This window comes from Streptomyces composti (genome assembly GCF_012034205.1).
In the GTDB taxonomy this organism is placed as follows: domain Bacteria; phylum Actinomycetota; class Actinomycetes; order Streptomycetales; family Streptomycetaceae; genus Streptomyces; species Streptomyces composti.
Genome location: NZ_JAATEM010000024.1, coordinates 1 through 57,671 on the forward strand (window position 1 = coordinate 1; position 57,671 = coordinate 57,671).

The 57,671-nt window shown below is 73.2% G+C and carries 46 protein-coding genes and 1 pseudogene (1 of these 47 running past the window's edge); 11 read left to right on the plus strand and 36 right to left on the minus strand.

What is annotated here, in order from left to right:
• Window positions 1-340 (minus strand): annotated as a pseudogene (locus HCJ93_RS29200) (hypothetical protein); the annotation flags it as partial.
• A gap of 1,019 nt (window positions 341-1,359) precedes the next feature.
• Here HCJ93_RS29200 and HCJ93_RS19900 point away from each other — a divergent pair.
• The gene (locus HCJ93_RS19900; protein WP_167997101.1) at window positions 1,360-2,544 is read left to right on the plus strand and encodes a hypothetical protein; all 1,185 of its coding nucleotides are present in this window, start codon (window positions 1,360-1,362) and stop codon (window positions 2,542-2,544) included.
• On the opposite strand, the gene HCJ93_RS19905 is transcribed toward HCJ93_RS19900, so the two are convergent.
• Window positions 2,541-3,155 carry an ANTAR domain-containing protein gene (locus HCJ93_RS19905; RefSeq protein ID WP_240967718.1) on the minus strand — a complete coding sequence of 205 codons (615 nt, stop codon included), beginning with the start codon at window positions 3,153-3,155 and terminating at the stop codon, window positions 2,541-2,543. The genes HCJ93_RS19900 and HCJ93_RS19905 overlap by 4 nt on opposite strands.
• Window positions 3,156-3,381: 226 nt before the next feature.
• On the opposite strand from HCJ93_RS19905, the gene HCJ93_RS19910 reads away from it, so the two are divergent.
• The gene (locus HCJ93_RS19910) at window positions 3,382-4,401 is read left to right on the plus strand and encodes an anti-sigma factor RsbA family regulatory protein (RefSeq protein ID WP_240967719.1); all 1,020 of its coding nucleotides are present in this window, start codon (window positions 3,382-3,384) and stop codon (window positions 4,399-4,401) included.
• A 7-nt stretch (window positions 4,402-4,408) separates the two neighbouring features.
• Here HCJ93_RS19910 and HCJ93_RS19915 read toward each other — a convergent pair whose 3' ends face one another.
• The 4 genes from HCJ93_RS19915 to HCJ93_RS19930 form a co-directional block, all read right to left on the minus strand.
• Window positions 4,409-5,446, minus strand: coding sequence for a rod shape-determining protein (locus HCJ93_RS19915; protein ID WP_167997103.1), 1,038 nt, complete (start codon window positions 5,444-5,446; stop codon window positions 4,409-4,411).
• 337 nt (window positions 5,447-5,783) lie between these two features.
• Window positions 5,784-7,133 carry a carboxyl transferase domain-containing protein gene (locus HCJ93_RS19920; RefSeq protein WP_167997104.1) on the minus strand — a complete coding sequence of 450 codons (1,350 nt, stop codon included), beginning with the start codon at window positions 7,131-7,133 and terminating at the stop codon, window positions 5,784-5,786.
• Entirely contained in the window at window positions 7,126-8,574 is a 1,449-nt protein-coding gene (locus HCJ93_RS19925) for an acyl-CoA synthetase (RefSeq protein WP_167997105.1), read from the minus strand. Before HCJ93_RS19925 ends, HCJ93_RS19920 begins: the two co-directional genes overlap by 8 nt.
• A gap of 3 nt (window positions 8,575-8,577) precedes the next feature.
• Window positions 8,578-9,003 carry a hypothetical protein gene (locus tag HCJ93_RS19930; protein ID WP_167997106.1) on the minus strand — a complete coding sequence of 142 codons (426 nt, stop codon included), beginning with the start codon at window positions 9,001-9,003 and terminating at the stop codon, window positions 8,578-8,580.
• A gap of 259 nt (window positions 9,004-9,262) precedes the next feature.
• On the opposite strand from HCJ93_RS19930, the gene HCJ93_RS19935 reads away from it, so the two are divergent.
• On the plus strand, window positions 9,263-10,168 hold the full coding sequence (locus HCJ93_RS19935) for an ATP-grasp domain-containing protein (protein ID WP_167997107.1): 906 nt from the start codon (window positions 9,263-9,265) through the stop codon (window positions 10,166-10,168).
• Here the strand turns inward: HCJ93_RS19935 and HCJ93_RS19940 are convergent.
• The 10 genes from HCJ93_RS19940 to pgfA form a co-directional block, all read right to left on the minus strand.
• Entirely contained in the window at window positions 10,116-10,727 is a 612-nt protein-coding gene (locus tag HCJ93_RS19940) for a hypothetical protein (protein WP_167997108.1), read from the minus strand. The genes HCJ93_RS19935 and HCJ93_RS19940 overlap by 53 nt on opposite strands.
• Complete coding sequence (locus HCJ93_RS19945) at window positions 10,693-11,529, minus strand: FkbM family methyltransferase (RefSeq protein WP_167997109.1); 837 nt, start codon at window positions 11,527-11,529, stop codon at window positions 10,693-10,695. The genes HCJ93_RS19940 and HCJ93_RS19945 overlap by 35 nt, the downstream gene beginning before the upstream one ends.
• Complete coding sequence (locus tag HCJ93_RS19950) at window positions 11,526-11,813, minus strand: Trm112 family protein (protein ID WP_167997110.1); 288 nt, start codon at window positions 11,811-11,813, stop codon at window positions 11,526-11,528. The genes HCJ93_RS19945 and HCJ93_RS19950 overlap by 4 nt, the downstream gene beginning before the upstream one ends.
• Entirely contained in the window at window positions 11,810-12,730 is a 921-nt protein-coding gene (locus HCJ93_RS19955; protein WP_167997208.1) for a hypothetical protein, read from the minus strand. The genes HCJ93_RS19950 and HCJ93_RS19955 overlap by 4 nt, the downstream gene beginning before the upstream one ends.
• Window positions 12,731-12,758: 28 nt before the next feature.
• Complete coding sequence (locus HCJ93_RS19960) at window positions 12,759-13,496, minus strand: class I SAM-dependent methyltransferase (RefSeq protein WP_167997111.1); 738 nt, start codon at window positions 13,494-13,496, stop codon at window positions 12,759-12,761.
• A complete protein-coding gene (locus HCJ93_RS19965) occupies window positions 13,497-14,918 on the minus strand; it encodes a condensation protein (RefSeq protein WP_167997112.1) in 1,422 nt (473 codons plus the stop codon). It abuts the gene before it with no gap.
• Window positions 14,915-19,318 carry an alpha-(1->3)-arabinofuranosyltransferase gene (locus tag HCJ93_RS19970; RefSeq protein ID WP_167997113.1) on the minus strand — a complete coding sequence of 1,468 codons (4,404 nt, stop codon included), beginning with the start codon at window positions 19,316-19,318 and terminating at the stop codon, window positions 14,915-14,917. Before HCJ93_RS19970 ends, HCJ93_RS19965 begins: the two co-directional genes overlap by 4 nt.
• On the minus strand, window positions 19,315-20,127 hold the full coding sequence (locus HCJ93_RS19975) for a class I SAM-dependent methyltransferase (RefSeq protein ID WP_167997209.1): 813 nt from the start codon (window positions 20,125-20,127) through the stop codon (window positions 19,315-19,317). Before HCJ93_RS19975 ends, HCJ93_RS19970 begins: the two co-directional genes overlap by 4 nt.
• Window positions 20,128-20,141: 14 nt before the next feature.
• Window positions 20,142-21,293 (minus strand): glycosyltransferase family 4 protein, encoded by a 1,152-nt coding sequence (locus tag HCJ93_RS19980; RefSeq protein WP_167997114.1) that lies wholly within the window; start codon window positions 21,291-21,293, stop codon window positions 20,142-20,144.
• Window positions 21,294-21,490: 197 nt separating this feature from the next.
• Complete coding sequence (pgfA, locus tag HCJ93_RS19985) at window positions 21,491-22,486, minus strand: cell envelope lipid trafficking protein PgfA (RefSeq protein ID WP_167997115.1); 996 nt, start codon at window positions 22,484-22,486, stop codon at window positions 21,491-21,493.
• A gap of 203 nt (window positions 22,487-22,689) precedes the next feature.
• On the opposite strand from pgfA, the gene HCJ93_RS19990 reads away from it, so the two are divergent.
• From HCJ93_RS19990 to HCJ93_RS20005, 4 genes are all read left to right on the plus strand, one after another.
• Window positions 22,690-22,842, plus strand: coding sequence for a hypothetical protein (locus HCJ93_RS19990; protein WP_167997116.1), 153 nt, complete (start codon window positions 22,690-22,692; stop codon window positions 22,840-22,842).
• Window positions 22,843-22,845: 3 nt separating this feature from the next.
• The gene (locus HCJ93_RS19995; protein WP_167997117.1) at window positions 22,846-24,078 is read left to right on the plus strand and encodes a PucR family transcriptional regulator; all 1,233 of its coding nucleotides are present in this window, start codon (window positions 22,846-22,848) and stop codon (window positions 24,076-24,078) included.
• Between the two features lie 214 nt (window positions 24,079-24,292).
• Window positions 24,293-25,066, plus strand: coding sequence for an IclR family transcriptional regulator (locus HCJ93_RS20000; RefSeq protein WP_167997118.1), 774 nt, complete (start codon window positions 24,293-24,295; stop codon window positions 25,064-25,066).
• Window positions 25,063-25,932 carry an SMP-30/gluconolactonase/LRE family protein gene (locus HCJ93_RS20005; protein ID WP_167997119.1) on the plus strand — a complete coding sequence of 290 codons (870 nt, stop codon included), beginning with the start codon at window positions 25,063-25,065 and terminating at the stop codon, window positions 25,930-25,932. Before HCJ93_RS20000 ends, HCJ93_RS20005 begins: the two co-directional genes overlap by 4 nt.
• Window positions 25,933-25,958: 26 nt before the next feature.
• On the opposite strand, the gene HCJ93_RS20010 is transcribed toward HCJ93_RS20005, so the two are convergent.
• The 10 genes from HCJ93_RS20010 to HCJ93_RS20055 form a co-directional block, all read right to left on the minus strand.
• Window positions 25,959-28,097 (minus strand): amylo-alpha-1,6-glucosidase, encoded by a 2,139-nt coding sequence (locus tag HCJ93_RS20010; protein ID WP_167997120.1) that lies wholly within the window; start codon window positions 28,095-28,097, stop codon window positions 25,959-25,961.
• Between the two features lie 62 nt (window positions 28,098-28,159).
• Complete coding sequence (locus HCJ93_RS20015) at window positions 28,160-29,086, minus strand: carbohydrate ABC transporter permease (protein WP_167997121.1); 927 nt, start codon at window positions 29,084-29,086, stop codon at window positions 28,160-28,162.
• The gene (locus HCJ93_RS20020) at window positions 29,083-30,183 is read right to left on the minus strand and encodes a carbohydrate ABC transporter permease (protein ID WP_167997122.1); all 1,101 of its coding nucleotides are present in this window, start codon (window positions 30,181-30,183) and stop codon (window positions 29,083-29,085) included. The genes HCJ93_RS20015 and HCJ93_RS20020 overlap by 4 nt, the downstream gene beginning before the upstream one ends.
• Entirely contained in the window at window positions 30,180-31,457 is a 1,278-nt protein-coding gene (locus HCJ93_RS20025; protein ID WP_167997123.1) for an extracellular solute-binding protein, read from the minus strand. The genes HCJ93_RS20020 and HCJ93_RS20025 overlap by 4 nt, the downstream gene beginning before the upstream one ends.
• 106 nt (window positions 31,458-31,563) lie before the next feature.
• The gene (locus HCJ93_RS20030; protein WP_309141458.1) at window positions 31,564-32,688 is read right to left on the minus strand and encodes a LacI family DNA-binding transcriptional regulator; all 1,125 of its coding nucleotides are present in this window, start codon (window positions 32,686-32,688) and stop codon (window positions 31,564-31,566) included.
• Window positions 32,689-32,900: 212 nt separating this feature from the next.
• On the minus strand, window positions 32,901-34,304 hold the full coding sequence (locus HCJ93_RS20035; RefSeq protein WP_167997125.1) for an FAD-dependent oxidoreductase: 1,404 nt from the start codon (window positions 34,302-34,304) through the stop codon (window positions 32,901-32,903).
• Window positions 34,294-35,502 (minus strand): MAB_1171c family putative transporter, encoded by a 1,209-nt coding sequence (locus tag HCJ93_RS20040; protein ID WP_167997126.1) that lies wholly within the window; start codon window positions 35,500-35,502, stop codon window positions 34,294-34,296. The genes HCJ93_RS20035 and HCJ93_RS20040 overlap by 11 nt, the downstream gene beginning before the upstream one ends.
• Window positions 35,503-35,551: 49 nt before the next feature.
• Window positions 35,552-36,811: an MAB_1171c family putative transporter gene (locus HCJ93_RS20045; protein WP_240967720.1), complete on the minus strand. Its 1,260-nt coding sequence runs from the start codon at window positions 36,809-36,811 to the stop codon at window positions 35,552-35,554.
• Entirely contained in the window at window positions 36,808-37,311 is a 504-nt protein-coding gene (locus tag HCJ93_RS20050; protein ID WP_206317684.1) for a toxin, read from the minus strand. Before HCJ93_RS20050 ends, HCJ93_RS20045 begins: the two co-directional genes overlap by 4 nt.
• 110 nt (window positions 37,312-37,421) lie before the next feature.
• Window positions 37,422-38,666: an MAB_1171c family putative transporter gene (locus HCJ93_RS20055; protein WP_167997128.1), complete on the minus strand. Its 1,245-nt coding sequence runs from the start codon at window positions 38,664-38,666 to the stop codon at window positions 37,422-37,424.
• A 228-nt stretch (window positions 38,667-38,894) separates the two neighbouring features.
• Here HCJ93_RS20055 and arfA point away from each other — a divergent pair, with 228 nt between their 5' ends.
• Window positions 38,895-40,409, plus strand: a complete 1,515-nt coding sequence (gene arfA, locus HCJ93_RS20060; RefSeq protein WP_167997129.1) for an arabinosylfuranosidase ArfA — start codon at window positions 38,895-38,897, stop codon at window positions 40,407-40,409.
• A 16-nt stretch (window positions 40,410-40,425) separates the two neighbouring features.
• Here arfA and HCJ93_RS20065 read toward each other — a convergent pair whose 3' ends face one another.
• The gene (locus HCJ93_RS20065; protein ID WP_167997130.1) at window positions 40,426-43,233 is read right to left on the minus strand and encodes a glycoside hydrolase family 35 protein; all 2,808 of its coding nucleotides are present in this window, start codon (window positions 43,231-43,233) and stop codon (window positions 40,426-40,428) included.
• Between the two features lie 270 nt (window positions 43,234-43,503).
• On the opposite strand from HCJ93_RS20065, the gene HCJ93_RS20070 reads away from it, so the two are divergent.
• Window positions 43,504-44,160, plus strand: coding sequence for a DUF4360 domain-containing protein (locus tag HCJ93_RS20070; RefSeq protein ID WP_167997131.1), 657 nt, complete (start codon window positions 43,504-43,506; stop codon window positions 44,158-44,160).
• Window positions 44,161-44,361: 201 nt separating this feature from the next.
• Window positions 44,362-45,414 carry a hypothetical protein gene (locus tag HCJ93_RS20075; RefSeq protein WP_167997132.1) on the plus strand — a complete coding sequence of 351 codons (1,053 nt, stop codon included), beginning with the start codon at window positions 44,362-44,364 and terminating at the stop codon, window positions 45,412-45,414.
• 387 nt (window positions 45,415-45,801) lie between these two features.
• On the opposite strand, the gene HCJ93_RS20080 is transcribed toward HCJ93_RS20075, so the two are convergent.
• The 8 genes from HCJ93_RS20080 to HCJ93_RS20115 form a co-directional block, all read right to left on the minus strand.
• A complete protein-coding gene (locus HCJ93_RS20080; RefSeq protein ID WP_167997133.1) occupies window positions 45,802-47,565 on the minus strand; it encodes a pyridoxal phosphate-dependent aminotransferase in 1,764 nt (587 codons plus the stop codon).
• 180 nt (window positions 47,566-47,745) lie between these two features.
• Window positions 47,746-48,894 carry an aldose epimerase family protein gene (locus HCJ93_RS20085; RefSeq protein WP_167997134.1) on the minus strand — a complete coding sequence of 383 codons (1,149 nt, stop codon included), beginning with the start codon at window positions 48,892-48,894 and terminating at the stop codon, window positions 47,746-47,748.
• 108 nt (window positions 48,895-49,002) lie between these two features.
• Window positions 49,003-50,247, minus strand: a complete 1,245-nt coding sequence (mmsB, locus tag HCJ93_RS20090; protein ID WP_167997135.1) for a multiple monosaccharide ABC transporter permease — start codon at window positions 50,245-50,247, stop codon at window positions 49,003-49,005.
• Complete coding sequence (gene mmsA / locus HCJ93_RS20095; RefSeq protein WP_167997136.1) at window positions 50,244-51,794, minus strand: multiple monosaccharide ABC transporter ATP-binding protein; 1,551 nt, start codon at window positions 51,792-51,794, stop codon at window positions 50,244-50,246. Before mmsA ends, mmsB begins: the two co-directional genes overlap by 4 nt.
• A gap of 43 nt (window positions 51,795-51,837) precedes the next feature.
• Complete coding sequence (gene chvE / locus HCJ93_RS20100) at window positions 51,838-52,950, minus strand: multiple monosaccharide ABC transporter substrate-binding protein (RefSeq protein ID WP_373563592.1); 1,113 nt, start codon at window positions 52,948-52,950, stop codon at window positions 51,838-51,840.
• Window positions 52,951-53,038: 88 nt separating this feature from the next.
• A complete protein-coding gene (locus HCJ93_RS20105) occupies window positions 53,039-54,007 on the minus strand; it encodes a hypothetical protein (protein WP_167997138.1) in 969 nt (322 codons plus the stop codon).
• 160 nt (window positions 54,008-54,167) lie between these two features.
• Complete coding sequence (locus HCJ93_RS20110; protein WP_167997139.1) at window positions 54,168-55,175, minus strand: zinc-dependent alcohol dehydrogenase; 1,008 nt, start codon at window positions 55,173-55,175, stop codon at window positions 54,168-54,170.
• Window positions 55,172-56,335: a mandelate racemase/muconate lactonizing enzyme family protein gene (locus HCJ93_RS20115; RefSeq protein ID WP_167997140.1), complete on the minus strand. Its 1,164-nt coding sequence runs from the start codon at window positions 56,333-56,335 to the stop codon at window positions 55,172-55,174. Before HCJ93_RS20115 ends, HCJ93_RS20110 begins: the two co-directional genes overlap by 4 nt.
• A 173-nt stretch (window positions 56,336-56,508) precedes the next feature.
• Between HCJ93_RS20115 and HCJ93_RS20120 the strand changes: the two genes are divergently transcribed.
• A complete protein-coding gene (locus HCJ93_RS20120; protein WP_206317685.1) occupies window positions 56,509-57,324 on the plus strand; it encodes an SCO2400 family protein in 816 nt (271 codons plus the stop codon).
• 29 nt (window positions 57,325-57,353) lie between these two features.
• Here the strand turns inward: HCJ93_RS20120 and HCJ93_RS20125 are convergent, their stop codons facing one another.
• Window positions 57,354-57,671, minus strand: partial view of a MarR family winged helix-turn-helix transcriptional regulator gene (locus HCJ93_RS20125; RefSeq protein ID WP_167997141.1) — the 3' portion only. The gene runs 114 nt beyond the window's last position; only the last 318 of its 432 coding nucleotides appear in the window; its start codon lies beyond the right edge, outside the window; the stop codon is at window positions 57,354-57,356.

The following is a 57,671-nucleotide window of genomic DNA, read 5'->3' on the forward strand; positions in this document are numbered from 1 at the left end:
TAGGGATCGTCGCCGGCTTGCTCCCTTGACCTGCCGCCGTTGTCGTGGAGCCGCGGACACCTCCCGTCGCCACGGTCACCGGCGCCTTCGACTCACCAGCAGCCGTGCGCCCACGTACCGGATGCTCCGGATGATGACCGTGCTGCAGGTAGAACCGCCCTGCCTCGGTAACTTCCGCCCGCCAGCCGCCACCCCGGCGGCTCACCGTCACGAGACCTCGATCACGCAGCGCATAGGTTGACCGCCGCATGCCCTGGTCCTGGGCGCCGGGATCGTCACCCGCAGCCAGTTTCCTGAGAAGCGTGAGTTGTCGATCGTTCAACGCTGTCCAGCGATACATGCGACAAGTCCACAAGGAAACAAGGCGGGTCACAAGTGGCCGTCGATGCCCACGACCAGGGTGTCAGCACCCAGCCAGGCGAACATGCTCGCCCCGGTCGGGGCCGACGTCGGTACCTTCGTCCGCAGGTCGCTGACCAGAGCCGGCCGTCGAGGGTGATGTCGAAGGCTTGGAGCGCGGCCTTCCGCCGCACAGATCCGCACTCCGGCCTGTCAGTAGTCGCGCAGCGCGGACGGTGATGACCCAATCGATCAACGGGGTAGGCTGAAGCACGACGGCTGACCTGCCAAAAGCCGCGATGCTCCACCTCCGGGCACAGGAGGAGAGAACTCGGTGCGCCGCTAAAGAACTCCGCTGCGCTCAAGATCAGGTAGACCGTCTCTCGCTGCGGCGACCAGCGCCTTCGCGAACGGGACGGTGCCGCAGCCATCTCACTGCGTGCTCATGGGTCCGGCATAGGGACCTTCCAGGGACCCGAACGGTGCCGAGGGGCCCGCAAGGGGCCGGAAGGGGCCGGAAGGGGCCGGAAGAATCAGGAAGGGCTCGGGGCTCAGACGTATGGCAGCACGGCTCTGACCTGCGGAAATAGGAAGTGCGGGGCAGGGTCAGGAAGATCACGGACGATCCTCAAAGGACTCATAATCCGTCGGCCGTGGGTTCGAGTCCCACCCGCCCCACCACTCACTACGCGGGAAGCCTGCACACTACGCGGGAAGCCCGCGGAACCCAAGAACGGGGGACACCACTCCAAGGTGGTCCCCCTCGTTCATCCGTTCACCAGGGTCCAGTGGACCCACAGTGGACGCGGGGACGATGCAGTGGACAGAAGCGCCCTCACGCCGCCTTCCACACCCTTTCGGAGCCCGGAGACCGTAGCGGGACGCCCCATGGACTCCGACCTCACGGAGGCAGCTGCCGGAGAGGCCCGGCAGAGCTACGTCGCCGGTCGCCGGATAGCGTACGAGGCTCTTCGGTCTCGCAGGTGAGCTCAGCAGCCTCACAGGAACCGGTGAGCACCGATGCCCATACACACGCGGCAGAGGAGGCCGGCGATCATCGCGGCCGGTGCCCTTGTCGTGATCGCCGCTCGCGTCTCCCTGCACTGCTGGTGGAACACGAATGTTCTGGGCGCGGAGGCCTTCTGCGACGGCAGGCTGGACTCCGGCGATGTGCAGGAAGCTCTCGACTCGCCGGGGCGAGTGTCCGAGGTGCGCGTGCGCGTCCCATCCGACCGGCCCGAGTTCGAATGTTCCGTCAGCCGCACCAGCCGGTTCGTCGGGGGCGAGGACCAGCAGCTGACTCTCACGACCGCCAACGAGCAGGGGGCGTTCCCCTGCACCACTGCCGTCTGGAAGAACCCTGCGGCCAGGTCCTACTTCACCAACGGTGTCACGGGGGCCGTGTCGGAGGCCGGCGGCTACCTGGTGCTGCCCAAGGCCTGCTGGGACACAGTGGGCGATATCCAGGGGAGTCGTGTCGTCGGGCCGGACCCGGAAACGGTGGCCACTGTCGAGGTCACCGTGACGCAGGAATCGGCCGACCGGGCGGGTCCGGCCCGCCTGCTGACGCGGACGGCTCGGAAGGTGGCCGGGGAAGCGGGCTGCAGCACGCCGGAGCTGGCACGGAATCCCAGCCTCTCCGCCCCTTCGGAGCCGCGGAGCACTGTTCCGCGGAGCGTGTGCGGTCTGCCCGGCTTCTCACTACCCGGGGACGCCCTCGTCGAGGGCGTGGCCGAGGTGGTGGGGCGGGAGCAGGTGAACAGCGACAGTGTGCACACATGGGCCTGTGACCTGGACCTCGCGGGCAAGGGGAACGCCGCGGTGTTGTTCGTGACCACGTCCGAAGCCGCCGTCGTCGAAGCGGCCCTCCGCGAGCCGGGTGCCATGCGGAAGCTGCCCGCGGACACCGGATTCGCGGCCACCGAGCAGGCCGTTCTTCACTGCGAGGGCGAAGACGTCTACTTCGGCGCGCGATGGAACGACGGTTACCGGAGGGTGCTTCTGGACAGCACGCATCACTCCCCGGCGAGATACGCCGAGGTCAGGCGGGGCGCGTTCCAGAACTTCCTCGATGCAGCCGCCGGATTTCGCTCCTGTCCGCGCGTCACCCTCCCCGCGAGCACCCAGAGTTCGGTGAACCGCAGCCCTCGAATGGTCCTTGGGACCGTGGCTGACGCGTGGTCAGCGGTCCATGGGCGAAGCTAACGGGGGCGGCCCGTCAGGGCTTTGGACAGGGCCTGGCGGATGCCGTCCGGGGGGTCGGAGTCGGTGGCGGTCTCGTCGGGGGTGAGTGCCGCGGCGATCTCGGGGAGGGTGCTGCCGGCGAGGCGGGCGGCCTCGCGCAGGACGTCCCACGCCTCGTCAGAAGTGCAGCCGTAGCGGGCCATCAGGATGCCGCGGGCGCGGTCGACGAGGGGGCGGGCGGCGACGGCGTCGCGGAACTGCTCGGTCTCCGACTGCAGGGTGTGGGCCTGCTCCGCGTCGGGGGCCGGGCGTGGCGGGACCACGCGGGGCGGCTGGTTGAGCGGGTCGGCGGGGTCCAGGCCGGCTGACTCCAGCATGCGCCGGGGCTGGCCGTTCCAGCGGGTGGCCGTCACCGGCAGGGAGCGGCGCCGGGCGAAGTCGCGCAGGACGTCCAGGAAGCGGAGACCCGCCGTGTCCATGAAGTGGACGCCGCTCATGTCGACGTCCACCCGGGCCGTGCCGGCGGGCAGCCGGGCGAGCGTGCCGGCCAGGGACCGCACGCAGCCCTGGCCCAGCATGCCGCAGGGGGTGAGCAGGGCCCGGTCCCCGTCCATGCGGGCGCCGATGACCAAGGTGTCGAGCCTTCCCGGGAATGGGGGTGGTGCCGAGGAGGTCATGTCACCGCCTGGTCGCTGGGGAGGTCCTTCCGGGGCAGGGGCCGTGCACATGCGTCGTCCGTGCCGTCCCTGTCCTGCTGGGATGCGCCTGCCCCTTTCTGGACGGACTACACGTACGGGTGGGTATGAGGTGGGCCCGACGGGGTATACGCGCGAGCGTTCCCGACGTGAGGAGACGGGCTTGGGTACCGACGGCACGGGCGGGGTTCCGCCGTGCGCGGCCGGGGCCGGGGCGGAGGCCGGGCAGGAGCCCTCGGATCCCTTCGTCCACCTCGCGTCCTTCTACCGGGACGAGCGGCAGTACGTCGACGGCACCGTGTCCTTCGCGCGGGAGGGGCTCGCCGCCGGTGAGGCGGTCGCGCTGGCCGTGCCGGGGGAGAGGCTGCGGCTGGTCAGGGGCGCCCTCGGAGCGGATGCGGGGCGGGTGCGGCTGCTGGACATGCGGGAGGCCGGGCGCAATCCCGGGCGGATCATCCCCGGGGTGCTGCACAAGTTCGCCGACACCCAGCCGGAGGGACGGCGGGTGCGGATCGTGGGCGAGCCGGTGTGGCCCGGGCGCTCAGCGCGGGAGTATCCGGCCTGTGCGCAGCACGAGGCGCTGATCAACGCGGCCTTCCGGGGCCGTGCGGTCACCATCCTGTGCCCCTATGACGAGCGGCGGCTGCCCGAACGGGCGCTCGTGGACGCGCGGGCCACTCATCCGGTCGTGATCCCGGCGGGCTCGCGGGCGCGGCGGCCGAGCGGGGCGTACGCGCCCGAGGAGGTCGTCGCGCGGTACAACGTGCCGTTGCCGCTGGTCACGGGGGCGCTGACGCTGCCGTTCGTGGCGGGGACGCTCACCCGGGTGCGGCACGCCGCCGCGGACGAGGGGCGGCGGCTCGGGCTCACCGGCATGCGGCTGGAGGACCTGGCGCTGGCCGCGGCTGAGCTGACCACCAACAGTGTGGTGCACGGCGGCGGGACAGGGGTGCTGCGGGTGTGGGCGGACGGCGGGGACGTGCTGTGCGAGGTGCGTGACCGAGGGCGGCTCATCGATCCGCTCGCCGGGCGCCGGCCACCGGTGCGCGGACGGAGCGGCGGGCGCGGGCTGCTGCTGGTCCATCTGATCGCCGACCTGGTGCGCGTGCACACCGGGAAGGAGGGCACGACGATCCGCTGCTGGTTCGCGCGCCGAGGCCGGGGCACCGAGTCGGGTCGGTGAGTGCAGGTCAGGTCGCCAGGGGAGCCAGCTCCAGCGGGGTGATCCTGCCCTCGAGCATGGCGCCCAGGCCCTGCACGGCGCACACGTCGGGGCGGTCGGCGATGTGCACCGGCATGCCGGTCGCCTCCCGCAGCATCTGGTCGAGACCCGGAAGCAGGGCGCTGCCGCCGACCATCATGATGCCCCGGTCCGCGAGGTCGGCGACCAGATCCGGCGGGCAGTTGCGCAGCACCTTGCCGATGCCGTCGAGGACGGCGGTGAGCGGGGTCTGGATGGCCTGCCGCACCGCCGCCGTGTCCACCTTGACCGAGCGGGCGAGACCGGTGGCGACGTCCCTGCCGTGGATCTCCGTGGACTCGGGGCCCTGCGGGGTGAGGCCGTTGCCGGACAGGGCGAGCTGCAGGGGCCGTACCGACTGGCTGGGCAGCATCAGCTCGTGCTGGTGACGCAGGTGCTGCACGATCGCGTTGTCCACCGCGTCACCGCCGACCGGGATCCGCTCGGCGGTCACGATCGAACCGAGCGACAGCACCGCCACCTGGGTGGCCGCCGCCCCGCACACCATGATCATGGTCGCCTCGGGGCGCTCCACCGGCAGACCGCAGCCGACGGCAGCGGCGATCAGCGTGTCCACCAGCTCCACCCGGCGGGCGCCGAGGCCCACCAGGGTCTCGATCGCGGCGCGCCGGGCGAGCGGGTCGGCGTCGTGCGGGATGCAGGCGGCGGCGCGCAGCCTGGGCCTGCGCCGCAGATTGCGGCGGATCCGGTCGCCGAGCAGATGCCGCAGCATGCGCTGCGCCATCTCGATGTCGACGACCGTGCCGCCGGAGACCGGCCGGACCACCCGGATGTAGCCCGGGGTCCGCCCGGTCATCTTCTCCGCCAACTCGCCCACCGCGATCAGCGCGCCGGTGCGGGTGTTGACGGCGGCGGCGGAGGGCTGGTCGACGACGAGCCCGGCACCCTTGACGTACACCCGGGTACGGGCCGCGCCCAGGTCGACGGCGAAGTGGCAGCGGCGCAACTGCTCCAGACTGGCGGTCACGGCAGAACCTCCCGAGTGCACGGACCGGCGGCCCGCCGGATGGCGAACCTCACCGCCATCGTGCGCGGCTGCAGCAGCGGGCGCCCTTCATGGGGGGCCGGGCGGGGGGCCGCTGAATGGGGGTCACCTTTTCCGGCGAACCCCGGAGAACCCCGGAGAAACCCCGGGCGGCCCCGGAGAACTCCGGCGAACCTCGGAGACTTTGGCGAACCCCGGAGAACGCCGAGGACTTCGGAGAACCCCGGAGAACTCCGGGGCGCCGAGAAGTGCCGAAGAGCGCCGCACAGCGCCCGGGAAAACAGAGAACTCCGGGGCCCCCGGCGACCGTCCTCGCAGGTCAAGGGCTCCCGCCCCGGATCCCGCGCACCACCCCCAGAGCCGTCAGATCCTGCGGGCGCAGCCGGAGTTGACCGGCCGTCGACTCGATCTCGGTGAGCGGGCGCTTGAGGATCGCGGCCGCGAGCTCCGGAGCGATCACCGAGAAGTAACTGCCGGGCGTGGCCCAGGTGTTGCCGGGCGCGGCCAGCGCCAGCGCGCCGCCGGAGCCGCCCTCGCCGATGACCAGCGTGGTGACGGGCGTGCGGGCGGCGGCCACCGCGCCGAACAGCTCGGCGATCGCCGGGCCCGCGCCCTGCCGTTCCGCCTCCGCGTCATTGGCCGCGCCCGGCGTGTCCACCAGCGTCAGCACCGGGATGCCCAGCCGGTCCGCGAGGCGGATCAGCCGCGCGGCCGTCCGGTAGCCGGCGGGCCTGGTCGCCGCCCCGGTCTGCGCGGCGTAGGCGACGGTACGGCCCCGGTGCTCGCCGAAGCCGCACAGCATCCCGTCGGGGTCGGTGCCCCCGCAGCGGTCGCCGCTGATCGGCAGCCGGCGGGCGAAGTAGGCGTCCAGATAGGCGTGCGCGCGGGGACGCCGCGGGGAGCGTGCCCTGCGCACCGCGTCCCAGCCGGTGGCCGGCAGGGTGGTGTCGCCGAGGGCGGCGGGAACGGGGGCGGGCTCGACCGGCCCGCCGGCCCGCCCCGCGGACAGCAGGCGCAGCCAGGCCGCCAGGGTGTCCCGCAGCTCCTCCGGGCGCACCACGGCGTCCGCCGAGCCCGCCGCCACCTGCGCCTCGGCCGTGTAGGCCGCCGGGTCGGCGTCCGGGGGCCGCACCCGCGAGCCGGCGAAGCCGACCTGGGCGCCGGGCAGGGCCAGCACGATGTCGGCGCCCGCGCCGAGGGTGGCCCAGCCGCCCCCGGTCGTGGGGTCGCGCAGCACCGCGATCTGGGGCAGGCCCGCCTCGCGGGTGAGCGCCGACTCGCGGGCCACGCGCTGAAGCTGCGTCAGGGCGAGCATGCCCTCCTGCATCCGGCTGCCGCCGGTGGCGACCAGCGGCACCACCGGCAGTCGCTGCTCGCGGGCGTGCGTGTACGCCGCGACCAGCCGGTCGCCGGTGCGCTCCCCGAGGGAGCCGCCCAGATAGCCGAACTCGAACGCGATCAGCACGGCACGGGTGCCGCCGACGCGGGCGGTGCCGCAGACCACCGACTCCTGCTCCCCGGTGCGCTCGGCGGCACGGGCGCGGGCGCCGTCGTAGCCCGGCCAGCCGAGCGGGCCGTCTGGCGGTGACCGCCGGGCGGGGGCGGGCAGTTCGGTGAAGTCGTCGGTGACCAGGGCGAGGGTCTCGCGCGCGGAGAGACCGTCAGCCATGGCCCAGCGCCCGCTTCATGATCTTGCCCATGTCGTTGCGGGGGAGCGCCTGAAGATGGTGCACCACGCGCGGGCGCTTGTGCGGGGCGAGGCGGCGGGCCACATGCCCGGCCAGCTCCTCCGGACCGGGCGGGGACTGCGGGTCGGCCGGCACCACCCAGGCCACGATCCGCTCCCCGAGGTCGCTGTCCGGCTCCCCGGTCACCGCTGCCTCCCGCACGCCCGGATGCTCGAGCAGCGCGTTCTCGATCTCCCCGGCGCCGATCTTGTAGCCGCCGCTCTTGATCAGGTCGGTGGCCTTGCGGCCGACGATCCGCACGTAGCCGTCCGGCTCGCGCACCGCCATGTCGCCGGTGCGGAACCAGCCGTCGGCGGTGAAGGCGGCCGCGGTGGCGTCGGGCCGGTTGAGGTACTCGGTGAACAGGTTCGGCCCGCGTACCTGGATCTCGCCGACGGTCTCCCCGTCGTACGCCGTCACCGGCGTGCCGTCCTCCTCCACCAGGCGCAGCTCCACGCCCGGCAGCGGCAGGCCCACCGTGCCGGGGCGGGCCTCGCCGTCGGCGCGGACGCTGGTGTTCATCAGCGTCTCCGTCATGCCGTACCGCTCGATCACCCGGCGTCCCGTCGCCGCGGTGATCCGCTCGTGGTCGTGCACGGGCAGCGCGGCCGAGCCGGAGACCAGCAGCCGTGCGCCGGACAGCGCCGTGACCAGCTCCGGCTGCTCGGGCAGCGCCTCCGCGATCCGGTGGTACATGGTCGGCACGCCGAACAGCATGGTCGCGCCCGAGTTCAGCTCCCGCGCCACGCCCTCGGTGGTGAAGCGGCCGAGGTGACGCACCGAGCCGCCGCGCCGCAGCGGCCCGAGCACGCCCAGCACCAGCCCGTGCACATGGAACAACGGCAGCCCGTGCACCAGCACGTCCTCGCCGGTCCACTGCCAGGCGTCGGCGAGCGCGTCCAGTGTGGCGGCGACCGCCCGCCGCGGGATGACGGCGCCCTTGGGCGGACCCGTGGTGCCGGAGGTGTAGACGATCAGCCCGGGATCCTCGTCCCCGCCACGCTCCCCGAGCGGCCCGCGGCCGGCGACGTCGATGCCGGTGTCGATGCGCGGCACGTCCCGTACCGGACCCGGGAGTGCGGCACCCGGCGCCGCCAGTACGGCCTCGGGCGCGCTGTCGGACAGGATGTGCCCGAGCTCCTTCTCGCCCGACTTGGGATTCAGCGGGACGACGGCCGCTCCGGCGAGCAGTCCGGCCGTGACCGCGACCGCGGTCTCCAGCTCCGGTGTGGCCCACACGGCGACCCGGCGGGCGTCCCGCACGCGGCCGGCCACGGCGGAGGCCGCCGCGCCGAGCTGCCCGTAGGTCAGCGCACGGTCCCCGAAGCGCAGGGCGGGCCGGTCGGCCGGGCCGCCGGTCAGGGCCGGGAAGAGAGAGGACACGGATCAGGCTCCTCGGGGTGCGTGGCCGGTCACCGCACCGCTGCGGCGCGTACCGACCAGTGTGGCCAGGTCCTTGGCGAGCGGCAGCTCCACCGCGTTCAGGCCGGGATGCTCCAGCCGGTGCAGCCGGGGACGATCTACCTCGCCGTCCAGCAGCGGAGGCCACGCGGTCGCCGGGGTGAAGTCGTCGATGACGATCCGCCCGCCCGTCCCCGTCCCCGAGGCCGGCCAGGCCGGCCCCACGCCGCAGTCGGTGCCCGTCTCCCCGAGCGTCCCCTCCGCCCCGGCGGCCGGCGCCTGCGGCAGCCGGCCCTGCCCGGGACGGCAGGACCTGCCGGGCCCGTGCGCCCGGGCGGCGGCATTGGCCCGCGAGACCGGCGGCGGCACCTGCTCCTCGGAGTCGTATGCGTCCGTTCCTGAGCGTGACATGGCATTGATCCTGCCCGCCTCGCGGTGCGGACGACACCGCTCCCCGCTGTGACATGAGCCCCTCCCGGCCATCGCCGCGGTCCAGAACCCGGCCTTCGCTGTCGCCGGGACCGCAGGCCACACCGCCGCCGTCGTTCCGCGGGGGCGCCACCGATGCCGGGCCCTGCCCGGAAGGTGAAGGCCGACCGCGCCGTGCCGGTTCCCGGCGCGTTGTTAGCCTGCGGCGATCCGATGCTGCTGGGTGAGAGGGAGAGGTGTCGTGGGGCGGACAGCGCTCGTGACCTGCCGGCCGGCACCCGGTGTGGCCGAGGACCGGGACCTGCCGGGGCTGGTGCGGGCGCTTCAGGCGGCCGGGGCCGAGGCGGTGGCGGTGGCGTGGGACGACGAGGAGGTGGACTGGGGGAGTTTCGACCTTGCCGTCATCCGGTCGACCTGGGACTACAGCTGGCGGGCGGCGGAGTTCACCGCGTGGGCGCAGCGGTGCGGGAGGGCGACGCGGCTGGCCAATCCGGTGGACGTGGTGCGGTGGAACGTGGACAAGCGCTATCTCGGTGAGCTGGGGGCGGCCGGGGTGCCGGTCGTCGAGACCCGGTATGTGGCGGCCGGGGACCCGGTCGAGCTGCCGCAGGAGGGGGAGTTCGTGGTCAAGCCGACGTCGGGGGCGGGCGCGCGGCTCGCCGCTCGCTATGCGGCGGACGAGCACGAGGCTGCCCGGCGGCAGATCCGGCGGATGCACGCCGAGGGGTTCACGGCGATGGTGCAGCCGTATGTGCGCAGTGTCGACACGGCGGGGGAGCGGGCGCTGCAGTTCTTCGGCGGGAGTCTGCTGCACGCCAGCCGCAAGGGGGCGGTGCTGGCGCCCGGCACTCCGTACGACGCCCGCAAGACGGCTCACCCGGGGCTGACGCCGTGGACGCCTGCGGCGGAGGAACTCGCGGTGGCCGAGCGGGCTCTGGGTGCGGTGCCGGGGGCGCCCGAGCTGCTGTACGCGCGGGTGGATCTGGTGGACGGTGACGACGGGCGGCCGCGGGTGATGGAGCTGGAGCTGGTGGAGCCGGATCTGTTCCTGTCGCTGCATCCGGGGTCGGTGCCGCGGGTGGTGGATGCGATCCTCAGGGCTGCTGCCGGGGGCCGACCGCGGTGCGCTGGAGGAGACCCCAGGTGAACTCGGCGGTCACCCGGTGAGGCCGGCCGTCCGCGTCCGGTGCGGTGAAGGCGAGGCCCCAGCGGGTGGGGGCGGAGCCCTGGAGGGGGCGGGCGGGGGCGAAGGCGCGGGCGGCCTCGTCGACCGTGCAGGACCAGGGGGTGAGGTCCTCCAGCGTGCGCAGCGCGGGCGGGGCGGCGTGCGGGGCGCGCACCAGCCATTCCTTCCACACCGTGCCGTCCGGTGCGGTCAGCACCTCGAAGCGCAGGTCGGGCCAGAGCGGCAGCGGCCACAGCCAGGCCTCGCACGGAAGGTCGCCGACCCGGCGCGGGGTGCGGGACTCCGGTTCGCCCAGCACCGAGCGGTAGCGGGCGAGCGCAGGGCGGGAGCGGCGCGAGCGGACCATCGCCTGCCAGCGCTTGTTGGCCTCCCGCATCCGGGCGAGGGACACCCCCAGCTCACGGCGTGCGTCCTCCACCAGGTCCGGGTTGTGGTCGGCCATGCGGCGCAGCAGCACGAGCTGGAAGTCCAGCCGGCCGAAGGGGTCAGCGGGGCGTTCTCCTGTGGGCACGGGCACCATGGTCGCGCACCGGGAACTCGCCGGGGCGCCGGCCGTCCGGCAGGAACAGCACCGAGTTGACGTAGCGGGGGCCGCGCAGGGCGCCGTGGGGCAGGACCCGGCGGAGCAGGCCGCGGGTGACCACGTAGGACGCCTCGGCCTGGTGGGCCTCCAGCGGGAAGCGGGACAACGGGAGCCAGTCGTCGCCGGGCAGCACCCAGCCCTCGTAGCCGAGCAGCGACAGATACGTCACCACGGGGGCGACGGGCTGGATGCGGGACTCCAGTTCGATGAAGAGGGCAGGCCGGTCGCGGGCCAGCAGGCCGGTGGCCCCGCGCAGCACCGCCGGCTCGCTGCCGTCCACGTCGATCTTGATGAAGCCGACGTTCCGCAGGCCCAGCTCGTCCAGGGTGACGCAGCTGACGTCCAGGGCCCGGCCGTGGATGTCCCGGCGGACCAGCGACGACACACCGCGGTCGCCGCCGTCGTCCGGCGGCAGCCACAGGCGGGCGATGCCGGGGTGGTCGGAGGCGGCGGCGCGCACCACCCGTACGTTGCGCGGGGAGGTGGTGGCGAGCAGCCGGGCCAGATGCGGCACCGGTTCCACGGTCACCACCCGGCGGGCGCGCCCGGCCAGCCGGCGCGTCCAGGGGCCGTACCAGCCGCCGACGTCCACCGCCGTGTCGCAGTCCGGCGGGCACAGGTCGGCGAGCCGCGCCAGCTCCGGCTCGAAACGGGGGTAGACGGCACGGGCCGCGGCGGCGACGACCCGGGTGGGCAGGAAGGACGCCACGCGGGCCGCGAGGGTCCGGTGCGCGGTCATGGGGTGGGATCCTCCCGTTCGCCGGGGCCGGCCGCCCCGCCTTCGTCCGGTCCCGTGGCCGGCCCGGGCTCTTCCGGGCCGAGGAGGCCCAGCAGCTTCTCGTGCTCCTCCTCCGAGAGCTGCTCGCCGGAGGACGGCAGCAGCTGCGGGATGCCGTCGAGGACCGGATAGCGGCGGCGCAGCCGCGGGTTGTACAGCGCCTCCCGCTCGCCGGGCACCAGGCGCAGCGGGCCCTTGTCGAGGGGACAGGCCAGGATCTTCAGCAGCGGGTCGTCGGGTTTCACGGTGGGGTCAGCTCCTTCGCGCCGGTCGGGGAGGGCGGGGCGGCGGTGTCGTGTTTCGGCATGGCGAGGAGCACGGCCACCGCGAGGGCGATGCCCGCGACGCGCAGGGCCAGCCGCAGCGGCTCGTCGGGCAGCTCCTCGCCGAACGCCAGGGTGCCGAGCACCGCCGTGTACAGGCAGGTCACGGTCGTGCACACCGGCACGATCAGCGAGGCCCGGCAGCGCTGCAGCGCCGCCTGCGACATCACGAGGCCGAACGCCCCGGTGAACATCAGCAGATAGGGGTAGGGGGAGCGCAGCAGGCCGAGCAGCGCACCGCCGAGGCCACCGCCGCCGGTCAGATGGCTGGAGACGCCCTTGATGGCGAGCGAGCTGACGCCGTAGAGCAGGCCCACGGCCACGCCGTACTCCACGCCGGTGGTGGGCAGCCGGTGCCGGTGCCGGGCGTTGCGCTCGGCCGAGCTGTACAGCCACACCCCGGCCGCCAGCGACGGCACGCACACCAGCAGCACCAGCGGATACGGCGCCCCGCGGCCGACCGTGTCGGCGCCGGGACCGCCCTCGCGCAGCGACAGCACCACCATCAGCAGCGCCAGCAGGATCGCGGCGAGCGCGTACCGCTCCCGGCCGCTGGTGCGCTCCCCGAGCAGCCGTGCCGACAGCAGCACCAGCAGCACCAGCCCGGAGACGAAGATGCCCTGCGCGGCGGCGATCGGCAGGGTGGCGTACACCGCGAGCTGGGCGCCGAAACCGGCGGCGAGGGCCAGCGAGCCGCCGATCCACAGCGGGCTGCTCAGCACCAGCCGCAGCAGCCGGGCCGGCTGACGGATCGTTACTGCCGGCAGCCCGGCGAGCGCCCGCTTCTCCAGGACGAACCCGCCGCTGTACAGGACGTTCGCCAACAGGGCCGCGGCCACTCCCCACCACATGCCTGCCCTTCCCCCTTCACGTCCTTCGCGCGTGCAGCAGCAGGATCGACGCCAGCGACGGCCTGGCGCAGGCCAGCCGGTCCAGCGGGCGCAGCGGGCGCGGCACACCGTGAAAGGGCGCGCCCTCCAGCCGTACGACGGTGAAGCCCGAGGCGGCGACGAACTCGCGCAGCGCGCGGGCGGTGTACAGCCGCAGGTGTCCGACCACCTCGCTGCCCGGCCTGCCGTGGATGCCGCGCAGGCTGACCTCGGAGAACACCGGCTGCACCCCCGCCAGCAGCAGCGCCCGGTTGTACCAGGCGGCGAGGTTCGGGGTGGACAGCATCAGATGACCGCCGGGCCGCAGCACCCGGCGGATCTCGTCCAGCGCCGCGTCCGGGTCCACCAGATGCTCGATCACCTCGCTGAACAGCACCGCGTCCGCCGTCGCGTCGGCGAACGGCAGCCCGCCGCCGGTCAGTTCGCCGCGCACCACGTACGGGACGCGGGTGCGGGCGCGGGCCAGCGCGTCCTGGGACCAGTCGACGCCCACGACGCGGTGGCCGCGCAGCAGGGGCGCGGCGGTGGCGGCGGCGCTGCCGTCCCCGCAGCCGATGTCGAGGACGGTCTTCGCACCCGCCGCCCCGGCCGGTCCGAGAGCGCGGGCCAGCATGCGGGCCTGGCGGAGGCTGCGGGCCGGTCCCGAGGCGACCGGCACGGCCGGGTTCTCGTAGAAGTCGCGCAGGTCGCGGGGCGCGGGTGCGGTGACCGTCACTTAAGTCGCCTCCGTGGTGTGCAGATAGTGCTCGAACAGGTCGCGCAGATGGGCGCCGTCGCCGTGGCTGAGCAGCGACCGGGACCAGCGCAGCGCCAGATGGAGCCGGCCCGCGGTGGAGGCGGTGGTGACGGTGAGACCGCGCGGCATCCGGGCGGGCGCCGAGAACCACACCGCGTGCGCGCGGCCCGCCCGCTCACCGAAGTCCAGCGGGTACGGGATGCGGCCGATGTTGCTGAGCAGGGTGGTCGACGTCCAGGGCGCCGCCGCCCTGCGCAGCGTCCGGGTGAGGGCGGCCCGCCAGGCCACCGGCGCCCAGGGCGCGGTGAGCAGCGTGGCGCCGTGGCCGAGCTGCGGGCGGGGCAGGGACTTCAGCGCGCGGGTGCGCAGCGCGGTGCGGCGCAGCAGCTCCGGCATCTTCGTCGCGTCCAGCTCCTCGGGCGCGAACGGGACCTCGACCAGCCGGGTGCCGTTGCCGATGGGCATGGAGGCGTCCCTGGGCCGGTCGTCGACCGGCATGGTGATCCGCAGCGGCCGGGGTCCGGCCCCGTGCTCACGGTTCCAGTGGGCGATGGTGAGGGCCGTGGTCACCATCAGCTGGTCGTTGACCGTGTACGGCGCGCCCTTGGGCCGGTGCGGCAGCACAAGCTCGGTGACCAGCACCCCGTTCCCCGGCGACGGCTCGGGCGTGCCGCGGGCGACCCGGGCGGGACGCGCCCAGGCGGAGGGCAGGCCCGCCGGCGCCTGCGGTGTCTCCGGGGGCCGTACGGGCGGCGCCGATGGCGAGTTGTCCCGCCCGCCGTACAGCTCGGCGGCGGTGGCCAGGACCCGCAGACAGGCGGGGCCGTCCAGGGCGGTGTGGTTGATGGTGAGAAACAGCACCGTTCCGCCGGAGCCGGAGCCGGAGCCGGAGCCGGGGGCGTGGGCGGGTGCCTGGGCGGGTGCCTGGGCACGGGACGCCTCCGCGCGGGGCCGGCGGCCGCCCCGCCCCGCGCTCACCTCGGTGCCCACCTCGGCGCCCACCGCGTCGCCCGCCTCGCTGCCCTCCGCCGCGTGGGCGCTCGCCACCACCTCCAGGCGGACCGGCGGCGCGAGGGTGAGCGGCGGTGCCTGGGTCAGCGCCCGGGTGCGGGCGTCGCGCAGGGCATCGGGCCCCGGCGGCGGGAAGGCCACCACCTCCACATCGGGGCCGTCGGCCAGCTCCCACTCGTAGCGCCGCCGGTACCAGGGGCCCGGCGCCTCCCGCATCAGGATGCGCGGGTGGCGGCGCAGCGCCTCGGCGAACGCCGTGCGCAGCCGGGCCTCGTCCAGCGGGCCGGGCAGATGCACCTCGATGTGCACCGTCTCCGGCTCCTCCTCCTGCAGACAGTGCCGGGAGACCTCGTCGACCACCGGGAACGGGATGCGTCGGGGTGCCGTCATACGGAACCGTCCTTCCCCCAGGCGTCCTTGCCCGGGCCGCCGTGCCCCGGCCCGCCCTGTCCCGGGCCGCCGTGCCCCGGCGGTTGCGCCGGGGGTGAGGCGTGCGGCGGGGGTGAGGTGTGCGGCGGCGTGGTGTGCGGGGGCGCGCCGGCCGGCGGGAAGCCCGGCGGGTGCGGTCCCGCGGCCGGGGCGGGCGCCGGTGTCACCGGCGGCAGCACCGCCGTCGCGCCGGGATCCCCGTCGTCCGCCTGCGTCCGCCCGTCCCGCCCGCGCGGCGCGCCGACGGTGACCAGCGCGGCGAACAGACCGATCAGCGCCAGAACCTGCGCAAGGTGCCCGAAGGCGCCCTCGCCCGCCCGCACCGGCTCGCCCGCCCCGGTCGCCGCCACCACTCCGGCCGCGGCGAGCGACACGAACGCGACCGGCGCGAGAACCCCCGGGCGCCGCACGGCCAGCAGGGCGAGCGCCGGCACCAGCAGTGCCCACCAGCCCGCGACGACCACGCCGACCAGCGTCAGCGCCACCGCGCCCAGCCACGGGCCCGGCGCCGGTGCCGCCGGCTGCGGCTCGTCGGGGTTCTCCGCCCTGCGGCGCCACAGCGCCAGCCCGATCAGCACCGCGATCCCGGCCCCGCTGCCGATCAGCGCCGCGTCGTACGTCGTGGCCGGCTCGTAGCTCAGCTTCACCGTGCCGCCGGCGCCGGCCGGGATCCGCCAGCCCTGCTGCCAGCCGTCCAGGCGCACCGGGGTGAGCTCCTTGCCGTCCAGGGTCGCGGTCCAGCCCTCGTTGTAGTTCTCGAACATGGTCAGGTACGAGGCCGCGCCGGAGCCGACGCTCACCTCGCGCCGGTCGCCCAGCCAGTCCCGGATCCGCAGCTCGCGTCCGGCCGCCGAAGCCTCCTGCAGGGTGCCGCGGGTCAGGGTCACCTCGGTGAGCGCCAGCGGGCCGGCGTCGCCGCCCTCGACCCGGTGACCGCCCGCCGTCAGCTCCAGCTGCCGCTCGGCGCGGCCCTCCTGGCACAGCGTCACCTCCACCGGGCGCCGCTCCCTGAGGTCCCGGACGGTGCCCTTGACGCCCGTCTGGTACAGCTCGCCGTCGACCACCAGGTCCGGGCCCTTGCCGCACGGCAGCGAGAACGTCCGGTCCCCGGACGGCTGCGGGGTGCGGTACTGCTCCAGCGCCGGGATGTACGCCTCGGTCAGCCCCACCGGCAGCTGCAGGTCCTCGTCGGCCACCGGGTTGTGCAGGGTGAGCGGCGCGGTCCGGGTGATGGTGATGTCCAGCCGGTCGGTGGTGATCGGCGGGAAGCGGACGACGCCGTTCTTGTCGGCCTCGGCGACGGCCGCGCCGTCCGGGGAGGAGATGTGCACCTCGGCGGCGCGTGCGGACAGGCCGCCCGCCGGGGCCAGCACGATCTCGCCGACCGGCTGCTTGCCCTCCCAGGTGAGATGGATGGTGGGCCGGCCGCCCGCGATCCACGCCGTGGTCAGATCACCGTCGGTGAGGTTGCGCGCGGACAGTCCCGCGCCCAGCCGGGCCACGGAGTCGGCAGTGGCCGTGATCCGGTCGCGCTGCCGGGGCGCCACCTCGTACAGCAGCCGGTCCAGGGCCTCGCCGGGGACCGCCACCGCCTTGGCCCGGACCTCGAACGTGCCGCCCGCGGCCGTGGTGAACCGCCGGTGCAGCCCGTTCTCGGTGCCGGTGGCGGACAGCCCGGTCGGGTCGGCCGCCCGGTGCAGCGAGAAGACCTGGGTGGGGGAGGCGGAGTTCTCCGCGTCGGTGGGCAGCCGCAGCAGCCGGGTCACCTGCACCCGCGGCAGCTCCACCTCGGCGAAACCGGCCCCGCCGAGCCTGGCGGTGCGCGCCTCGGAGTCGACGATGGTCAGCTTCATCCACCGGGTCCGGCCCTCGGGCGCCCTGACGCGCTGCTTGCTGCCGTCGCCCCGCAGCAGACTGGTCTCGGAGCCGTTCTCGGTCTCCACCCGCACCTTGACCGGCGCGGCCCGCACGCCCTCCTGCGGCAACGGGATGACGCCGAACGAGCCCGGCATGTCGTAGCGGCCGTTGAACTCGATCCGCAGCCACTGCCCGTCGGGCGAGGTGGCGGAGCCTTCCGTCCACGCCGTCCGCGGGTCGCCGTCGAAGGCGTTCACCGGGTCGAACTGCGGCAGATGGAACAGCCAGTTGCCGTAGGAGGAGGCCGTCACCGAGCGGGCGCCGCGCAGTTCGGCCACCGTCTGATGCACCTGGCCCTTCACCGGCAGGATCTGGTGCGGTCCCTCGCCCGCGTCCTGCGCGGCGTCCGGCGCGTTGCGCTCGTCGGCGGTGTACGTGTACGAGGTGTTGGCGTTGACCAGCCCGAACCGGGTGTCCGCGCGCCGCATCCCGTCGCCGGTCACCTGCACCGGCGGGGTGCCGATACCGGGATGGTGGTCACCGGTGAGCACGGCCGGCCGGCCGCGCAGCCGGTCCGCCAGCGGCAGCAGAGCCTCGGGCCCGCCGGAGACCACGGCGGTCTCGGCGACCGGCGCCAGCCGTGCCTGCCCGGGCCGCGGCACCTCCTGGCCCACCGGGCGGTAGATCTCCACCGCCCGGTGCCGCGGATACAGCCCCTCCACCTGCAGCGGCGTGCCGTCGGCGATCCGCCCGCCGGTCATCACCGGCCCGAGCCCGGTCACCCGCTCGTACCCGGACTGCTCCAGGGTCCGCTTGACCGTGGTCGTCGGCACGTGCCCGATCTGGTCCGGGTCCAGGTCGTTGCGGACCACCACGTAGTACACGCCGGCCCGGCTCAGATAGTCGGCCAGGCCCGGCACCGCGGCGCCGGTCATCAGCGCCTGCTCGACCGCGTCCATCGCCCGCCGGTTGCCCGGTGTGCCGAACGGCACGTAGTCGCGCTGCGCCCACCGCGACTTCGCCACCACGTCCAGCGGCTGGTCGATCGTCGATCCCCAGGTGTGGATGCCGTGCGCGGTGGCCGGCACCACCAGGGCACGCGAGTCGGGGGAGTACTTCTCCAGCCAGTCGGCGGTGGCCTTCCAGTACTTCGGGATCTCCTGGAACGAACCCGGGCCGAGGATCGAGCCGTTGAGGTACGGCCAGGCGAGCCCCGGCAGGATCAGCACCGCGGCCACCAGCGGCGCCACCCGGCGCCCGCCCCGCCGCGCCCGGCCGGTGAGCCGCCCGGACCCGCCCGGCTCCCGCTGGGCCAGGCCCACCAGATGGGCCAGGCCGAGGACGAGTGCCAGCGCCACGCCGGTCTGGAACTTGTAGATGTTGCGGAACGGGGCCAGCCAGCCGTCCAGCCAGTCCTGCACCGCCGAGTGGAAGGGCGCCCCGAACGCGCCCCCGTACCCGGCGAGCAGGATCAGCGCCGCCACCAGCACCGTCAGTACCAGCCAGCGCCGCTCGGGCAGGTCCCGCCGGGCCAGTCCGGCGAGCCCGAGTCCGGCCGCGAGGGCCGAGCAGACGATCACGACCACCGAGGTCGCCACCGCCCAGCCGGCCGGCAGCCACGCCTCACCGAAGTGCAGGTAGGCCACCCAGTTGCCGGCGCCGCGCAGTGCCTCGGTCGCCGCCATGGTGTCGGTGGTGGTCCTGGCGTTCTCGATGTACGGGAGGAAGTTCTCGCCGTAGACGCCGAGCAGCAGCAGCGGTATCCACCACCAGGCGGTGGCCACGGCGACGGCGGGCACCCACCAGGCGATCAGCTTGCGCTGCCGCGGCCCCGGCGGCCGGGACAGCAGATAGAGCCCCACCGGCAGCAGCGAGGCCAGCGTGGAGGCGGCGTTGACCCCGCCCATGCAGGCCACGAGCAGCGCCGACCGCACGGCGGCCACCCGGGCCGAGTACCGCTCGTCGGTCAGCGGCAGCAGCACCCACGGCAGCAGCGCGCCCGGCAGCGCGGCGGCCGAGGTGGAGCCGACCACGGTGGTGAACACCGGCCACAGCGCGTAGGCGACGGCGGCGAGCAGCCGCGAGTTCCTGCTGCCCACGGCCAGCCGTTCGGCCAGCCGCAGCGCGCCCCAGAACGCCACCGAAACGATCAGCGACATCCACAGCCGCTCGGCGACCCACACCGGCAGCTGGACGAGGTCGCACAGCCAGTAGAACGGCAGCATCGGCCACAGGTAGCCGACGTACTGGTCGGAGATCCCGCCGAAGGAGCCCCGGTCCTGCCACAGCTGCCCCAGGTCGGCCAGGAACTGGCCCGGGTCGGTGGTGACTCCCAGCTTGGTGTCGAAGGTCTGCCGCCCCGGCTCCGCAGCGACGAACAGCACGAACACCACGGCCCAGAACCCCACGAGCCAGCGCCGCGACCGCGGGCCCTCGGGAGGGCCGGAGGCGGTCGCGGTGAGGGGGACGGCTGCCGGAGGAGGAGCCTGGACCGTGGTCGTCATACGGGACACCGCCGGAGGATGAGGAGGAGGTTCCAGGTGGCGAACTCACGCAGGACCGGCGCCTTGACGACGGTCTCGGTGAGGAAGGGCCAGTAACGGGAGCGCGCCGAGACGATCCGCACGTCGTCGCGGGCGCGTACCTGCCGCAGCGTGCTGCCGATGTGCACGGGGAAGAGGTTCACACCGAGCGTGTGCTTGGCGTCCTTGCCGGTGCGCCGCCGGTAGCGGGCGCGGGCCCGCTCGGCGCCGAGGTAGTGCCAGGGCGCCCACTCGTGGCCGCCCCACGGGGAGAGCCAGTTGGTGAACGACACATAGATCAGTCCGCCGGGCCGGGTCACCCGGACCAGCTCGCTCAGGAAGGTCTGCGGATCGGAGACGTGCTCCAGCACGTTGGAGGAGAAGGTGACGTCCGCGGCGCCGTCGGCCAGCGGCAGCAGATAGCCGTCGGCGACGACCGCGCCGTCCGGGGGCTTCTCGCCGAGTTCGCGCAGGTCGGGTTCGAAGAGGTAGGCGAGGGCGCCGCGTCTGCGGAACTCCTCGGTGAAGTAGCCGCTGCCCCCGCCGACGTCCACCACGGTCCGTCCGGCCACCGGGCCGCCGTAGGCCTCGACCTGGTCGGCGGCGTCCCGGGCCAGCAGTGAGTAGCAGCCCTGAGGGTCGTCCTGCTCGTGCAGGAAGGCCTTGAACAACGCCAGGGACCGTGCGAGGGAGGGGTCCTTGAAAGAGGTCCGGCCGCGCGGGGTTCCGGTGGGCGGGGTGCCGGGCGGCCGGCCGCGACGCACCGGCAGCCCGCGCAGGGCAGCGCGCATCCGGCCGCGCGGCGTCACGGCCGCCAACTCCTCACCGCCTCCGCGGCCACCGCCCTGAACCGGCGCACCGTCCGGTCCCAGCGGTAGCGGGCCGCCCGGTCCCGCGCGGCCTTGCCCATCGCCGTCCGGCGCTCGGCGGACAGCGCCAGGGTGCACCAGGCCGCGGCGAACGAGGACTCGCCCCGCGCCAGCACCCCGGTCTCCCCGTCCACCACCGAGTCGCGCAGCCCCGGCACGTCGAAGGCGATCGCCGGAGTCTCCCGGGCCGCCGCCTCGGTGACGACCAGACCCCATCCCTCGACCGCGGAAGGGTGCAGCAGCAGCCATGCCGCGCACAGCAGCCGGTGCTTCTCCGCCTCCGGGACATGCCCGGTGAACTCGACGTCGGGGCCGGCCATCCGCTCGAGCCGCTGCCGCTCCGGCCCGTCCCCGACGATCACCAGACGGCCGCCGGTGACCGGCCGCACCCGCTCCCACAGCCGCAGCAGCAGATCGATCCGCTTGTACTCCACCAGCCGCCCCACCGCCACGAACAGCGGCTCGGGCGACCGGCCGGTCAGCGGACCGGGGTCCTCGACCCCGTTGTGCACGATCCGGATCCGCTCGCGTGCCACGCCGATGCCGCGCAGCGCCTGGGCGGTCGACGGGGAGACGGCGACCATCAGCCCGTCCGGCCGCGCGGCGCCCAGCGCCCAGTGCTCCAGTCTTCGCCCGAGCCGGGCGGCCGGCGCCAGCGGCCCGCCGAAGCGCATGCCCCACAGATCCGTGTGCACATGGTTGACCAGGCAGAGCGTGGGCCCGTGATGCCACAGCGAGGCCAGGTAGGGCACCCCGTTGCAGACCTCCACCAGCAGATCGCAGTCGCCGACCTGCCGGGCGAAGGCGGAGCGGGCGCGCAGGTAGTGGCCGTAGGTGCCGCCCGCCGAGACCACCCGGTAGTCGCGGAAGGCGGCCGGCCCCCCGCACAGCAGGGTGACCTGGTGCCCGAGTCCGGTCAGCCCGCCGGCGAGCTTGTCGACCAGCAGTTCGGAGCCGCCGGCGGAGGGATTCCCCAGGTCCCGGTGGGCGAGGAAGACGATCCTGCGCGGATACGGGGGAGCCGCCGGGGGCTGCTGCGGCGCGCTGGGGGACGCGGGGCGCAGCATGGACGGAACGTGCTGGGGCATCGGTGCTCCAACTCGTGTCAGGGTGCGGAACTCAGCGTGGGGACACAGCCTGGGTGGGTGGGGGTGTGTTTCAGACCGGTGAGGGTGAGGTGGGGGCACTGTGTGCTCGGGTGGGGATTGGACAGTTTTCGCCCACACGTTCCCCACGGCTACTCACCGGGGTGACAAAATCCCGCTTTGTTCGGCCTGATGTTGTGTCACTTCGTGAGGGTCGGCTGGGGCGTATCCGACATTCCAGACGTTTCGGATGTTCCGTCTGCCTTCCGTCCACGTGCCACCAGAACCCCGCCGGTCACCGCCAGCACGAATCCCGCCACCGCCGCACCGATCGGCACCGTCACGCCGACCAGCCGGAGCTGCCCGCTGTCCCGCTTCGCCTGGCGCACGGCCTCCTGCTGCGTCTCGGTGGTGAACGCGATCTTCTCGGCGTCCAGCAGCACGGCCGCGTCCTTCGTCCCGCCCGGGGCGCGCAGGGTGCGCCTGGGACCGGTCTGCGCGTAGATCACCCGGCCCGTGGCCTGGTCCACGACCAGCTCCACGCCGTGGTTGGCGTACCACTCCTCGGCCAGCACCTGCGGCCGGTCCGGCTGCCCGACGATGCTGCCGGGCACCAGCCGGGTCCCGGTCTTCGTCGGCGGGACGGTCCCGGTGAACTTGTAGCCGGTGTAGCCCTGGACCTTCTCCGTCCCCCGGTAGCGCAGCACCACCGTGTTGCCGAGCGTGTTGTCCCACCACCGGTAGGAGCGTTTCTGCACGTCGAAGGGGAACTTCAGGTAGGCCTCGCCCTGGATGTAGGGCTTCTCCTCGCAGCAGTGCACCGGCTCGGTGGTCTTCCGGTCCAGCACCCAGCGGTGCACGTTCAGATCCAGCGCGTCGTGCGGGTCGGACGCCGGCAGGGTCTTGTCCGTGTCGACCGAGGTGACCACGTCCCACACGGCGTTCCCGCTGCGCTCGGAGTCCGCGACGTCGCCGCGCACCCGCTGGGTGACGGTGATTCTCTGGTCCGGGACCGTCTCGATCTTCTCGGTGTCGAAAACGCTGCCGCGGCCGGTGTAGACCGCGGTGGTGTCGATGTCGATGGGGTTCACCGCGGCACGCGGTTTCACGTACCACGCCAGCAGGGGCGCCAGCACCAGCAGAAATGTGCCGAGACCCAGTATGACCAGGGAGAACGGAGAAGCTGTACGGCGCATCCGGGCACTCCAGAGGCTTGGGACGGCGCGACGGGTCAGGCCGGCGCCGTGGAGGGGAAAGTGCGCATGCGGTATGGGGCGGGAACCGTAAGCGCCCCTTGACGGGGTGTCAATGTCAAGTCGACACTGTTGGGCACGACTGGCAGAGGTGAGGGCACAGTGCCGGGGGTGGGGAACCTCCCGACAGAGAGGCTGACCCTGCGATGTCCAGACTGCTGGCCGCGGTGCTCACCGTGGCGCTCGGTGCGGCCCTGGCCGTGGCCGCCGCGTTCGGCGCGGTGGCGCTGCTGGAGGCCACGCCCGACCAGCCCGACACACCCCTGATCACCTACGAGCAGGCAGGGCAGGGGAGCTGAGCCGTGCCTCCCTCCCGCACCCTGGCCACCCGGTCCGCCTGGAACGAGGTACCGCGCCACCAGGTGCGCCGGTTCGCCGAGATCGCCATGGCCGAGGCACCCGACCTCGCCGAGGAGATCATGAGCGAGATCCAGCGCGAGTACCCGCACCTGCCCGTGGTTCTCGACGACAACGGCGAACCCATGGCCCTGGTCGGCATCCGCCGCGCCATCGAGGTGTTCGTCGAGCACCTGGAGAACAGCGAGGGCCGGCCCACCGTGCCGCCCGGTGTGTTCCAGGAGTTCGGACGCGGCGAGGGACTGCACGGCCGCTCCCTGGACTCGCTGCAGGCGATCTACCGGATGGGGGTGCGCCTGGCCTGGCGCCGCTTCGCCGAGATCGGCCAGCGCGTCGACATCCCGCCGCCCGCCATGTACGAGCTGGTCGACGCCGGCTACGAGTACCTCGACGGGCTCGTCGACCAGTCGGTGCGCGGCTACGCGGAGGCCGCCGCCCGGCAGGCCGGGGAACGGCTGCGGCTGCAGCGCAAGCTGATCGAGCTGCTGCTCGCCGAGCACCACCGGGGCGACCCGACCGACGCGCTCGCCGAGCGGGCCGCCCGCATCGGCTGGCCGCTGCCCGAGAAGGTCGCCGCCGGAGTGCTGCTGCGCCCGGCACGCGAGGCCATGGCCCCCGCCGTCGGCCAGGGCGTGCTGCTCGACATGGAGTACGAGCAGCCCCGCATGGTCGTACCCGAACCGGACGCCGCCGGCCGGCCCGAACTGCTGCACCGGGCACTCACCGGCTGGTCCGGCGCGATCGGCCCGCCGGTGCCGCTCGCCGACGCGGCCAAGTCACTGCGCTGGGCTGAGGCCGCGGTACGGCTGATGGAGCGCGGCCTGCTGCCGTCCGGGGAGGTGCTGCACTGCACCGAGCACACCGAGGCGCTGGTGCTGCTCCAGCCCGAGGAACTCATCGACGACCTGGCCCGCCGGTGCCTCGCCCCGCTCGCCCACTGCGGTCCCACCCACGGCCGGCGCCTCGCCGAGACCCTGCTGGCCTGGCTGGAGACCCGCGGCGGCGCCCCCGAGGTCGCGGCCCGCCTGGGCGTCCACCCGCAGACCGTCCGCTACCGCCTGCGGCAGATCCGCGAGCTGTGGGGCGACGAGATCGACGACCCGGACCGCCGCTTCGAACTGGAACTGGTGCTGCGCGCCCAGCGCCTGCGCGGAGCCCTCGGCGACGTCCGCCGCTGAGCCGCCCGGCCGCCGGCACCGCGACGTCCCGCGCCGACCCGGCCGCCCGCCGCCGCCCGGGCACGCGAACCCGCAGCGATACCGGGAAGCTCGTGCTCCGGTCCGTGGGCGACCCCCATTGCCCGGCCGACCCGCCCTGGTTAGCCTGTGTTCGCCATTCCGACCGCCTGTTGACATTTCGAACACGCAGGCCGAACACAGGAGGGGGCCGGTCGTGGGACGCCTCGTACCAGCCGTGACCCGGGCGCTCGACATACTCGAGCTCTTCCTCGACGGGGACGGCACGCTCTCCGCCCCCGAGATCGTGCGCAAGCTGCAGCTGCCGCGCACCACCGTGCACGAACTGGTGACCACGCTCGCCGCCCGCAAGTACCTCGTCCCGGTGAGCGACCAGCCCGGCCGCTACCGGCTCGGCGTGCGCCCCTACCAGCTCGGCGCCCGCTACGCCGAGCAGCTGGACCTCGCCGCCGAGGGCCGCCAGGTCGCCCAGGCCGTCGCCGAGACCTGCGACGAGACGGTGCACGTGGCCATCCTCGAGGACACCGACGTCATCTACATCGCCAAGGTGGACTCCACCCACGCCGTGCGCATGGTCTCCGCGGCGGGCCGCAGACTGCCCGCCCACTGCACCGCCGTGGGCAAGATGCTGCTGGCCAGCCTCCCCGAGGAGGAGCTGACCGGGCGCATCCCGGACGGCGCCGAACTGGCCGCGATGACCCCGAACAGCATCACCGACCCGGCCGCGCTGCGCGAGGCCCTCGCCGGCATCCGCGCCCGGGGCATCGCCGTGGAGACCCGCGAGTCCAACCCGGACGTCTCCTGCGTCGCCGCCCCGGTGCGCGGCCGCACCGGCGAGGTGGTCGCCGCGCTGTCCATCTCGGTGCCGATGAGCCGCTGGAGCGAGGAGCGCCGCGCCGAGCTGGAGCAGCTCGCCGCCAAGGGCGCCGCCGACCTGTCCGAACGTCTGGGCCACCGGAGCGCCGCATGAGCACCGCACCCCGCACCCCCGCATACGAGGTCGCCGTCCGCGCGGAGGCCACCCTGGGCGAGGGCCCCACCTGGGACCCGGCCACGGGCCGCCTGCTGTGGGTCGACATCCTCGGCTGCCGCATCCACACCTACGACCCCGCCACCGGCCGGCGCACGCTGCGCCGCACCGAGCAGCACATCGGCGCCGCCAAGCCCCGCACCGGCGGCGGCCTGGTCCTCAACCTGCGCGACGGCATCGGCCTGCTCGACCCCGACGACACCTTCCGCTGGCTGCACCGCGAGGTGGTGCCCGGCCGCCGCGGCAACGACGCCGCCGTCGCCCCCGACGGCTCCCTGTGGGCCGGCACCATGCGCTACGACGAGGCCCCGGGCGGCGGCACCCTGTCCCGGATCACACCCGACGGCCAGGTCACCACGGTGCTCGACGACGTCGCCGTCAGCAACGGCACCGGATGGAGCCCCGACGGGCGGCTGATGTACTACGTCGACAGCCCGACCCGCCGCATCGACGTGCTCGACCACGACCCGGCGACCGGGCAGGTGTCCGGACGCCGGCCCCTCGCCGAGATCGAGGAGGGCGCCGGCTTCCCGGACGGCCTCACCGTGGACGCCGACGGCTGCGTCTGGGTGGCCCTGTGGGACGGCGGGGCGGTCCGCCGCTACACCCCCGACGGCACACTCGACCGCACCCTCACGTTCCCCGTGCCCCGGGTCACCGCCTGCGCCTTCGGCGGGGCCGGTCTCACCGACCTGTACGTCACCACCGCCCGCGTGGGCCTGACCGCCCCGCACCCGCTGGCCGGGTCGCTGCTGGTGATCCCGGGCATCGGCAAGGGGGTGGCCCAGCCGGCGTTCGCCGGATGAACCACCCCCGGGTGTCTGACGCGTCCTCAGCCGAGCCGTGACGGCGCGGTGCGCACGGTGATCCCCTCCGGTGCCGTGACCTCGGGTGTCCCGTCGGCGGTCACGGTGATGCCGACCGGGGCGCCGCCGACGCGGACGCCGGACAGCCGCAGCGGCCGGAACGCCTCGGGCACCTCCGCGGCCACCGTGAGGACACCGGCGGGGGCGTCCGCCGCCAGACCGAGCAGCGACTGCACGGTCAGCGCCGCGGCCCCCGCGGCCCAGGCCTGCGGACGGCAGGAGGCCGGATAGGGGGCGGGGTGACGGCTCTCGTCGGCGCCGTAACCGGCGAAGAGTTCGGGCAGCCGCCCGTCGAAGGAGGCGGCGGCCCGCACCAGACCGGCGGCGAGCTGCGCGGCCTCCCCGGGGAAGCCCGCCCGGGCCAGACCGTGCACGGCGATCGCCGTGTCGTGCGGCCAGACGCTGCCCAGGTGATAGCCGAGCGGGTTGTACCGCGGGAAGCGGTCGGAGATGGTCCGCAGACCGAACCCCGAGTCCAGGTCGGGCCCGGTCAGGCGGGCGACGACCAGCGCGCTCTCCTTCTCGTCCAGCAGACCGGTGCCCAGCAGATGCCCGAGGTTGGAGGTGAGGGAGTCCACCGGGCGCTTGGCGCCGTCCAGCGCCACGGCCGGGTAACGGCCGTGCTCGTCCGCCACCCAGAAGGCCTCGCGGAAGCGGGACTTGAGCCGTCCGGCCCACTCCTCCCACTCCTCGGCGCCGGGCCGCCCGAAGGCGCGCAGCAGCGCCGCGCCGCCCAGGGCCGCCTCGTAGGCGTACGCCTGCACCTCGCACAGGGCCACCGGGGCGTCGGCGAAGGAGCCGTCGCGGAAGCGGATGGAGTCGCCGGAGTCCTTCCAGCCCTGGTTGGCGAGGCCCCTGCCGGTGGTGTCGACGTACTCCAGGAAGCCGTCGCCGTCCGCGTCACCGAAGTCGCGCATCCAGGCGAGGGCGGCCTCGGCGTGCGGCAGAAGCGCCTCGACCTGCTCGGCGGGCAGACCCCAGCGCCAGGCGTCGTGCAGCAGACACAGCCACAGCGGGGTGGCGTCCACGGTGCCGTAGTAGAGCGGCGGCAGCTCCACGTCCGGTCCGCCGCCGTCGCCGGGCAGCGTCAGCGCGGCACCGCGCACCTCGTGCAGGATCTTGCCGGGCTGCTCCTCGGTCCGCGGATCGACCGCTGTGCCCTGGCGGCGGGCGAGAACGCGCAGGGTCGAACCGGCCAGCTCGGTGCCGAACGGCAGCAGCATCCGCGCGGCCCACAGCGAGTCACGGCCGAAGAGCGTGGCGAACCAGGGCGCCCCTGCGGCGAGGAACAGGTCGTCGGGCGCCTCCGGGTCGGCCAGCAGCAGCCGCCGCAGGTCGGCATGGGCCTGCCGCACCCAGTGGTCCAGGGCGCCGTCGCGGCTGTGCAGTCCGGGCGCCGCCCAGGGGACGGCGGCCCCGTCCCGGGGCGCCGGGAACAGGTCGCCCGCGGTGTTCTCCACGGTGCACACCAGCTCGGTCTCCCAGCTCTCACCGGGGGCCAGCTTCAGGTCGTAGCGGAACTGCCCCAGGGCGGCGTCGAGTTGCGCGCCGGGGGCGGAAGCGGCCAGCCGGACGGTGCAGGCGTCCGCCCCGGCCCGGCTCTCCGGCCAGCACAGTTCGCCGTCCCCGGCGACGGCGGTGCGCAGCGGGCGCCGCCGGCCGGACTTGACCTGCTCCATGGAGGCCAGGTCGGTGCCGGCGGTCACGGTGAGGGACACCCGGGCGGGCAGCCGGCCGGAGTTGACCACCCGCAGGGTCTCGGTGAGCCGGGCCGGACCGGTGGTCCGGGTCCGGGTGAGCACCACGGCCGGATCCGGGGTGGACTCGGCGACGCCACGCAGCACCGTGCGGAACGAGGCGCGGTCCGCGCCCTCCGTGCCGCCGCCCACCCAGGCCAGCGGGACGTCCCCGGCCGACACCTCGAGACGGGACAGTGCCCGGCGGTCGCCGTGGTAGAAGCCGTCGGCGCCGCACCGCAGCGCGCCGTCGGGGCGGGAGACGGTGAAGCTCGGCGCGTGCAGGGTCACGCAGGCGTCGTGCAGGAACGGCTGGAGTCCGGCCGCGGGCTCGTCGGGGGTGCCGGGCCCGGGGGTCTGGTCGGTCATGAGGTGGGTCAGCCCATCTGTACGCAGGTACGGGGTCGGGGAGGGGAGAGCCGGGGTGCCCGTCATTCCTTCACCGCGCCGGCGCCGGTGTTCATGATGCGGCGCTGGAAGACGAAGAACAGGACGGCGACGGGAACCGTCATCACCACGGCGGCACCGAGCTTCAGCGGATACTGCGTGCCCTGGGAGAGCGCCCCGGCGGAGAGCTGGGCCACGCCCTTGGTGAGGGTGAACAGCTCCGGGCTCTGCGAGGCCGTGATGAAGTGCGACAGCTCGTTCCAGGAGCCCTGGAAGGAGAGGATCACAATGGTGATCAGCGCCGGGCGGGCCATCGGCAGGACCACCGACCAGAACACCCGGAACGGACCGGCGCCGTCCATCCGTGCGGCCTCCTCCACGCTGGGCGGGATCGACTCGAAGAAGTTCTTCATGATGAAGATCCCGGCGGCGTCGGCCAGCAGCGGAACGATCAGCCCGGCGTACGAGTCGTACATCTGCAGGCTGTTGATGACCAGGAAGCGGGGGATCAGCAGCACCACGCTCGGCACCGCCATCACCGCCACCAGCGCGGCGTACACCACCCCGCGGCCGCGGAACGGCAGCCGCGCGAGCGCGTAGCCGGCCAGGGAGTCGAGCAGCACCCGGCCGGCCGTCACCGCGACCGTGACCACCGCCGAGTTGGCGAACCAGAGCGGGAAGTCGGAGTTGAGGAACAGCTTGCGGTAGGCGGCCGTGGTGACGGTCTCGGGGACCAGGGAGAGCGGATGCGCGGTGGCGTCCGCCGTGGTCTTGAAGGACGTCGCGACCGATATCAGGAACGGGGAGACATAGGCGAGGGCGAGCACCAGCAGCAGCAGACCGCCGGCGAAGGACGCGGCCTTGTGCCGTGCGGCACGGCCACGCCGAGCCTTCCCGGAGCCGGCCTTCCCGGCCACGGGCTGCTCCACTGCCGCCTGCTCGGAAACGGTCTGCGCGGGAACGAAGCTCATGCCTGCTCACCGCCCTTCGGCGCGGTGGCGGACGGGCGCAGCCGCCGCGGCCGCCGCCCGCCGGTGTCGCGTTCGCGCAGCACCATGCGCTGCAGCAGGGTCATCACCACGATGATGGCGAACAGCAGGAAGGCGATCGCGGCGCCGCGGCCCCACTCCTGCGAGGTGAAGGACGCCTCGTAGGACAGGTAGGCGGGGGTGAGCGTGGTCTTGCCGGGGGCGCCCTGGCTGCCGGTGTAGATCTGGTCGAAGACCTGCCAGGTGCCGATCAGTCCGAGGGTGATCACGGTGAAGAGAGTCGGCCGGAGCATCGGAACGGTGATGTGACGCAGCCGCTGCCAGGCGGTGGCCCCGTCGACCTGCGCCGACTCCTCCACCTCGGCGGAGATGTTCTGCAGCGCCGCGAGGAACAGCAGCATGAAGGTGCCCGAGGTGGTGAACACCGCGAGCACGATGAACACGCACATGGCCACGCTGGGACCGGACAGCCAGTCCCACACGTCGAGGCCGAGCACGGGCGAACGCAGCGCCGCGGGCGGGGAGTCCACGCCGACGGCGCTCAGCGCCAGGTGCACCACCCCGCGCGGGTCGTTGATCCAGTTGGGTCCCTCGATGCTGAGGTAGCCCAGCAGCCGGTTCACCGCTCCGGACGCCGTGAACAGGAAGAGGAACACCACGGTGATCGCCACCGAGCTGGTCACCGAGGGGAAGTAGAAGGCGGTGCGGGCCAGTCCCCGGCCGCGCAGCACCTTGCGGTTGACCAGGACGGCCAGCCCGAGGGCGACGACCGTCTGCAGGGGGACGACGAGCAGCACGTAGTAGGCGTTGTTCCGCAGCGAGGTGGCGAAGTCGCGCCGGGCGAGGCCGTCACCGGTCAGCAGCTCGGCGTAGTTGCGGCCGCCGACGAAGTGCGCGGCGCCGGTGAACGGGTTGCCGCGGCCGCCCCAGTCGGACACGCTCACCCACAGGGCCATGGCGATGGGGATCACGAGGAACAGCCCGAGCAGCACGATCGCCGGGGCCATGAACAGCCAGCCCGCGGCCGCCTGCCCGCTGTGGATGCTCCGCCTGCGCCGGGGGAGACGGATGCCGCTCATCCGGTGACCGCCTTCAGGGCGGAGTGCACCGAACGCAGGATGTCCTTCGGCTTCTTGCCGGCCAGTCCCTCCAGCTCCGCGCCGAACTCCGCGAGCACCTCCTTGATGCCCTTCACCGGCGGCACGCCCTGGGCGTACGGGACGCCGTCGAGGAAGGCCGACTGCTTGGGGAACTCCTTGCGCCAGCGCTCGTCGAGCAGCTCGATCGACGGCATGAAGCCCAGCTTCTTCGCGAACGTCATCTGGGCGTTCGCCGAGACGAGATAGCGGACCAGGTCCACGGCGGCCGTGGTGTTCGCGGAGTCCGCCGCCACGCCCCAGCCGTTGGTGAACTGCAGTGTGCCGGGGCCCTCGGGCCCCTTCGGCAGGGGCACCACGGTGTACTTCAGGTCCGGGAAGTCGTTGGCGAGGGCGCCGACCGTCCAGTTGCCCTCGACGGCCATGGCCGCGCTTTCGTTGCCGAAGGCCTCACCGCCCCAGCCGGCGTCCAGCGCACCCGGGTAGGCCAGAGCCTTGGACGCCAGCATCTCCTTGACGAAGGCGAGGGCCTTCTCGTTCTCGGGGGTGTCCACATCGGCCCGGCCGCGCCGGTCCACGAGATGTCCGCCGGCCTGCGCCATGAACGCGCCGACCCGCTGCCACTGCGGATCGAAGGTGAGCCCGGCGCGCCTGCCGGAGCTGAGCCTCCTGGCCACGGCGTGCAGCTCGTCCCAGGTGCCCGGGTAGTCCTTCGCGGTCAGCCCGGCCCTGCGCCACAGCTCGTCATTGATGAACAGCGCCAGCGTGGAGGAGTCCTTGGGTACGCAGACCAGCTTGCCCTCGTACCGGAAGGACTCCAGCAGCGAGGGATAGAAGTCGTCGTACATCCGCGCCCCGTACGGCTCCAGGGAGCCGTTGCCGGCGTAGGCCGCGAACTCCTCCGGGGCGATGTAGAACACGTCCGGCGGGGAACCGGCGGCCATGCCCTGGCTGAGCTGCTGGGGCAGGTCGGCCGCCACGCTCAGCCTCGCCTCGATGCCCGACCTCTTCGACCAGTCGGCGAGCGCCGCCCGTACCGCCCTGGTCTCGGCGTCACCGCTGGAGCCGATGAGCACCCGCAGCGGGCCGCCGGACTGCCCGCCGCCACTGCCGGCGGGACTGTCGCGGAAGCCGGTGCCGCAGCCGGTGACACCGAGCGCGGCGGCCGCGCCCGCACCCGTGAGCAGGGCGCGGCGCCCCACCCCTCGGCCCGGCCGTTCGGCTTGCTGCGCTGGGCGGAAGGTCAGCGGTGACATCGTGAGACTCCTTCGGTGCAACGGCAGGCGGCTCTGCCGCCGTGCTGCCGGGGGCGGTGGATCGGGGTGGGCGAAGGGAGCGGAAGCCGCTCTTGTGGTGCCGTCCTCAGCGGGCCGGACGGCTGGACTCGCGGACCACGAGCCGGGGCGTGACCAGGAACGACGACCGCTCCTGGTCCCTCCGGCCGCCGCGGCCGACGCCCGCGCCCGGCGAGGCGGGCCGGGCGGCGCCGGGGATCTGGGCGAGCAGCAGCTCCACGGTCCGGGCGGCGACGGCCTCCACGGGCTGGGCGACGCTGGTCAGCCCCACCGCCCGGGCCACGGGGGTGTCGTCGAAGCCGGTGACGGCGACGGGCGGCCGGTCCGGCGCGGTGAGGGACAGATCGCGGGCGGCGGCCAGCGCGCCGAGGGCCAGCGAGTCACTGACACACACCAGCGCGGTGACGGCAGGGTCGGCGAGCATCCGGGCCGCCGCCCCGGTACCCGGCGACACCCCTTCCTCGGTCCGCTCCTCCGGGGCGCCCTCGGACAGCCCCGCCGCCCGCAGCGCGGCGTACCAGCCGGCCCGCCGGTCGTCGCCCGGTCCCGAACCGTCCGGCCAGCCGAGGAACCCGATGCGGCGGTGGCCGAGTTCCAGCAGATGCTCGGTCGCCATCCGCGTACCGGCGTACCCGTCGACGTCGACCCAGGGGTGAGGCTCCGCCCCGGGCGGGTCGTCCTGCTCGCCCCGGGGACGGCCGAAGGTGACGAACGGGACCCGGTGTTCGCGCAGCCAGCGCACCCGCCCGTCGCCCGGGTAGGTGTGGGTCAGGGCGAACCCGTCGAGCCCCGCGGTGGCCAGCAGCGTCCGGTACTCCCGGATCTCGGCCTCCTCGTCGTCCGCGGCGAACAGCATGATGCGCATCCCGGCGCGCTGCGCCTCCTTGGCGAGGGCGTGCAGATAGCGGTCGAGGATCTCGCCGCTGACGCCGTCGCCCACCTCCGGCATGCGCAGCCCGAGCACATGGGAGCGGTGGGTGCGCAGCCGGCGGGCCGCGGTGTTGGGCTGGTAGTCGAGTTCGGCCACGGCCCGCAGCACCCGCTCCCGGGTCGCCGGCCGTACCACCTCGGGCGTGTTCAGCACATTGGAAACGGTCTGCCGTGACACTCCGGCCCGCGCCGCCACATCGGACAGAGTCGCCCGTATCGGACCCGTTCCCCGCGCCACGCCGCCTCCTCGATCTGATCGCACGGATCGATTTGATCGATCCAATCGGGGACGCTAGTGCCTCGTTTTGGATCGTTCAAGAGGCGGTGGCACAACGATGTCCGTGACCTCGCCGCAGACGTTTCCGTGGCCCTGGAGCGGAAGCCTCCGTCACCCCGGGGCGGGCCGGCCGGGACGACGGAAGGTGCCGCCCCCTTGCTCCGGAGCGGCACTATCCGCCTGATGGTTCCTCAGTTCTAGACGCCCGGCAGCCCCGTGCGGTCCAGGGCGCGCAGCAGCTCGCGCTCGCCCGCCGTCAGCGGCGGCTCGGTCGACGGCGGCAGCGGGGAGCCCAGGAGGGCGGCCAGCACCGCGCCCGGATGGAACATGCGGGTGGGCGGCGTGCGCATGCTGGTGACGTCCCAGAGCGCCGAGGCCGCGGCGTAGGAGCCGGTGGCCGCCCGCATCATGCGGCGCGTGTACGCGGTCACCAGCCGGTCGGCCGCGGTCGGCCGGCCGCCGCGCACCCCCGGATACAGCACGTCCTGCCCGACCGCCATGGACCAGGCCGTCTCCACCGGCCGGGCCGCCCCGCGCAGCACCCGCCGGGCCAGACCGGGCGCGTCCGGGCCGCCGCGCGCCAGCTCGCGGCCGAGCACCTGCGCGCCGAACGCGGCCACCGACATGCCCTGCCCGTACACCGGGTTGAAAGTGCCGAGCGCGTCCCCGATGACCACCAGGCGCTCCGGCCAGCGCGCCGACTTCTCCAGGTAGCGGCGCACATTGCTGGTCGAGCGGCTCAGATGCACGTCCGTCAGCGGCTCCGCACCGGAGATCAGCCGGCCCACCACCGGGTCGGGCAGGGCGAGGGTGTAGCGCAGGAAGCCCTCCGGGTCCGCGGGCGGCTCACCGCCCCGGGTGCCGCCGCAGCTGACCATCCACCGGCCGTCCTCGATCGGCATGACCATCCCGCTGCGGCCCGGTCGCCGGGCGAACGGGTCGGCGTGCAGGACGGTCAGCGGGAACTTCTCCGCGCCCTTCGGGGTGCGGAAGATGCGGGTGGCGTTGACCAGACCGGAGTCCACGGTCCGCTCCCGTATGCCGGTGATCCCCAGCCTCTCCAGCCAGGGGACGATCCGGGTGCCGCGCCCGCTCGCGTCGACCACCAGGTCCGCCTCGAGGTCTTCCTCCTCCCCGGGCGCCGCGGTCCGCACCCCGGTCACCCGCTGCGCGGTGCCGGTCAGCCCCACCGCCGCCGCCCGGCGTATCTCCACCCGGGTCTGCTCCAGCACCGCGGTGCGCACCACCCAGTCCACCAGCGCCCTGCTGCAGGTGAGCATCACCGGCCCCTCCCGCTTGAAGCGGCGCAGCCAGCCCTCCGAGGTGAGCGCGAGCATGCCCGAGTTGAGGGGTATCTCGTGCGCCCCGGCCGCGAGCAGCCGTTTGCGCACCCCCGGTACCAGCTCCTCCATGGCCGCGATGCCGCCGGCCATCAGCAGATGAGCGTGCCGCCCCTGTGGCAGGCCCCGGCGGTGTCCCGGCTGGTCGGGCAGCTCGTCGCGGTCCAGGACGATCACCTCGTCCACACCGGCATCGGACAGGACGGCCGCGGCCAGCATCCCGGCCAGTCCGGCACCGATCACGACAGCTCTACGCGACATGGGGCTCCTCGGGTTCTGCCATGGTTCCGGCCATGGGCGGCGGTACCGCGCCTTCGGGCGCGGCGGATGCGGGGGGCAGGCGGTCCAGGGCCCGGGCCAGTTCCACCAGCCCGCTCGGGCCCGGGACCTCGGTGGCGTGCAGCCGGTAGCTGCGGCCGGTCTCCGGTGGTTGCTCGCGTGCGGCGGCCCGGCGCGCGGCGTCGGCCAGCATGGCCGCCTCCGCCTGAAGACGGGCCTCGTGGGGGGAGCGGCCCGCGCTCAGGGCGGCGTCCCGCACCCGCTCACGGACCCGGTGGTCGAAGTACGGCGCCAGGGTGAGCAGGGCGTCGTGGATCGACACCTCGCGCCACTGGAGCCGGGCCTGGGGCAGCTGCCACCAGGCGGCGGGCGGTCTCGGGGCGGTGGACGCCGAGCGCACCAGCCTCCACAGCGGGGCGAGCCGCCGGTGGTCGCGCCGCGCCTGCCACTGCGCCCGGACCGCAGGCACCAGACGCGGCAGCATGAACCCCGCCGAGCACACCAGCGCGCCCAGCGACGCCATCGGCGGGGCCACGTCGGTGGACAGGAAGTCCAGGTCGTGATGTGCCCAACGCGCCACGACCGCCGTGTACTTGGTCAGCTGGAAGCCGACCAGGTCCAGCAGTACGCCCACCAGGATCAGACGCAGCCCGGTGCGCAGCAGACCGGTGACCTCGCGGGCCCACTTCAGGCACACCAGGCACACCGCCAGCATCGCGGCGCTGTGCCCGGCCAGGTACAGCAGGATCATCTCCCGCATGAACGGGGTGTCGGCGTAGTAGGTGTCGAGGTCCCGCAGCCGCTCGGTGTCCGCGTCGGCGAGCGCGAACAGCACCACGATGGCCAGCACCAGCAGCCCGTAGGCGGCGATGCTGCGCAGCACCATGCGCCGCACCAGGGAGCGGGGGCCGCCGCGCCAGTTGATCAGCAGCACCAGCATGCTGCAGCTGTACGCGGAGAGCATGCCGTAGGTCAGCGGTGCACCGAAGTTGGGGGTGCCGGTGAGGGAGTTGACCGCGGACAGGGTGGGCGGCGCGGCGCACACGAAGACCAGGGAGCCCAGCACGATCGCCACGCAGGTGGACAGGTTGAGCGGATTGCGCAGCACCGTGCTGGGGCGGTACAGCAGCACGGCGGACATGCCGAACACCACCGCGGCGAGGTACACGACGAGACTCATGCCGGCCGGCTCCTCTCCGCCGGGCGGCGGCCGGCCCTGACCGTGCGCATCATCCGGCACCCGTGGTCGTGACGCTCGGCATGCCGCCCGAGGGCGCGGGGGAGGGGGAGGCCGGATCCGCAGGCGAGGGCGACGGCACGGCGGCCTGCGCGCCGCCGGGTGCACCGGACGCGGGCCCACCGGGCCCGGCCGGGTGGGCCAACGCGTCGGCCACCCGGGCCAGGAGGGCAGGCCCCGGCACCCGGCCCAGCGCACGGCCGCCGGGACGGGGCGCTGCCCGCCCGGCGCCGGCCTCCTCCCGCACCGCCGCCGTGATCACCGCCGCCCAGGCGGCGGCCTCGGCCCGCTCCGGCTCGCCCGTGGCGTCGAGCACCTCCCGGCGGGTCCGCTCGTACAGACCGGGGTCGAAGTAGACGTCCAGGTGGCTCAGCGCGTTGTGGATGCTGGTCTGCCGCCACACCAGACGGGTGACGGGGGAGGCGAACCGGGGCCGGGGCAGCCGCAGCCGGCGCCGGACCAGCATCTCCTCCAGGACCTTCTGCAGCGGCGCCAGACGGGCATACGCCCGCCTCGCCTGCCGGGCCTCCGCCAGCGCGGGGGCGAGCAGCGGGACCAGCACCCCGACCACCGTCAGCAGGGCACCGAGGCCGGCGGCCGCCGGGGACACCGTGGTGCCGAGCGCCGACCAGTCCCGCCCGGTCCAGACGGCGGTCACCGCGGTGAGCTTGCAGACGCTGTACCCGGCCCCGCACAGCGAGCCCGACCCGAGCAGGGTCAGTCCGAGGCGCAGCCCGCCCCGCACCCGGCCCGCCCAGCGCAGGGAGCACACCGAGGTGACGCTCGCCGCGACCAGATGGGCCACCAGGTACAGCACGATCATCTGGGCGAGGAACGGCGTGGTCGCGTAGTAGGTGTCCAGGTCCGTACGGCGCTCCTGAGGCGCGTCGCCGAGGGCGAACAGCACCGCGATGCCGAGGATCACACCGGAGTAGGCGGTGATCCAGCGCCGCGCGGTGCGGTGCACCCGGGGACCGCCGCGCCAGTACACCACCAGCACCTGGGACGCCGCCGCGTACGCGGTGATCGCCGCGTAGGTCAGCGGCGCGGCGAGGTTCGGCGTGCCGCTGAGCCGGTTGATCACGCCGACCGTGGGCGGCGCGCCGAGGAAGAAGCACAGGCCCGCCAGGCCCAGCACCCCGCAGATGGCCCGCAGATACGGGTCACGGCGGTGCCGCAGCAGGTCCGGGGCCTTCACCAGCAGGCCGAGCCACAGGGCCGAGCAGCTGAGGTAGTTGATCAGGCCGCTCATCTCTTGGTCCCGCGGTAGTTGAGCGCCGCGCCGATGCGTCCGGCGAGGTCCTGCGGGTCGTCGCCGTCACCGGTCCGTGCCGCGGGATCCGGTACGGCGGAGGCGTCCAGCCAGGTGCGCAGCCGACGGCCCATCAGCATGCCGAACCGGTCGGCCTCCTGCTCCTCGGCCAGGCTGAAGTCGGTGCGGGCGGCCACCGGTCGCTCCGCCTGGCCGGCACGCGGCTCGGCGGAGCGGCGGTTCATGTGCCACACCTCGTGGCACAGGATCACGATCTGGTGCCAGACGGCCGCCCGTTCGTCCACCACCACGTCGTCGTGGTGCTCCCGCTCCAGCCACAGCCCGCTCGCGGTGTGCGGCGGGAACTTGGCCCGGTGGACGACGACTTCACGGCCCCGCCAGGCGCTGACGGACTTCACCAGCTCCTCGAACAGCACCTCGGGATCGGCCGGGACCCGCACCTGGATGGGGTCGATGAGGGCGTCAGCGAGACGACGCATCTCCTTCCTGGTACGCACCGCTGTCTCCCTGTTCCGCTGGGCGCCGCTCGGTCACCCGTGCAATATGCCAACTCCGGTCCCGATCCTGCCACCGCCCCCGGTGCCCGGCCTCACTCGGTGACCACCGCGGGCTGTGCGGGCTCCTTCACCGCGCCGGCCGCGGCCCGCACCGCCCGGATGTCGTCCGGGCGGCGCAACTCCCGTGACACGGCGCCGATCTCCAGCAGCAGTTCGGTGGTGTCCCGGCTGTCCTCCCCGTCGCCGCCGTCCGCCCGCGGGCGCCGGTCCACGGCGTCCAGGATCGCCACCGCCGCCGCGAGCGCCTTGGCCCGCTCCGGGGCGAACCCCAGGCCGAGCGCGGCCTCGTGGCACCGCCGGTGCAGGGACTCGTCGATGTGCCGGGCCAGCGGCAGCAGCACGTCCCGGATGAAGGTCTCGCGCCGGGTCAGCCGCAGTTCGGGGCTGGAGCGCCAGGTGAACGGCACCCCGCTGCCGTTCACCTGCTTCATCAGCAGGTACAGGGGCCGCAGCTGGTGGTGGACCAGCCGGATCCACCAGCGTTCGTGCAGATACTGGCCGGCGTGCGGCAGGATGAAGCCGACCGCGATCGAGACCGCCGACGCGCAGGCCAGCGCGGGCGCCACGTCCAGGCTGAGCCAGTCCAGGTCGTGCCCGGTCCAGCGGGCCGTGACCGCGGTGAGCTTGGCCGCGTCGAAGCCCAGGTTGAGCGCGTAGCCGGCGCCCAGGAACTTCAGCCCGCCGCGCAGCCAGGCGTCCAGGCCGTCGGTGCGGATCCAGTTCCAGATCAGCTTCGAGGTGATGAGCGCCGCGGTGGTGTGGGCGAGGAGGTACAGCAGGATCTCCTCGCGCATGAACGGGGTGTTGGCGTAGTAGGTGTCGAGGTCCCGGGTGCGTTCCACCGGGACGTCCGCGAGGGCGAACAGCACCCACAGGGCGACGATGACACCGCCGTAGGACCACAGCACCCAGCGCGTGGTGCGGCGGGTCGAGGCGGAGTGGTCGGACAGCCCGTTGCGCCAGGCGATGATCAGCACCAGGCAGCAGGCGCAGAACGCGGTGAGCAGCGAGTACACCCAGGGCGCCGCGATGTTCGGCACGCCGGTGACACGGTTGACCCAGACGATGGTCGAGGGCGCGACGAAGACGAACACGGCGCAGGCGAGCAGCAGAAGACCGCCGACCGCGCGCAGCAGCGGGTCGTTCCACAGCCGGATGATGGTGGGCAGTTTGATGGCCAGGGCGGCCGCCAGGACGCCGGCCGGGATCCACCAGAACGACGTGTAGAACTCGCTGAGGAACGACGCCGGGCCCAAGGCCGCGTCCGCGAACTCCATCGCGCCCTCGCTCTCATGTCCCGTTGTCCACAGGGACGTTCGAGACTACGCGCATGGACGTGCGCGCGTCAGGCGCGTCCGTCTTCTTGTCCGAACCATTGACCTGCTGCTCCGTCCTCCTTACGGTCCTGTCGTTCGAAGTCACGTGCACTGTACGGAATACCGAACGTCATGGGTGCGGAGCGCCGCCCGGCCCGCCCTGTCCGACCGACCTTTCGAAAGGCGCAGATGCGTACCGCCCGCCTCACCCTCCACCCCGCCTTCACCGTCGGGCGGGTCAGCCCCCGGCTCTTCGGCTCCTTCGTGGAACACCTCGGCCGCTGCGTCTACACCGGCATCTACGAGCCGGGCCACCCCACCGCCGACGAGGCCGGGCTGCGCCGGGACGTGCTCGCCCTGGTGCGCGAACTCGGTGTCACCGCCATCCGCTACCCCGGCGGCAACTTCGTCTCCGGCTACCGCTGGGAGGACTCGGTCGGCCCCGTGGAGGACCGCCCCCGGCGGCTGGACCTCGCCTGGCACTCCACCGAGACCAACCGCTTCGGACTGGCCGAGTACATGTGCTTCATGCGCGAACTGGGCCCGGGGGCCGAGCCCATGATGGCGCTGAACCTCGGCACCCGCGGCGTGGCCGAGGCCCTGCAGCTGCAGGAGTACGCCAACCATCCCGGCGGCACCGCGCTGTCCGCCCTCCGGGTCTCCCACGGCGACAAGGACCCCTACGGCATCCGGCTGTGGTGTCTGGGCAACGAGATGGACGGCCCCTGGCAGACCGGGCACAAGACCGCCGCCGAGTACGCGCGTCTCGCCGCCGAGACCGCCCGCGCGATGCGGCAGCTCGACCCCGGCGTGGAACTGGTCGCCTGCGGGTCCTCGGGCCGGTCGATGCCCACGTTCGCCGAGTGGGAGGCGACGGTCCTGGCGGAGACCTACGAGCTGGTCGACTTCATCTCCCTGCACGCCTACTACGAGCCGCAGGACGGCGACATCGACTCCTTCCTCGCCTCGGCGTCCGACATGGAGTCCTTCATCGAGGGCGTCGTGGCCACCTGCGACCACATCGGCGCGCGGCTGAAGTCCAGGAAGCGGATCAACCTCTCCTTCGACGAGTGGAACGTCTGGTACATGTCCCGCTGGCAGCAGCAGGCGGCCACCTCGGCACCTCAGGACTGGCCCGATGCCCCGCCGCTCCTCGAGGACACCTACAGCGTCACCGACGCCGTCGTGGTCGGGTCGCTGCTGATCGCCCTGCTGCGGCACGCGGACCGCGTCACCATCGCCTGCCTGGCGCAGCTGGTCAACGTCATCGCCCCGATCAGGACCGAGCCCGGCGGTCCCGCCTGGCGGCAGACCACCTTCTTCCCGTTCGCGCAGGCCTCCCGCCACGGCCGCGGCGAGGTCCTCGACGTGCGCGTGGACTCACCCGTCCACGACACCGCCCGCTACGGCGAGACGGACCTGCTGTACGCCACGGCGGTGCGCGCGGACGACGGAACGGTCACCGTCTTCGCCGTCAACCGCAGCCGCACCGAGCCGCTGCCCCTCCAGGCGGCGCTGGACGGCCTCGGGCTGACCACCGTCGTCGAGCACAGCGCCCTCGCCGACGCCGACCCCGATGCGTGCAACACCCGCGACGACCCCGAGCGGGTCGTCCCGCACCAGGTCCATGGCACCTCTGTCGCGGACGGCCGGCTCACCGCCGAACTGGAGCCGCTGTCCTGGAACATGATCCGGCTCGCCTGAACCGGGGTGCGCCCGGTCAGCCGGCGGAGCCGGGCGCACCGGGAGACTCCACGGCCGTCACCGGGACGCCTCCCCTCGCCGTGCCGAGCAGCGTCAGCCGGACCTCGCCCGGGCCCGCCGGTGTGGTCCCGTCCGCCAGGACCGCCAGCGCCAGGGTGTTGGAGCCCCGGGTGCGCAGGATGCCGTTGGGCAGGACGAAGGTGTGCTGGGGCCCCACGTCGTTGATGTACTGGCCGAGGTTCCAGCCGTTGAGGAAGACCTGCACCCGGTAGGCGCGCTCCGGGTCGTCGTTCAGAACCAGGCCCACCGAGGTGTCCACATCCTTCGGCACCGACAGCCGGAACCGCGTCCGGTACCAGGTCACCCCCTGCCGCCGCTCCTCCTGCTCCCGCTCCCGCGGCAGCTTCACCGACTTCCAGTCGCCGTCGCCGTACCCGGGCAGATGCCAGCCCCGGCGCTCCCCGTACAGACCGCCGTTGTTCAGCGGCCCGCGCACCCGGTCGGGCTTCGCGGCGCCCTGGATGCGCCAGCTCACCGACGGGGCGGCGCCCTTGAACTCGACGGACATCAGCCCGCGGGCCGCCCCCGAGGCGCCCTCGGCCGCCTCCTCGCCCGCCCGCTGCATCGGGCGGACCAGCACCGACAGCACATGGGTGCCCGGCGTGCGCAGCCGTCCCGGCACCTCGAAGCGGGCGGTGGCCGTCCGGTGGCCGCGGCCGTCCGGCCCGGCGTCCGGCCCGGCGTCCGGCCCGGGCATGCGGTGGGTGCCCAGCGGCTCCCCGTCCAGCCAGGCCATCAGCAGCCCCTGCGCCCCGCCGGCGTAGGACAGGGCCACCGACTCCACCGTGCCCGCGTCCTCGAAGCGGCCCCGGTACCAGACGTCCCCGTAGTGGAAGCCGTAGTCGTCGGCGAAGAGCACCGGGCCGCCCTCGGGCACAGGCGTACCGGTCCGGCTGGAGGTGCGGTCGGCGGCGGGCCAGTCGGAGTCGTCGAAGTCCGGCCGGGCCTCCGGGTTCTCGGTGCGCCGCCGCCAGCGGTCCAGCACGGGCAGGGCGACCTCGGGCGCGGCCGGCATCAGCCCCTCCAGGACCAGGCTGCCGGTGCGGCCGGGCCGGGTGCGCAGCGGCTGCCCGTTCCAGGTGACGGCGCTGACCCCGCGCGGCGCCCACACCTCCAGACCCGTCTCGCCCACCACGTCACCGGTCAGGTGCAGGGTCGAGCCGCGCACGGTGGCCTCGCGCAGCAGGGCGGGGCCGTAGACCAGCAGGGAGCCGGACGGGGTCTCGCGGGGCCACAGCCGCAGGGCGGTCGCGTCGTCGGCGAACACCAGCAGCATGGGCGTGTCGGAGTCGCCGCCCTCCACCAGGACCCGGGACGGTCCGCCCACGCCCAGCGGCACCACCACGGTGAGCCGGCCCCGGTGGAAGGACCAGGCGGGCTCCGGGTCCATGCGGGTGGTGGTCGGCATGGTCTCGCAGTCCAGGGCGAGCTGGGCCGTCTCGCCCTTGCGGCCGGCGAACACCGCGATGTCCTGACGGCCGACGGACAGGCTCATCATGGGCTGCGCGGTGGTGTAGGCGACCTTGCGGTGCCCCATCCTCACACCGGAGGCGAGCAGCTTGGTGTCGCCGGCCGCCACGGTGACCGGCACCTCGATGCCGGTGTCCGGCAGCTCCGCGGTGACCTGCTCGGCGGAGTCGTTGCGCACCACGTAGAACCGGGCGCCGGTGTCGGGGTTGCTCAGCCGGCGCACCGTCAGCCGCTCGTCCGTCGCCGTCACTCGCCGCGCCGGTCCCAGCCGGGCCAGGTCGGGGACGGTGCGCAGCAGATGCCCGAGCTGGTGCCCGGCGGCGGCCCCGGGCGTGAGGCGGCGGGCCTCGTCGAGCGGGGCGCCGTAGTCGTAGGAGGTGCAGACGCCGGGTCCGGGCAGCCAGCCCCAGGAGGTGCCTCCGAAGCCCATCCGGAGGGTGTGCACGCCGACCCCGTCGGCGAGCTGGTCGAGCGCGGTGCGGCGCACGTCCCGCGCGTCCCGCTTCGCGGACACCTGGCCGCCCCAGGCGTCCGGCCGCCCGGTCCGGACCGCCTCCGGCACCCACAGCCGCTCCAGCCCGCCGCCCCGCCGGAGCAGCGGCACATCGATCCGGTCACCGAGCACCTTGCGCGCCAGATGCTCGCGGACCGCCTCGTCGGCGGCGTCCTCCACCTCGTACAGCAGCACCGTGCCGCCGCCCGCGGTGTACAGATGGCGTACGGCGATGGCGTCCACGGCGCTCAGCCACGCGTCGGCGTGCCGCAGATACGCCGGGTCGGCGGCCCGCGCCCGGCCCGCCTCCACCGAGAGCCAGCCCGGAAGGCCGCCCCCGTCCAGGTCGGCGGTCTCCAGGCGGGGGCCGGGGCGCAGCACCACGTAGAGACGTTCCTCGGCCGCCGTGCGCAGGAACAGGTCCAGATCGCGCACACCGGTGAAGTCGTGGACGCCGGGCGCGGGGGAGTGGTGGTTCCAGGCGACCGGCACGGTGATCGCGTTGTGCCCCAGCGCGCGCAGCTTCTGCAGCACGTCCCGCCACAACGACGGGCTGGGCAGGCGGAAGTAGTGCACCTCGGCCGACCACAGCACCAGGCGGCGTCCGTCGACCAGCAGCGAGTACCGGTCGTGCCCGACCCGGTGCCGCCTGCCGTCCGCGCCCGGCGCGGCGGGCGGCGGGCCCGTGGGCACGACACGCGCCGTGCGGGGGCCGGTCGCCGCCCCGCCGCTGCCGGCCAGCGCGAGACCGAGCGCCGCCGTCCCGGCCAGAGCGGTGAAAGTTCGCCTGCTGAGCTCCAAGGGAGCGCCTCCTGCTGCGGTGCCACACGGGGTGCTGGTGGGTCATTGTCCCCGAACGGGCCGGCCGCCGTTCACAACGGGGCAACCGAAACGCCCGTTTCACCCTGGGATGCCGAGTGCGAAGTGAATGGCCGGAGTTGGCTCTGTCCGCCCCTCCCGGCCCTTCATACGATGCCACCGCTCCCGGCCTTCACAGTGTCTTCATGCCTCCTTCACGAAGTCCGGGAGCGTCTGCGTGACTTCACCCCCCACCTACTGGATGGAGACCCCATGGCAACCGGCCTGCTCCTGACGGCTGCGGCGGCGTCCGCGCTGCTCACCGCCGCGCTGCCCGCGCACAACCCGTCCTCCGGCTTCGTCGACCCGCCGCCGGACAAGATCGTCATCAAGGTCGCCACGGTGAACGGCTCCGGCTGCCCCCAGGGCACCACCGCGGTCGCCGTCTCCGAGGACAACACGGCGTTCACGGTCACCTACAGCGACTACCTCGCCCAGGCCGGCGGGGACTCGCCGCCGACCGCCTTCCGCAAGAACTGCCAGCTCAGCCTGATCGTCCACGTCCCGCAGGGGTTCACCTACGCCGTCGCCAGCGCCGACTACCGAGGCTTCGCCTCCCTCCAGAAGGGAGCGACCGGCACCCAGAGAGCCTCGTACTACTTCCAGGGCTCACCGAACACCGAGTACCGCAGCCACCCCTTCTCCGGCCCTCTCGAGAACAACTGGCAGGCCACCGACGAGACCGACTGGGCCCAGCTGGTGTGGGCCCCCTGCGGCGTCCAGCGCAACTTCAACATCAACACGGAGCTGAGAGTCAACGCGGGCACGGCCCGCGACAAGGTCAGCTTCATGACGATGGACTCCACCGACGGAGACATCAGCACCATCTACCACCTCGCCTGGAAGGAGTGCCCCGGCAAGAAGAAGTGACCCGGCCCCCCGCCCCCTGACGGGCGGCCCGCCGCCGGCACCCGGCGGGCCGCCCCCGCCCCTCCCTCTCCTGTGCCTCTCCTTGCCGGAACCCGGCAACCGCAGGAGCCCGGTGCTGCCGTGCGCCGGGCTGACGCGAGGGGCTGCCGTTCCCGTAGCGTCTCTCTCGCCGAACGGCAGTGCGACGGTGGGAGGTACGGCGTGCAAAGAACGGTCCGGGCGTGGGCCGCGGCGATACCCGTCGGCCTCGGCGTCGGCCTGCTGCTGTTCTGCGCCTGGCTGTTCGGCACCGTGCCGGACCATCAGGCCGAGGAGCGCGCGTACCGGGCCGCGCGGCCGGTCTCCGTGCCGGCCAGGGTGGAGGCGAAGGTCGACGAGACCCGGGGCAAGAGCACCCGGCACTGGCTGCACGTCACCGAGCGCGGCGACGAGCGGCGGCTGCGGATGAGTGACGTCGGCGACGACATCTACGGGCGGGTGCGGCCCGGCGACCGGGTGACCGTCGAGTACTGGCGCGGCGAGATCCGCGCGGTGACCTTCGAGGGCGTCACCCAGCAGACGCACGAATCCCCCATCGGCGACTGGCGGATGCCCCTCGGCATCGGGCTGGGCCTGGTGCCCGTGGGCGTGCTGCTGCTGTGGTCCGGCTGGTACTACCGCTACCGCTACCCGACCGCCCCCAGGGGACGGCACACGCTGATGCCCGGCGCGGTGTGGACGGCGGGCTTCGTGGAGGGCACCGTCGCCTTCTTCTCGAGCGCGGCCGGTGACGGGGTCCGCGACGTGCTGCTGGTCGCCGCCTGCGGCATACCGCTCTCCGCCGGGATCGGTGCGCTGACCTACTGGCGGGTGTGGCGGCGGGTCCGCGGGGCCGACGACACGAAGGACATCGTCCCTGTCGTCCCGGCCTCCCGCGTCATGGTGAGCGCGTCGGTCCACGGCGACGTGCCCTACCGCCGCTACGGCTGCGACCTGCTGGTCCTGGGCGACGGCCCGCCCGCCACCACCCCGGACCCGACCGGCCGGGTCGCCCGCGCCGAACTGCCGGCCACCCTCAGGGTGGAGCGGGTACGAGGCTGGCGCCTCGGCGAGGACCCCGATGCCTGGCCCGGCACCTACAAGTTGAACGGCGTGGTCATCGAGTGCCGCGACGGTGAGCAGCAGGTCCTCATCGCCTGCCGGAGGCGCGACGCGCCCGTGATCCTCGGCGCGCTGCTCGACCGGGCAGCCGACGGTGAAGCGGCGCACACGTGATCCCCGTGCGCTCACGCGACGCACCGATCAGGGACCAGATCAAGGCCCGTGCGCCGCAGGCCAGGATCTGCCTCGTGGGCTGCCCGCCGCTGCTGTCCGGGAACGGCCAGTGCATTCCCGGCGGCATCGGAACCGAGGAGGCACCGTGGCTGAACGACGAGCTCGCTCCGAAGCTCAGCCAGGAGATGCGGGCCGCCGCAACGTCGGCCGGCGCCACCTCACATACCCGTCCTGGCCCTCGCCGCCCACGTCCTTCTCGGGACGGCGCTGGCCGGGGTCGAGGCGGGACGTCGCAGCTGAGGCCGGGGCGTTGTCCCCCCTGGGGGGATGTCAGCCGGACCGGCGGGCCGCGGCCGGGCCACCTGGGCTGCCGAGCGGGATGCGTCCTCAGCCCGCCTGCTGGCCCATGCCCGCGTCGGGCCGCTGCTGGGCGCCCGGCCAGCCGCCGGCCGGGGCCGGGGTGAGACCGTTGGTGCCGCGGACCTGGGCGGCGGTCAGGCCGCCGCGGGCCGGGACGCCGGGCGGGGTGAGGCCCGTCGGGGGCGCGGTCTGGGCAGGGGTGGGCAGCGGGGCCGGAGCGGGGAACTGGGCCGCGGCGGGGACGGGTTCCGGGACCGGCTGGGGTGCCGGTTGCGGCGCGGGCTGGGGCACCGGCTGCGGGACGGCCGGCTGGGGGGTGCCTTGCTGGGGGTACGGCTGGGGCGTGCCCTGAGAACCCTGCATGCCCTGTGCGCCCTGAGAGCTCTGCGGGCCCTGGGCGGCGGAGGAGGCCGCGCGGCCGGAGCCCATGGAGGCTGCCGCCGGCATCGGCATCCCGTCGCTCGCGCCCGCGGGGGCGGCGGACGCGGCGGCGGGGAGCGGCATGCCGGTGCCGGCGGCCGGGGCGGCGGCGAGTCCCTGGGCGCCGGCACCGGCGGTCTGGGAGGTGAGCGCCCGCATGCCTCCCCCGTTGGTCTCGCTCACCAGGCGGTCCACCGCCGCCGTGCCCGAGCTGTAGCCGGTCCCCGTGGACGGCTCGGGCACGGCGGCTCCCCTCCTGGACGTCCCGTAGAGCACCTGCTCCAGGCCGGACACCAGGCGACGCACGTCCACCTGGGGGCGCACCACGAGCCGCAGGAAGCGGCTGGAGGAACCGATCTTGTTGCCGCACTCGCGGACCAGGATGCGGTGCTCGGTGAGCAGCCGGTCCCGGACCACGGTGCCCTCGGCGCCGACCGGGAGGCGCACGAAGAGGAAGTTGCCCTGCGAGGGGTAGACCGTGAGGCCCGGCAGGGCGGAGAGCTGGCCGGACATGTCCATCCGGTCCCGGCGCACCTGGTGGAGGCTCTGCTGGTACTCCGCCTGGTGCTCCTTCAGCATGAACACCACGTGCTCGGCGAAGGAGTTGAGGTTCCACTTGGGCAGCATGGAGCGCACCCGGCCGGCCAGCGCGGGGTTGGCGACCAGGTAGCCGAAGCGGATGCCGTGCAGGCCGAAGTTCTTGCCGAGGCTGCGCAGCACGATGACGTTGGGCCGCAGCATCGCCTCCTGGACCACGCTGGGTTCCGCCTCCGCGTCGGCGAACTCCAGGAAGCTCTCGTCGATCACCACCAGGTCCAGGTCGGCCATGGCGTCCATGAACTGCACGATGGCGTGCTTGTGCAGGAAGCCGCCGTCGGGGTTGTTCGGGTTGCAGATGACGGCGACCCGGGTGCCGCGCGCCCGGATGAACTCGGCGTACTGGGCGAGGTCCAGGGCGAAGCCGCTGGACTCCTGCAGCGGGAACATGTCGACCCGCTTGCCGGTCTCCATCGGCTGGTCGGTCCAGCGGCCGAAGGTGGGCACCGGCACGGCGAGCGACTCGCGGACCAGCAGATGGTCGATCCAGGTGATCAGCTCCGTGGAGCCGTTGCCCATGGCCACGCACTGCGGCGGCAGCAGCAGCAGACTGCACAGTTCGGCGGTGATGGTGTCGGCGCTGCTCGGGTAGAAGGTGATGATCTCCCGCAGCCGGGCCGCCATCTCCTCGAACATGGCCGGGGTGGGGAAGTACGGGTTGCAGGGGATGCAGAAGTCCACCGGGCCGGCCCCGTCGCTCTCCCGTGTCAGCGCCGCCATCGACGGGCTGTGCGCCGCGGTGGTGCGGAACAGCGAGGTGACGTTGTCGGCCAAGGGAACCTCCGTGTGCGGCGGACCCGGCGGGGAGGAAACGGGCCCGTCATGCCGGGTGGCCCGCGCGGGGGAGCACGGGCCACCCTGGAGTACGGAGCCGGCCGGGGGGCCGTTCAACGCATGTGACGGAAATGTGACGGCCCGCCGCTCCCGGGGAACCGGCGAGCAGGAGCGCGGGGCTCAGGAGCCGAAGGAGTGGACCGTCGTCGTGCGGTAGGTCTCGCCGGGACGCAGCACGGTGGACGGGAACGACGGCTGGTTGGGCGAGTCGGGGAAGTGCTGTGTCTCCAGGCACAGCCCGTCGCCCTGCCGGTAGACGGTCCCGCCAGTGCCCACCAGGGTGCCGTCGAGGAAGTTGCCGGAGTAGAACTGCAGCCCCGGCTCGTTGGTGCTGATCCGCAGGGTGCGGCCGGAGGACGGGTCGCGCAGGGTGGCCGCGGGCTCGGGGCGGCGGGTGATGCCCTTGTCCAGCACCCAGTTGTGGTCGAAGCCCTGCCCGTAGAGCACCTGCTGGTGCGCGGTGCGGATGTCCCGGCCGACCGGCTTGGCCCGGCGGAAGTCGAAGGGGGTGCCCGCGACCCTCGCCAGCTCGCCGGTCGGGATGAGGCCCTTGTCGACGGGCGTGAACCGGGAGGCCTCGATGGACAGTTCGTGGTCGTAGACGGTGCCGCTGCTCTCGCCGGCCAGGTTCCAGTAGACGTGGCTGGTGAGGTTGACGACGGTGGGCTTGTCGGTGGTGGCCCGGTAGTCGATGCGCCAGTCGCCGTGGCGGGTGAGGGTGTACGTCACCTTCACCTTCAGCGTGCCCGGGTAGCCCATCTCGCCGTCCGCGCTGGTGTAGTACAGCCGCAGTCCGACGTCCGGCCCCTCGGTGAACGGCTCGACGTCCCACACCCGCTTGTCGAAGCCCTGGGCACCGCCGTGCAGGCTGTTCTCCCCGTCGTTGACGGAGAGCTGGTACGCGGTGCCGTCCAGGGTGAAGCGGCCCTTGCCGATGCGGTTGCCGTAGCGGCCGATCAGCGCGCCGAAGTAGGGGCTGGAGGCGACGTAGTCGTCGAGGTTGTCGAAGCCGAGGGAGACATTGGCGTAGCGGCCGCGCCGGTCGGGCACCTCGAGGGACTGCACGATGCCGCCGTAGGACAGGACCTTCATCCGGGTCCCGCCGTTCTGCAGCGACCAGCGGTACACCTTCGTACCGTCGGCGAGCTTGCCGAAGAGTTCCTTCACGGGCTTCCTGCCTCCCGAGGCGTGTGCGGTGCCGCCCGCTGCGGCGGCGGTGAGTCCGGCGGCGGCCGCGCCGGCGATGAGGGTGCGTCTGTTCAGTTCCATGCAGCAGCTCCTAACGGGGGGAGCGGGGCGCGGTCCCGGGGGCGGGGAGAGCGCGGGGCCGGTCAGGACGGCCCCGCGCTCCCCCCGCGGCCGAGGGGCCCCGACGCTCTACGAACCGACCTTGCGCTTGTTCCACACGTCGAACCCGACCGCGGCCAGCAGCACCAGGCCCTTGATGACCTGCTGCCAGTCGGTGCCGATGCCGACGAGGTTCATGCCGTTGTTCAGCACACCCAGGACCAGGCCACCGATGATCGCGCCGAGCACGGTGCCGACGCCGCCGCTCATCGACGCACCGCCGATGAAGGACGCCGCGATGGCCTCCAGCTCGAAGTTGAGGCCCGCCTTGGGGGAGGCCGCGTTGAAGCGGGCGGCGAACACCAGTCCCGCCAGGGCCGCGAGCATGCCCATGTTCAAGAAGACCAGGAAGGCCACCCTCTTGTCCCGCACGCCGGACAGCTTGGCCGCGGGCAGGTTGCCGCCGATGGCGTAGATGTGGCGGCCGATGACGGCGTTGCGCATGACATAGCCGAAGCCGACCAGCAGCACGCCCAGGATCAGCAGCACGATCGGCGTGCCCTTGTAGCTGGCGAGCAGCAGCGTCACCACCAGGATCGCCGCGGTGAGCGCCACCAGCTTCAGCGCGAACAGCTTGACGGGCAGCACCTCCAGCGCGAACTCCTGCTGCCGCCGCCGGTCACGGACCTCCTGGAAGATGACGAACGCGATCAGCGCGAGGCCGAGCAGCAGGGTGAGGTTGTGGTAGTTGGTGTCCGGACCGACCTCCGGAAGGAAGCCGTTGGCCACCTTCTGCAGCCCACGGGGGAACGGGCCGAGGGTCTGGCCCTCCAGGAAGATCTCCGTCAGACCGCGGAAGGTCAGCATGCCCGCCAGGGTCACGATGAACGACGGTATGCCGCCGTAGGCGATGAAGAACCCCTGTATCGCGCCCGCGAGGGCGCCCACCGCCAGACAGAGCACCACGGCCACCGGCCAGGGCAGGTCGTTCTTGACCATGAACACCGCCGCCATGGAGCCGACGAAGGCGGTCAGCGATCCCACCGACAGATCGATGTGCCCGGAGATGATCACCAGCATCATGCCGATGGCCAGGATCAGGATGTAGCTGTTCTGCAGCACCAGGTTGGACACATTGCGCGGCAGCAGCAGGTCGCCGTCGGTCCACACCGCGAACAGCGCCACGATCAGGCCGAGCGCGATCAGCATGCCGTACTGCCGCATGTTGCGGCGCAGGCCGTCCAGCACCAGCTGCAGCAGGCCGTCGCCGCCGGCCGGCCCGCCCTTTCCGGCCGGCGCGGGCGCCGGAGTCCTGGCGGTCACATCGGTACTCATCGGGTTACCTCTTTGTCCTTCGTCATCTGACGCATCAGCGCTTCCTGGGAGGCCTCGGCCCGCGAGAACTCACCGGTGAGCCGTCCGGCGGCCATGGTGTAGATGCGGTCGCACATGCCGAGCAGCTCGGGCAGCTCGGAGGAGATGAAGACGACCGCCTTGCCCTGGGCGGCCAGCTTGTCGATGACCGTGTAGATCTCGTACTTGGCCCCGACATCGATGCCACGCGTCGGCTCGTCGAGGATCAGCACATCGGGACCGGCGAAGATCCACTTGCTGAGGACGACCTTCTGCTGGTTGCCGCCGGACAGCTTGCCGACGGGCTCGAAGACGGTGGGCGCCTTGATGTTCATGGACGTGCGGAAGCCCTCGGCGACCTGCCGCTCCTGGTGCTCGTCCACCACGCCTCGCCGGGCGACCTTGTGCAGCGCGCTGAGCGAGATGTTGCGGCCCACCGTGTCGATGAGGTTCAGCCCGTAGTGCTTGCGGTCCTCGGTGACATACGCGATGCCGTGCGCGACCGCCTCCGGGACGGTCCTGGTGCGGATCTCCTTGCCGTCCTTCAGGACCGTGCCCGAGGCGTGCCGGCCGTAGGTGCGGCCGAAGACGCTCATCGCCAGCTCGGTGCGGCCCGCGCCCATCAGGCCCGCGATGCCGACGATCTCCCCGCGCCGCACGGTCAGGGAGACGTCGTCGACGACCTTGCGCTGCTGGTCGATCGGGTGGTGCACGGTCCAGTTGCGGATCTCCAGCGCCGGTGCCGCGCCCTCCTCGGGCTGGTGCGGGGTCCGCTCGGGGAAGCGGTGCTCCAGGTCGCGGCCCACCATGCCGCTGATGATGCGGTCCTCGGTGGTCTCCGGGGCCTTCACATCGAGCGTCTCGATGGTCCGCCCGTCCCGCAGGATCGTCACCGAGTCGGCGACCCTGCGGATCTCGTTCAGTTTGTGGGAGATGATGATCGAGGTGATGCCCTGGTCCTTCAACTGCAGGATCAGGTCGAGGAGTTTGCCGCTGTCCTCGTCGTTGAGCGCGGCGGTCGGCTCGTCGAGGATGAGCAGCTTCACCTTCTTGGAGAGCGCCTTGGCGATCTCCACCAGCTGCTGCTTGCCGACCCCGATGTCGGCGACCCGGGTCTCCGGGTGCTCGTCCAGGCCGACCCTGCGCAGCAGTTCGGTGGCGTGCCGCAGGGTCTCGTTCCAGTCGATGAAACCCCGGGTGGCGTGCTCGTTGCCGAGGAAGATGTTCTCGGCGATGGAGAGATAGGGCACCAGGGCCAGCTCCTGGTGGATGATCACGATGCCGTGCTGCTCGCTGGCCCGGATGTCCTTGAACCGGCAGACCTCCCCCTCGAAGAGGATCTCCCCTTCGTAGGTGCCGTAGGGGTGGACGCCGGAGAGGACCTTCATCAGGGTCGACTTGCCGGCGCCGTTCTCCCCGCAGATGGCGTGGACCTCGCCCTGCCGGACGGTCAGGCTGACGTCCGACAGCGCCTTGACGCCGGGAAAGGTCTTGACGATCGAGCGCATCTCCAGGACGGGTCCCGCCATGGTCGTGCCTTCCAGTCGGTCGTGAGTCGTGGGGTGGCGGCGGTTACTTGAGGTCCGATTCCTTGATGTAGCCGGAGTCGACGACGACCTCCTGGTAGTTGCTCTTGTCGACGGCGACCGGCTCCAGCAGGTACGACGGCACGACCTTCACCCCGTTGTCGTAGGTCTTGGTGTCGTTGACCTCGGGCTTCTTGTCGTTCAGCAGCGCGTCGACCATGTTGGAGGCCACCTTGGCGAGCTCACGGGTGTCCTTGTAGACGGTCATCGACTGCTCGTCGGCGATGATCGACTTCACCGAGGCGACCTCGGCGTCCTGTCCGGTGACGATCGGCAGCGGCTTGGCCTTGGAGCCGTAGTCGTCGGACTTCAGCGCCGACAGGATGCCGATGGAGATGCCGTCGTACGGCGAGAGCACCGCGTGCACCCGGTCCCTCTTGTAGGCGGAGGTGAGGATGTCGTCCATCCGCTTCTGCGCGGTGCCGCCGTCCCAGCGCAGGGTGGTGACCTGGTTCAGCTCGGTCTGGCCGGACTTGACGACCAGCTGCTTCTTGTCGATGTACGGCTTCAGGACGTTCATCGCGCCCTGGAAGAAGTAGCGGGTGTTGTTGTCGTCGTTGGAGCCGGCGAACAGCTCGATGTTGAAGGGGCCCTTCTTGCTGCCGTCCTTCAGGCCCAGCTTCTCGACGATGTAGCTGCCCTGGAGCTCGCCCACCTTCTCGTTGTCGAAGGAGGCGTAGTAGTCGACGTTCTCGGTGCCGAGGATCAGGCGGTCGTAGGAGATGACCGGGATGTCGGCGTCCTTGGCCTGCTGGAGGACGTTGTTCATCGACTTGTTGTCGATCGCGGCGATGATCAGCGCCTTCACGCCCTGCGTGATCAGGTTCTCCACCTGGGAGACCTGCTGGTCGGGGTCGTCCTCGCCGTAGACCAGCTTGGTCTTGTAGCCCTTGGCCTCCAGGTTCTTCTTGACGTTGTTGCCGTCGGCGATCCAGCGCTCGGAGGACTTGGTCGGCATCGCGATGCCGATGGTCGCCCCCTCGGCACCTCCCTTGTCCTCCTCGCTGCCGCCTTCGCTGTTCTGGCCGCAGGCCGAGAGGGTCAGGGCGAGCGAGGCGGCGGTGGCTATGGCGGCGAGGGCGGCTCTGCGGTTACGCATGATCATCATCCTTGATGAGAGGCCGAGAAGAGATGTGTGGGATTGTGCGCGGCTGTGTGGGCTTCTGTGAAGTCGAGTTTCCGGAACGTTATGACGTGGTGCCGAAACGGACCAGATCGCCCGGCAGGCGCGAACCGAGCGGCGCCATCTCGCCGTCGGCGCCGTGCCGGGCCAGCAGGTCCAGGGCCAGCCGCCCGCGCCGCACCCGCTCCTTGGCCGTGGCCAGGGCGAGTTCGCGCAGGTGGTGGCCGTAGGGGTAGATGCCGGGGGCCTTGGACAGGCCGAATTTCAGATACAGCGGGGCCCCGCGCCGGATGAGCTCGGCGACCTCGTACATGCGCACATAGCCGCCGAGGTCGTCCGGAGCCTCGATGTACATGTCCATCGGGGTGGCCGAAACTCGTCGTATCTCGGTGACATGGTCGAGCGTCAGATCGCTCGGCACATTGATCGAGTCGGCGCCGAGCCGCTCGTACACCGCGTACGCCGCCGGATTGACCGGGCCGACGAGCGCGGAGACCTTGAACGTGGTGTCGGCGGGCAGCAGCCCGGCCGTGCGCGCCCGGTGCAGCGTCCACAGCACACCCTCGTCCGCCACCAGCAGGCATTTCACGCCCAGCTCGGTGGCGCGCACGGCGTCCTCGACGCATCCGGCCACCGCGTCGTGGCCGCGGGCCCGCAGTCCGGCGCCCCCCGAGTCCGTACGGGTGGAGCCGCCGATGTCCCAGGTGCCGCGCGGGCCGGTGAACAGGCACAGCTCGATGCCCCGTTCGGCGGTCGCCTCCACCATCTCGGTGATCTCGGCGTCCGTCAGCATCCACACCCCGCTGCCCTGGCTGATCCGGTGCACGGGGACGTCGAGCCGGGCCGCCTCCTTCAGGACGACGGCCAGCGCCTCGGGCCCCTCGCAGGAGGGGATCTCGGTGCGCCAGCGTCCGCCGCCGGGGAAGGAGTGCGGTGAGGCGTCGGCGGGGTCGGGGTCGGGGGCGCCCAGGCCGAGTGCGGAGAGCACCTGCTCTCCTGGTCGGCGGGGTGCCGTGGTGGAGGGGTCGGTCACGGGGGGTCCTTCGTCGGTCGGGATCGGAAGGGGGAAGCGGAGAGGGAGGCCGGGGGCGGTAGGCGGTGTTCGATATCTCGTACGGTGTTCGGTCCGTGGCCCGCGAGCCGGTGAGGGGACCGGGCCGGCCCGGGAACGGAGTCGGCCCGGGAGAAGGGGACTAGGGACGCAGCAGCACCTTGCCCACCTTCGGATCCCCGGAGCCCACCAGCTCGACGGCGTGGCCGAAGTCGTCGAGCGGCAGCTGGTGGGTGACGAGCGGCAGGGGGTCGAGCAGCCCGGCCGCGAAGACCCGCACCGCGTGCGCCCAGGCGGCGGGCGGGGCACCGAACACGGTCCGCACCTCCAGCTGCCGCACCACGAGATCGGTCGGGTCGAGCCCCTCGGCACCCGGGGCGGGGATGCCGGTGAGGACCAGCCGGCCGCCGCGGCGGAGCAGACCGGCGGCGGTGCGGGCGGCGTCCGCGGACCCGGCGGCCTCGACGACGACATCGGCGTCACCGGGGAGTTCGTCCTCGGTGGTGCGGAAGCGCGTCGCGCCGAACCGGTGCGACAGTCCCTCGCGGTCGCGCCGGACGCCCACCACCAGCAGGTCCGCCGGGGAGTACGCCCGCAGGAATTGCACCGCGAGCATCCCCAGGGTGCCGGTGCCGACCACGGCCACCCGCTCACCGGGGCGGACCTCGGCCCTCAGCACCGCCGCCGCGACACAGGCGGCCGGCTCCAGCAGCGCCGCGGCGGTCAGGTCGGCGTCGTCGGGCAGGGGGTGCAGCAGCCTGGCCGGCAGGGTGAGCGTGGGCGCCATGGCGCCGGGCCGGGTGAAGCCCGTCTCCTCGTAGCCCGCCTCGCACAGAGTGGTCTCGCCCGCGTGGCAGCGGTCGCAGACCTGGCAGTTGCGAAAGCCCTCCCCGGTCACCCTGCGGTGCAGCAGCGAGCCGGGGACACCGGGGCCGGTCCGCTCCACCGTCCCGGACCACTCGTGGCCGGGGGTGATCGGGTAACGGACGTAGCCCTCAGGGCGGTTGCCCTGGTACACCTCGCGGTCGCTGCCGCAGAGGCCGGCGGCGTGCACCCGGATGAGCGCCTCGCCGGGTCCCGGCTCGCGCGGGGTGTGCGGGACGAGACGGTGGACGCCGGGCGCGTCGATCACCACTGCGGTTCCGGTCATGCGGTCCCCTTCGGCTTGCGCTGCTCCCAGCCCTCTGCCCACAGGTCGAACCGGGCCTGCTGCTGCGGGAACTCGGCCGCCGCCGCCTCGTCCAGCTCCACGCCGAGCCCCGGCGCGTCGGAGAGATGGAAGCAGCCGTCCTCCGGATCCACCTGCGGGGCGCCCTTCACCACCTTCTTGATCTCCGCGTCCGCGAAGTCGTTGAAGTGCTCCAGGATCTTGAAGTTCGGCGTGGTGAAGCCGACCTGGAGGGAGGCGGCGGTGAGCACGGAGCCGCCCACGTTGTGCGGGGCCACCATCATGTAGTGGGTCTCGGCGGTGGCGGCGAGCTTGCGGGTCTCCCAGATGCCGCCGATGTGCCCCACGTCCGGCTGGAGGATGTCGGCGGCCTGGTTCTCGAACAGCTCGCGGTACTCGATGCGGTCGTGGATGCGCTCCCCGGTGGCGATCGGCATGTCCACCTTGGCGGCCACCTTCTGCAGTGCCCTGAGGTTCTCCGGCGGCACCGGCTCCTCCAGCCAGGCCGGCCGGAATGGGGCCATCTCACGCGCGAGGCGCACGGCGGTGGCGGGGGAGAAGCGGCCGTGCATCTCCAGCATCAGCTCGGTCTCGGGGCCCACGGCGTCGCGGACCGCCTCGACGAGGGAGACGGCATAGACGGTCTGCTCGTGGTCCAGCTCGAAGTGCCCGGTGCCGAAGGGATCGATCTTCAGGGCCCGGTAGCCGCGCTCGCGCACCTCGCGGGCGGCCTTGTGATACGCCTCCGGGGTGCGCTCGGTGGTGTACCAGCCGTTGGCGTACGCCTTGACCCGGTCCGTCACCTTGCCGCCGAGCAGCTGCCACACCGGCACGCCGAGCGCCTTGCCCTTGATGTCCCAGCAGGCCATCTCGACCACCGCGATGCCGGACATCACGATCTCCCCGGCGCGCCCGAAGTCGCCGTACTTCATGCGCCGTACCAGCGCCTCGGTGTCGAAGGGGTCGGCGCCGCGGATGTGGTTGACCTCGGCCTCCTTCAGATAGCCGAGCAGGGCGTCGGTGTGGCCGAGCATCCGGGTCTCACCGACGCCGGTCAGACCCTCGTCGGTGTGCACCTGAACGTACGTCAGATTCCGCCAGGGCGTTCCGACCACATGGGTGCTGATTCCGGTGATGCGCACGGTTGTTGCCCCTTTGGACGTTCGATATTTCGGCACACGTTCGAAATTCTGGCGTGACAGTAAGGACGGGCGGCGAGAGTGTCAATGGGGCGTGCAGGAAACGGCCGTCTGTACGAAAGATTCACAGGAAGGCCTAGGAAGAGGCCGTGACCGGAACCTAACCTTCCCGCGTCATGGACTACTGCCACCCCTGCCAACGGCACCTGAACGGCGCGCTCGCCTGTCCTGGCTGCGGTGCGCCCGCGCAGGTCCCCGTTCCTCAGCCGGTGCCGGTCCCCGAGCCCGTGACGCACCGGGAAGCGGCCCGGTACGGGCGCCCGGAGCGAGCGGGGTCCGATGAGCCGGAGCGGCCCGCGGCGGAGGAGCGGCCGGGTGGCAGGCGCGACCGCCGGGCGGCGGAACGGGCATCCGGCCGGCGCGACCGCAGGGCCGGGGCGCGGGTCCCCGGCCGGCAGGACGGTGGCGAGGAGGCGCCCGGCGTCAGCCGCCGGGACCGCAAGGCGGCTGCCCACCGGCGCCGCCGCCGGCGCACGCTGCTGGTGGCCGCCGGCTTCGTGCTGGCCGCCGGCGGGCTGAGCCTGGCGGAGCTGGGCATCGACGCGCCCGGGTCCGCACCGGCGCCTGCCGCCGCGGGGGACACCTCGGCGGACGGCGGCGCCGCCGAGGTGGAGCCGGACGAGTCGCCCAAGGCCTCACGCCCGGCAGGAGGCGCGGCGACCGCGCCCTCGTCGAGCACCTCGGGTTCGCCCACGGCGTCCGGGTCGCCCGAGGAGAAGGAGTCCGAGAAGCCGGACGAGGACGAGCAGGCGTCCGAGTCCGAGGCGCCCGGCCCCGACCCGGAGCCCGCTCCCGCCACGACGCCACCGGCCCGGCCGCAGCCGACCAGCGAGGCCCCGAAGCCCCCGCAGCCGGACCCCACGACGAAGCAGCCGGACCCGGAGCCGACCCCCACCCGCAGCTGCGACCGCTTCCTGTGGTGGTGCGTGTGACCCCGGTGCTGTCCTGAGGGGCGCCCCGCTCAGGACTCCGCCAGCATCCTCCGCAGCGCGTCCCGCAGCGCGATCCGCTCCTGCTCCGACAGTCCCGCCAGCGGCTCACGGGCGAACCGCAGCGAGTCCTGGAGGCTGCGCGCCACCCGGCGCCCCTCCTCCGTGGCCACCGCCAGCTTCACCCGCCGGTCGGCGGGGTCGGGCCGGCGCTCCACCAGGCCCCGCACCTCCAGGCGGTCCACGATCCCGGTGACGTTCGACGGCTCGCACTTCAGCCGCTGCGCCAGCCTGCGCATCGGCAGCGGCTCGAGGGAGAGCAGGCTGAGCAGCCTCGCCTGCGCCCCGGT

What these genes read in the sequence shown, in the direction of transcription:
- mmsA (WP_167997136.1), bottom strand. Translation starts at nt 51,794, where the DNA reads ATGGCGGGACCCGTCCTGGAGATGCGCTCGATCGTCAAGACCTTTCCC.
- mmsB (WP_167997135.1), bottom strand. Translation starts at nt 50,247, where the DNA reads ATGAGTACCGATGTGACCGCCAGGACTCCGGCGCCCGCGCCGGCCGGA.
- HCJ93_RS20050 (WP_206317684.1), bottom strand. Translation starts at nt 37,311, where the DNA reads ATGCGTCGTCTCGCTGACGCCCTCATCGACCCCATCCAGGTGCGGGTC.
- arfA (WP_167997129.1), top strand. Translation starts at nt 38,895, where the DNA reads ATGCGTACCGCCCGCCTCACCCTCCACCCCGCCTTCACCGTCGGGCGG.
- pgfA (WP_167997115.1), bottom strand. Translation starts at nt 22,486, where the DNA reads ATGCGCCGTACAGCTTCTCCGTTCTCCCTGGTCATACTGGGTCTCGGC.
- HCJ93_RS19980 (WP_167997114.1), bottom strand. Translation starts at nt 21,293, where the DNA reads ATGCCCCAGCACGTTCCGTCCATGCTGCGCCCCGCGTCCCCCAGCGCG.
- HCJ93_RS19965 (WP_167997112.1), bottom strand. Translation starts at nt 14,918, where the DNA reads ATGACGGCACCCCGACGCATCCCGTTCCCGGTGGTCGACGAGGTCTCC.
- HCJ93_RS19945 (WP_167997109.1), bottom strand. Translation starts at nt 11,529, where the DNA reads ATGACCGCGCACCGGACCCTCGCGGCCCGCGTGGCGTCCTTCCTGCCC.
- HCJ93_RS20035 (WP_167997125.1), bottom strand. Translation starts at nt 34,304, where the DNA reads ATGTCGCGTAGAGCTGTCGTGATCGGTGCCGGACTGGCCGGGATGCTG.
- HCJ93_RS20085 (WP_167997134.1), bottom strand. Translation starts at nt 48,894, where the DNA reads ATGGAACTGAACAGACGCACCCTCATCGCCGGCGCGGCCGCCGCCGGA.
- HCJ93_RS19940 (WP_167997108.1), bottom strand. Translation starts at nt 10,727, where the DNA reads ATGGTGCCCGTGCCCACAGGAGAACGCCCCGCTGACCCCTTCGGCCGG.
- HCJ93_RS20005 (WP_167997119.1), top strand. Translation starts at nt 25,063, where the DNA reads ATGAGCACCGCACCCCGCACCCCCGCATACGAGGTCGCCGTCCGCGCG.
- HCJ93_RS20020 (WP_167997122.1), bottom strand. Translation starts at nt 30,183, where the DNA reads ATGAGCGGCATCCGTCTCCCCCGGCGCAGGCGGAGCATCCACAGCGGG.
- HCJ93_RS19990 (WP_167997116.1), top strand. Translation starts at nt 22,690, where the DNA reads ATGTCCAGACTGCTGGCCGCGGTGCTCACCGTGGCGCTCGGTGCGGCC.
- HCJ93_RS20010 (WP_167997120.1), bottom strand. Translation starts at nt 28,097, where the DNA reads ATGACCGACCAGACCCCCGGGCCCGGCACCCCCGACGAGCCCGCGGCC.
- chvE (WP_373563592.1), bottom strand. Translation starts at nt 52,950, where the DNA reads ATGCGTAACCGCAGAGCCGCCCTCGCCGCCATAGCCACCGCCGCCTCG.
- HCJ93_RS20040 (WP_167997126.1), bottom strand. Translation starts at nt 35,502, where the DNA reads ATGAGTCTCGTCGTGTACCTCGCCGCGGTGGTGTTCGGCATGTCCGCC.
- HCJ93_RS19920 (WP_167997104.1), bottom strand. Translation starts at nt 7,133, where the DNA reads ATGGCTGACGGTCTCTCCGCGCGCGAGACCCTCGCCCTGGTCACCGAC.
- HCJ93_RS20025 (WP_167997123.1), bottom strand. Translation starts at nt 31,457, where the DNA reads ATGTCACCGCTGACCTTCCGCCCAGCGCAGCAAGCCGAACGGCCGGGC.
- HCJ93_RS19975 (WP_167997209.1), bottom strand. Translation starts at nt 20,127, where the DNA reads ATGCGCGCTGCCCTGCGCGGGCTGCCGGTGCGTCGCGGCCGGCCGCCC.
- HCJ93_RS20110 (WP_167997139.1), bottom strand. Translation starts at nt 55,175, where the DNA reads ATGACCGGAACCGCAGTGGTGATCGACGCGCCCGGCGTCCACCGTCTC.
- HCJ93_RS20120 (WP_206317685.1), top strand. Translation starts at nt 56,509, where the DNA reads ATGGACTACTGCCACCCCTGCCAACGGCACCTGAACGGCGCGCTCGCC.
- HCJ93_RS20055 (WP_167997128.1), bottom strand. Translation starts at nt 38,666, where the DNA reads ATGGAGTTCGCGGACGCGGCCTTGGGCCCGGCGTCGTTCCTCAGCGAG.
- HCJ93_RS20070 (WP_167997131.1), top strand. Translation starts at nt 43,504, where the DNA reads ATGGCAACCGGCCTGCTCCTGACGGCTGCGGCGGCGTCCGCGCTGCTC.
- HCJ93_RS19970 (WP_167997113.1), bottom strand. Translation starts at nt 19,318, where the DNA reads ATGACGACCACGGTCCAGGCTCCTCCTCCGGCAGCCGTCCCCCTCACC.
- HCJ93_RS20045 (WP_240967720.1), bottom strand. Translation starts at nt 36,811, where the DNA reads ATGAGCGGCCTGATCAACTACCTCAGCTGCTCGGCCCTGTGGCTCGGC.
- HCJ93_RS19930 (WP_167997106.1), bottom strand. Translation starts at nt 9,003, where the DNA reads ATGTCACGCTCAGGAACGGACGCATACGACTCCGAGGAGCAGGTGCCG.
- HCJ93_RS19900 (WP_167997101.1), top strand. Translation starts at nt 1,360, where the DNA reads ATGCCCATACACACGCGGCAGAGGAGGCCGGCGATCATCGCGGCCGGT.
- HCJ93_RS20015 (WP_167997121.1), bottom strand. Translation starts at nt 29,086, where the DNA reads ATGAGCTTCGTTCCCGCGCAGACCGTTTCCGAGCAGGCGGCAGTGGAG.